43 protein-coding genes and 3 pseudogenes are annotated in these 56464 nt (G+C 58.2%); 18 read left to right on the forward strand and 28 right to left on the reverse strand.

Annotation, left to right across the window (positions count from 1 at the left end):
• Positions 1 to 477 precede the first annotated feature (477 nt).
• A complete protein-coding gene (locus tag AB8A33_RS28505; RefSeq protein ID WP_439096096.1) occupies positions 478 to 714 on the forward strand; it encodes a ribbon-helix-helix domain-containing protein in 237 nt (78 codons plus the stop codon).
• 200 nt (positions 715 to 914) lie between these two features.
• On the opposite strand, the gene AB8A33_RS28510 is transcribed toward AB8A33_RS28505, so the two are convergent.
• A complete protein-coding gene (locus AB8A33_RS28510) occupies positions 915 to 4022 on the reverse strand; it encodes a bifunctional diguanylate cyclase/phosphodiesterase (RefSeq protein ID WP_439096097.1) in 3108 nt (1035 codons plus the stop codon).
• 706 nt (positions 4023 to 4728) lie between these two features.
• Here AB8A33_RS28510 and AB8A33_RS28515 point away from each other — a divergent pair.
• Entirely contained in the window at positions 4729 to 6402 is a 1674-nt protein-coding gene (locus AB8A33_RS28515; protein ID WP_439096098.1) for a PAS domain-containing protein, read from the forward strand.
• Between the two features lie 602 nt (positions 6403 to 7004).
• On the forward strand, positions 7005 to 7895 hold the full coding sequence (locus tag AB8A33_RS28520) for an exonuclease domain-containing protein (RefSeq protein WP_439096099.1): 891 nt from the start codon (positions 7005 to 7007) through the stop codon (positions 7893 to 7895).
• Positions 7896 to 8019: 124 nt separating this feature from the next.
• Here AB8A33_RS28520 and AB8A33_RS28525 read toward each other — a convergent pair whose 3' ends face one another.
• The 7 genes from AB8A33_RS28525 to AB8A33_RS28555 form a co-directional block, all read right to left on the reverse strand.
• Positions 8020 to 9123 (reverse strand): Gfo/Idh/MocA family protein, encoded by a 1104-nt coding sequence (locus AB8A33_RS28525; protein ID WP_439096100.1) that lies wholly within the window; start codon positions 9121 to 9123, stop codon positions 8020 to 8022.
• Between the two features lie 126 nt (positions 9124 to 9249).
• Positions 9250 to 9687, reverse strand: coding sequence for a DsrE family protein (locus AB8A33_RS28530; protein WP_439096101.1), 438 nt, complete (start codon positions 9685 to 9687; stop codon positions 9250 to 9252).
• A 77-nt stretch (positions 9688 to 9764) separates the two neighbouring features.
• Complete coding sequence (locus tag AB8A33_RS28535; RefSeq protein WP_439096102.1) at positions 9765 to 10727, reverse strand: MBL fold metallo-hydrolase; 963 nt, start codon at positions 10725 to 10727, stop codon at positions 9765 to 9767.
• Positions 10728 to 10811: 84 nt separating this feature from the next.
• Positions 10812 to 11636, reverse strand: coding sequence for an alpha/beta fold hydrolase (locus AB8A33_RS28540; protein WP_439096103.1), 825 nt, complete (start codon positions 11634 to 11636; stop codon positions 10812 to 10814).
• A gap of 69 nt (positions 11637 to 11705) precedes the next feature.
• Positions 11706 to 12005, reverse strand: a complete 300-nt coding sequence (locus AB8A33_RS28545) for a tautomerase family protein (protein WP_439096104.1) — start codon at positions 12003 to 12005, stop codon at positions 11706 to 11708.
• Positions 12006 to 12044: 39 nt separating this feature from the next.
• On the reverse strand, positions 12045 to 13025 hold the full coding sequence (locus AB8A33_RS28550) for a zinc-dependent alcohol dehydrogenase family protein (RefSeq protein WP_439096136.1): 981 nt from the start codon (positions 13023 to 13025) through the stop codon (positions 12045 to 12047).
• Between the two features lie 118 nt (positions 13026 to 13143).
• On the reverse strand, positions 13144 to 16014 hold the full coding sequence (locus AB8A33_RS28555) for an ATP-binding protein (RefSeq protein ID WP_439096137.1): 2871 nt from the start codon (positions 16012 to 16014) through the stop codon (positions 13144 to 13146).
• Between the two features lie 357 nt (positions 16015 to 16371).
• On the opposite strand from AB8A33_RS28555, the gene AB8A33_RS28560 reads away from it, so the two are divergent.
• Positions 16372 to 16593: a hypothetical protein gene (locus AB8A33_RS28560; RefSeq protein ID WP_439096105.1), complete on the forward strand. Its 222-nt coding sequence runs from the start codon at positions 16372 to 16374 to the stop codon at positions 16591 to 16593.
• Here the strand turns inward: AB8A33_RS28560 and AB8A33_RS28565 are convergent.
• The 12 genes from AB8A33_RS28565 to AB8A33_RS28620 form a co-directional block, all read right to left on the reverse strand.
• Positions 16568 to 17086, reverse strand: coding sequence for a hypothetical protein (locus AB8A33_RS28565; protein ID WP_439096106.1), 519 nt, complete (start codon positions 17084 to 17086; stop codon positions 16568 to 16570). The two genes, AB8A33_RS28560 and AB8A33_RS28565, sit on opposite strands and share 26 nt — an antisense overlap.
• A 42-nt stretch (positions 17087 to 17128) precedes the next feature.
• Positions 17129 to 18073, reverse strand: a complete 945-nt coding sequence (locus AB8A33_RS28570; RefSeq protein ID WP_439096107.1) for a hypothetical protein — start codon at positions 18071 to 18073, stop codon at positions 17129 to 17131.
• Between the two features lie 441 nt (positions 18074 to 18514).
• Entirely contained in the window at positions 18515 to 18988 is a 474-nt protein-coding gene (locus AB8A33_RS28575) for a DnaA N-terminal domain-containing protein (RefSeq protein ID WP_439096108.1), read from the reverse strand.
• A complete protein-coding gene (locus AB8A33_RS28580) occupies positions 18985 to 19689 on the reverse strand; it encodes a hypothetical protein (protein ID WP_439096109.1) in 705 nt (234 codons plus the stop codon). Before AB8A33_RS28580 ends, AB8A33_RS28575 begins: the two co-directional genes overlap by 4 nt.
• A gap of 93 nt (positions 19690 to 19782) precedes the next feature.
• Positions 19783 to 20010, reverse strand: a complete 228-nt coding sequence (locus tag AB8A33_RS28585; protein WP_439096110.1) for a DNA-binding protein — start codon at positions 20008 to 20010, stop codon at positions 19783 to 19785.
• Between the two features lie 101 nt (positions 20011 to 20111).
• Entirely contained in the window at positions 20112 to 20786 is a 675-nt protein-coding gene (locus tag AB8A33_RS28590) for a hypothetical protein (RefSeq protein WP_439096111.1), read from the reverse strand.
• Between the two features lie 345 nt (positions 20787 to 21131).
• Positions 21132 to 22364, reverse strand: coding sequence for a plasmid replication protein RepC (gene repC, locus AB8A33_RS28595; RefSeq protein WP_439096112.1), 1233 nt, complete (start codon positions 22362 to 22364; stop codon positions 21132 to 21134).
• Between the two features lie 223 nt (positions 22365 to 22587).
• Positions 22588 to 23613, reverse strand: a complete 1026-nt coding sequence (repB, locus tag AB8A33_RS28600; RefSeq protein ID WP_439096113.1) for a plasmid partitioning protein RepB — start codon at positions 23611 to 23613, stop codon at positions 22588 to 22590.
• Positions 23614 to 23615: 2 nt separating this feature from the next.
• Positions 23616 to 24818 carry a plasmid partitioning protein RepA gene (repA, locus tag AB8A33_RS28605; protein ID WP_439065993.1) on the reverse strand — a complete coding sequence of 401 codons (1203 nt, stop codon included), beginning with the start codon at positions 24816 to 24818 and terminating at the stop codon, positions 23616 to 23618.
• 244 nt (positions 24819 to 25062) lie between these two features.
• Positions 25063 to 25497, reverse strand: coding sequence for a type II toxin-antitoxin system VapC family toxin (locus tag AB8A33_RS28610; RefSeq protein ID WP_439096114.1), 435 nt, complete (start codon positions 25495 to 25497; stop codon positions 25063 to 25065).
• Positions 25494 to 25766: a type II toxin-antitoxin system Phd/YefM family antitoxin gene (locus tag AB8A33_RS28615; protein WP_439096115.1), complete on the reverse strand. Its 273-nt coding sequence runs from the start codon at positions 25764 to 25766 to the stop codon at positions 25494 to 25496. Before AB8A33_RS28615 ends, AB8A33_RS28610 begins: the two co-directional genes overlap by 4 nt.
• Positions 25767 to 25852: 86 nt before the next feature.
• Complete coding sequence (locus AB8A33_RS28620; RefSeq protein ID WP_439096116.1) at positions 25853 to 26989, reverse strand: site-specific integrase; 1137 nt, start codon at positions 26987 to 26989, stop codon at positions 25853 to 25855.
• Positions 26990 to 27063: 74 nt separating this feature from the next.
• On the opposite strand from AB8A33_RS28620, the gene AB8A33_RS28625 reads away from it, so the two are divergent.
• The 6 genes from AB8A33_RS28625 (at position 27064) to AB8A33_RS28650 (ending at position 31164) form a co-directional block, all read left to right on the forward strand.
• Positions 27064 to 28053, forward strand: coding sequence for a DUF1403 family protein (locus AB8A33_RS28625; protein WP_439096117.1), 990 nt, complete (start codon positions 27064 to 27066; stop codon positions 28051 to 28053).
• Position 28054: 1 nt separating this feature from the next.
• On the forward strand, positions 28055 to 28711 hold the full coding sequence (gene scpB / locus AB8A33_RS28630) for an SMC-Scp complex subunit ScpB (protein WP_439096118.1): 657 nt from the start codon (positions 28055 to 28057) through the stop codon (positions 28709 to 28711).
• 318 nt (positions 28712 to 29029) lie between these two features.
• Positions 29030 to 29293 carry a ribbon-helix-helix domain-containing protein gene (locus tag AB8A33_RS28635; protein ID WP_439096119.1) on the forward strand — a complete coding sequence of 88 codons (264 nt, stop codon included), beginning with the start codon at positions 29030 to 29032 and terminating at the stop codon, positions 29291 to 29293.
• A gap of 130 nt (positions 29294 to 29423) precedes the next feature.
• Complete coding sequence (locus AB8A33_RS28640; RefSeq protein WP_439096120.1) at positions 29424 to 29741, forward strand: hypothetical protein; 318 nt, start codon at positions 29424 to 29426, stop codon at positions 29739 to 29741.
• A gap of 210 nt (positions 29742 to 29951) precedes the next feature.
• Positions 29952 to 30578, forward strand: a complete 627-nt coding sequence (locus AB8A33_RS28645) for a hypothetical protein (protein WP_439096121.1) — start codon at positions 29952 to 29954, stop codon at positions 30576 to 30578.
• Between the two features lie 193 nt (positions 30579 to 30771).
• Positions 30772 to 31164 carry a response regulator gene (locus tag AB8A33_RS28650; protein WP_439096122.1) on the forward strand — a complete coding sequence of 131 codons (393 nt, stop codon included), beginning with the start codon at positions 30772 to 30774 and terminating at the stop codon, positions 31162 to 31164.
• 823 nt (positions 31165 to 31987) lie between these two features.
• Here AB8A33_RS28650 and AB8A33_RS28655 read toward each other — a convergent pair.
• Positions 31988 to 33478: an HWE histidine kinase domain-containing protein gene (locus tag AB8A33_RS28655; protein WP_439096123.1), complete on the reverse strand. Its 1491-nt coding sequence runs from the start codon at positions 33476 to 33478 to the stop codon at positions 31988 to 31990.
• Between the two features lie 811 nt (positions 33479 to 34289).
• Here AB8A33_RS28655 and AB8A33_RS28660 point away from each other — a divergent pair.
• From AB8A33_RS28660 to AB8A33_RS28675, 4 genes are read left to right on the forward strand one after another with little or no spacing between them, the layout of a single operon-like run.
• A complete protein-coding gene (locus AB8A33_RS28660) occupies positions 34290 to 36344 on the forward strand; it encodes a TonB-dependent siderophore receptor (RefSeq protein WP_439096124.1) in 2055 nt (684 codons plus the stop codon).
• Between the two features lie 48 nt (positions 36345 to 36392).
• Positions 36393 to 36659, forward strand: a complete 267-nt coding sequence (locus AB8A33_RS28665; protein WP_439096125.1) for a DUF3649 domain-containing protein — start codon at positions 36393 to 36395, stop codon at positions 36657 to 36659.
• Positions 36656 to 38200 carry a PepSY-associated TM helix domain-containing protein gene (locus tag AB8A33_RS28670; protein WP_439096126.1) on the forward strand — a complete coding sequence of 515 codons (1545 nt, stop codon included), beginning with the start codon at positions 36656 to 36658 and terminating at the stop codon, positions 38198 to 38200. The genes AB8A33_RS28665 and AB8A33_RS28670 overlap by 4 nt, the downstream gene beginning before the upstream one ends.
• The gene (locus AB8A33_RS28675; protein WP_439096127.1) at positions 38197 to 38520 is read left to right on the forward strand and encodes a DUF3325 domain-containing protein; all 324 of its coding nucleotides are present in this window, start codon (positions 38197 to 38199) and stop codon (positions 38518 to 38520) included. The genes AB8A33_RS28670 and AB8A33_RS28675 overlap by 4 nt, the downstream gene beginning before the upstream one ends.
• Positions 38521 to 38892: 372 nt before the next feature.
• Here the strand turns inward: AB8A33_RS28675 and AB8A33_RS28680 are convergent, their stop codons facing one another.
• From AB8A33_RS28680 to AB8A33_RS28695, 4 genes are all read right to left on the reverse strand, one after another.
• Complete coding sequence (locus tag AB8A33_RS28680) at positions 38893 to 39675, reverse strand: GrlR family regulatory protein (protein ID WP_439096128.1); 783 nt, start codon at positions 39673 to 39675, stop codon at positions 38893 to 38895.
• Between the two features lie 401 nt (positions 39676 to 40076).
• Entirely contained in the window at positions 40077 to 41276 is a 1200-nt protein-coding gene (locus AB8A33_RS28685; protein ID WP_439096129.1) for a PepSY-associated TM helix domain-containing protein, read from the reverse strand.
• 76 nt (positions 41277 to 41352) lie between these two features.
• Positions 41353 to 43548 (reverse strand): TonB-dependent siderophore receptor, encoded by a 2196-nt coding sequence (locus tag AB8A33_RS28690; protein WP_439096130.1) that lies wholly within the window; start codon positions 43546 to 43548, stop codon positions 41353 to 41355.
• Positions 43549 to 44089: 541 nt separating this feature from the next.
• Entirely contained in the window at positions 44090 to 45676 is a 1587-nt protein-coding gene (locus AB8A33_RS28695) for a winged helix-turn-helix domain-containing protein (RefSeq protein ID WP_439096131.1), read from the reverse strand.
• 3204 nt (positions 45677 to 48880) lie between these two features.
• On the opposite strand from AB8A33_RS28695, the pseudogene AB8A33_RS28700 reads away from it, so the two are divergent.
• Positions 48881 to 49276 (forward strand): annotated as a pseudogene (locus AB8A33_RS28700) (autotransporter outer membrane beta-barrel domain-containing protein); the annotation flags it as partial.
• 121 nt (positions 49277 to 49397) lie between these two features.
• Positions 49398 to 49763 (forward strand): annotated as a pseudogene (locus tag AB8A33_RS28705) (autotransporter outer membrane beta-barrel domain-containing protein); the annotation flags it as partial.
• 671 nt (positions 49764 to 50434) lie between these two features.
• Here the strand turns inward: AB8A33_RS28705 and AB8A33_RS28710 are convergent.
• Positions 50435 to 50842 carry a VOC family protein gene (locus AB8A33_RS28710; RefSeq protein ID WP_439096132.1) on the reverse strand — a complete coding sequence of 136 codons (408 nt, stop codon included), beginning with the start codon at positions 50840 to 50842 and terminating at the stop codon, positions 50435 to 50437.
• A gap of 344 nt (positions 50843 to 51186) precedes the next feature.
• Positions 51187 to 53280 carry a putative bifunctional diguanylate cyclase/phosphodiesterase gene (locus AB8A33_RS28715; protein ID WP_439096133.1) on the reverse strand — a complete coding sequence of 698 codons (2094 nt, stop codon included), beginning with the start codon at positions 53278 to 53280 and terminating at the stop codon, positions 51187 to 51189.
• A 354-nt stretch (positions 53281 to 53634) separates the two neighbouring features.
• On the opposite strand from AB8A33_RS28715, the gene AB8A33_RS28720 reads away from it, so the two are divergent.
• Together AB8A33_RS28720 and AB8A33_RS28725 are read left to right on the forward strand one after the other, a co-directional pair.
• Positions 53635 to 55323: a methyl-accepting chemotaxis protein gene (locus AB8A33_RS28720; protein WP_439096134.1), complete on the forward strand. Its 1689-nt coding sequence runs from the start codon at positions 53635 to 53637 to the stop codon at positions 55321 to 55323.
• 620 nt (positions 55324 to 55943) lie between these two features.
• A complete protein-coding gene (locus AB8A33_RS28725) occupies positions 55944 to 56189 on the forward strand; it encodes a ribbon-helix-helix domain-containing protein (RefSeq protein WP_439096135.1) in 246 nt (81 codons plus the stop codon).
• Positions 56190 to 56221: 32 nt separating this feature from the next.
• Here AB8A33_RS28725 and AB8A33_RS28730 read toward each other — a convergent pair.
• Positions 56222 to 56464: pseudogene (locus AB8A33_RS28730) on the reverse strand (hypothetical protein); the annotation flags it as partial.

A 56464-nucleotide genomic window follows, 5' to 3' on the forward strand; every position in this document is an offset into this window, starting at 1 on the left:
GGGCTGCCGCGGATGATTCCGCACTGTCGAACGTGCTGGCGCCCAGTAGGTAAATGGCGGCTGTGGATCGGCGGCCATAACGACTCTCGGTGAAGCGTGTGCCGACTTAGCAGCGGGAGCGGTCTCAGCAATGGTGTAATTAGTCAGCCCCGGCATGAAGCAAAATGCCATGCCTAGGATGCGGTACAAATATGATACACGCATAACGAACCTTTGCAGCAACTATTCACCCCGAGGTAGATTCGTAACGCGGCATAAACAAGGCGGGATGGCGCACACTAATAGCCGGTCATCTCTTGGCGCGCGCCTCTAGACGAGTGACGATCAATTGACCTAGCTAAGGTGCAGCAGCCCCTGCTGGACGAATCACATCAACTTCGCCGCGTTATCCCTTGGATGGCGCGGTTTTTTCCTGCGGGCCGATGAGACATAGAGGCCGACCCGTTCACTGCCGCGCAAAAGTCACGTAAGGAGCAGATGGTGCAGTCGCTGGGAAAGTCGCCGGTCGTGAAGCGTGGAGTTGTCGTGCGTGGGATAAGAACAAGCGCGACGTTAGAACAGGCGTTCTGGGACGGATTGAGGGAGATTGCCCATGAGCGAGGGGGCACCGTTAAGGATCTCATTGCGGAAATCGAAGCGGCGCGCGAGTGCCCGAACATGTCGTCAGCGATCCGGCTGTTCGTCCTCGCACATTTTCGGGATAGGCCAGTTTGATTAGCACTGTCCGAAGCGTCTAGGTACGTCCTGAGCAGATCGCACAGCGTTTTGATCGTTCAGGTCATCACTAAGCCGATCGATGATAGTCCGCCTTTCGGTGAGACTCTCCTTCATTTGCCGAGGCTACTCAGAAGAGTGATCGCTCCATTTGTCGAGAGCCCGCAAGGGATCGCGGGAGCATAGCGGACATCGGCGCTTTACGAACCAACGGATGATGCCGCTTGATAAGTTGCGAGCGGCTCCTCCGAGCGTAACCGCTGCGCGATCGCCGGTCCGGGCACTGCCGCACTGAACAGGTAGCCCTGTAGGTGAGTACATCCGAGTTTACTCAAGAGCATTCGTTGCGCTTCGGTTTCGACACCTTCCGCCGTTGTCGTCATACCGGAAGCAGCCGCGATGTTCACGACGGCCTCAACGACTGCCAACGCCTCTGCAGAACCAAGATCGTTCACGAACGACCTATCAATCTTGATTTCCTCAAAAGGAAACCTTCTCAGGTAGCTCAACGACGAATAACCGGTACCAAAATCGTCCAAAGCGATCTTGATACCCATGCCGCGAAGCTCATGCAAAACTGGCAGTGCGGCGTCGTCGTCTCCAATCAAAACGGCCTCAGTGATCTCGATCACCAGCCGACCGGGATCAAGCCCAGCGGACATAAGGGCACCCGCGGCGGTCAAGGCGAAGGAGGGCGTCTTGAGCTGCATCGGCGACACGTTGATCGCTATCCGGATGGCGGCAGGCCAAGCGGCTGCTTCTGCGCATGCAACCCGGAGAACGAAACTGCCAAGTTCCGTGATTAAGCCGGTTTCTTCAGCAATGGGAATGAATTCTGCAGGCGAGATCATTCCCCGGACGGGATGCCGCCAACGGAGGAGGGCTTCGCAGCAGACGATTGCACCGTTTAAATCAACGATTGGCTGATAATGAACTTCAAACCCCTTAGCGGAGATCGCTTTCCGTAATTCCTGCTCCATCAACAGTCTGGCTTTTGCTTTCTCGGTCATCGAGCGTTCGAAGAAGCGATGCGTTCTGCGGCCGTCTAGTTTCGCAGCGTACATGGCAAGATCAGCATGTCTGATCAGATCCTCGATACCTTCGGCATCATTCGGAGCGATTGCGATGCCGATACTTGCGTCGCTAGACAGCCTGTGCCCGCCAACTTCGAAAGGATTGCGCACGGCCCTTTGCAGTTTGCCCACGAGGTCTGCGACTGCATCGCGTGTTTCAAAGCAGTCCATTACCACTGCGAACTCGTCGCCGCCTAGCCGTGCGATTAGGTCGCCGTCCTCCAGGCAGGCTCGAAGCCGATCCGCTATCTGTTGTAGCAAGCCGTCACCGACGTGATGTCCGAGGGTATCGTTAATACCCTTGAAGCCATCGATATCAATGTAGAGAAGCGCGAAAGGCTTGCCCTGATTTGCTCCTGCCCAGCGCTCCTCCAACTTCGTCCGGAAAAGTACTCGGTTTGGTAACCCGGTCAGCGCGTCATAATGGGCGAGATGCGCAATCCTAGCGTTGGCAAGGCGACGCTCCGTCTCATCATCGAGCACGTTAATAATATAACGGGCACAACCCTCTGCATCGCGTATACCGATGCTCCTCGACTTTAAATATCGTTCGCCGAGACCTTCCCTTACGCAGACATGTTCGCTTGTGACGTTATTGTCGCGGGAACTGATCGTGCGTTCGTCCTCGGCCGTAACCAAGCGGGCGTCGCTCTCGTCGAAAAATTCGAAGGCTGTCTTTCCGACCATCATCTCGGCGGAAAAGCCGAAGTGCGTCTCGGCGTTACGGTTGACCAGCAGATATCGTCGTGTTTGCGCGTCCTTGACGGTGATCAGAGACGGGATGTGGTCAATGATCTCCCGCACAAACGCAATATTCCGGTCGCGCTCGTGCTCGAGCTGGGTGCGCTCGGTCGTGTCCTCAATCGTTGCCACCCATCCTCCCGTGCTCAATGGTCGGTTAACAGCAAGGAAAGTTCGACCGTCCTTTGTTCGACTGCTGATGCGATCGACGCGCCCTTTAGCAATCGCTCTCATGACGGTTGAGCAAAACGCATCGACGTTGCCATCGAAATGTCCGTTCCGCTGCCGCTCGGCCATTAAATCTCGGAAGTGCCATCCGACAGCATCGGTATCTGTCGGAAAGTCAAACATCTCAAAATAACGAAGGTTTATGGAAGTCACGACACCAGTCCTGTCGTAGACAACCAAGCCTTGGACCATGCCGTTTAAGGCCGTGTCGAGACGTTCCCTCTCCAATTCCAGTCGTCGCCGATTCTCACGGTTGTTCAATACAATCTGTCTGACGACGAGTAACATGAATCCGGCAACCGCCAGAGCGGCCAACACCGCTGCAAGCACAGTGGCACGGCTTTGCGAGGTCCAATCGGCAAGCGCGGCATCAGTCGTCTTGGCCGCCACAACAACACCCGGGAAATGGTCCAATCGGACGCCGGCCGCCAATCGCGGAACTCCGTCCACGGGGCCTGTACCGCGAACCGTAAGCGTCTTCGCATCATCGGCCAATTGGCTGACCAGAGAGACGCCGGAAAGCTTGCTGCCAACAAGGTGCGGCGTTTGCGGGTAGCGAGCAAGCAACGTGCCGTCGCTTTGAAGCAGCGTCACCGCGGAGCCGCTCACAGGACCGATCGAAGCCAGAAACTCTTCAAATTGGGCCGGCGCGATCCGGCGTATCATCACGCCCAAGAACACGCCGCCAACACCTGTCAAACGATGCGCGATGACGGTTTGCTGATTGCCGGACACAAGGCTCGGCACGGTTTCGACCAAAGTCGAAACAGTCGCATCGGAGATAATCCGCTCGAAGTAAGCTCTTTTTGCGATGGATATCCGAGGTGCCGGTACCGGATGTGACCAGGAGATCATGTCGCCTTCCGCGTCGAAAAAGGATATATCGCCGACGTACGAGATCCCTTTGGAACGAAACACTCGCCGCGATTCCTCAGCCGCCATCACGGCACGAAATTCAGCGGCAGCGGGGATCTCCCGGACGTTGAGCCGTTCGATAATGTCGGAGGCGATGATGGCGGAATCGTCGAACTGCCGATCAAGATGGCGGGCCAGCATCGTCGCCATATGCGTCAATTCGCGCTCGGTCTCCACGAGAGCTCGCTCCTTGGAGCGGCCGACAGCACCTATTGTCAGAAGGAAGATCGCTACGACCAATGCTGCGCTGCATAAGCACAGCGTAACGACGGGCATGCGGCCCGTCATTGCCGTCCCCGGCAGAAACCAACGTTTCGCCGCCTTAAACGCAACCTCGCTCGTCTCTCGCATTCGCTGCCTCCGCCCCGGTAGACATGTACGCAAGATTTGGTACCGAACTGATTGACGAACGCAGTTAACGGCTCGCCGGCGCGAGGTGGTGTCCTGGGAGGGTCGATGATGCAGACATCGTAGAAAGGCAGCTTTTCTGCTTCGTCAATGTTCACCGCCTAGCGCGTCTAGCGCAAAGCAAGCCACGTTATTGCCGGGCCTTATGTCATCTCGACGGTTTCAACTCTTGGTGGGTGGCCCCGGGTAGTCAGTTCCCCAAGCGGCATTAGCGTACCTGCCGCTTCGGGAGGCATGTACATCGCAATACCTGCGCACCGGCGGAGGGTGCTAACGCTGCCGCGGGAGATACCTTCAGCGCGCTCGGCGACTTCCAACTCTTCTACTCACTCTGCATTCGGTCGTTGGGTGATCCGCGTCCTCGGCGTAGTGCGTTACCAGCGACGGTGCAGCCAGAGTATTGCACGGGGCATGCTATCGCCAACAAATGACGGCCCTCGAACTTTCATAGTCAAATGGTTAACCGATTGATGAAACTACTTCGTATACGGCGCGAGGCGAGCATTTATAGCCGTTCTTTTGGCGATGGTATCAAGTGACCGTGCGCCGTTGGACGTATGGCCATACGAGACAGATTTTTCGTGCTCCAGCGCTAACGCTTCGAACGCGCGCTTTGATTTTAACAGCAGTTATTTGAAGGAAGCCCCAGATGTTTAATAGCCGTCAATCCGCAAAAGACCTGGCGAAATCGATTGCAACCGACTCTTTAACTGCCAACGTCATGGTCGCGGACGCGGATCTAAACATCACCTATGTCAACGACGCTGTCGTCGCGTTCCTTAAGGAAGCTGAAGCTGACATTCAGAAAGACCTGCCACGCTTTAGCGTCGCTGCTCTGGTCGGGTCCAACATCGACATCTTCCACAAGAACCCGGCGCATCAGCGCCAGATGCTGGCACATTTGGACCGGGTCCATCGTGCGACGATTAGAGTTGGTGGGCGAGCCTTCGATCTCACCGCCACTCCCCTTAAAGATAAGAAGGGGCAGCGCCTTGGCACTGCGGTAGAATGGAACAATGCGGCTCTTCGACTGCAGAGTTCAGAATACGCTGCCAAAGTGACGGCCATGGCAAGGTCTCAAGCCGTTATTGAATTCGGGATGGACGGCTCCATCCTGACCGCCAACGAAAACTTCCTCAAGGCGTTGGGCTACTCACTGCCCGAAATAGTGGGCAAGCATCACAGCATGTTCGTCGAGGCCACGACGCGCGATAGCTCAGCGTATCGCGAATTCTGGGCCAGCCTCAACCGCGGCGACTACCAGATGGCGGAATACAAGCGGATTGGTAAAGGCGGCAAAGAGGTCTGGATCCTAGCATCGTATAATCCAATTCTTGACGAGAACGGCAAGCCCTTCAAGGTCGTTAAATTTGCGACCGACGTCACCGACGATAAACTTCGGACGTCTGATCTAGCTGGCCAGATCGCGGCGATTGGCAAGTCGCAGGCGGTAATCGAGTTCAACATGGACGGCATAGTGCGAACCGCGAACGACAATTTTCTAAAGGCGCTGGGATACTCGCTTGAGGACATCAAGGGGCATCATCACAGCATGTTCGTTGATCCGGCCGAACGCGATACGCTGGCATACCGCGAGTTTTGGGCAAGCTTGAGCCGCGGTGAGTACCAGGCCGCTGAGTATAAGCGGATCGGCAAGGGCGGCAGAGAGGTCTGGATCCAGGCGTCCTACAATCCGATTATGGATCTCAACGGCAAACCGTTCAAAGTCGTCAAGTACGCAACCGACACGACCGACCAGGTGATCGCTCGCATGAAGAGCGAGCGTGTGCGTTCCATGATGGAGTCAGTTGCAGCCGGTGCCGAGGAGTTGAACGCCTCGGTGAGAGAGATCTCGGAAGCAATGGTCAAGTCAAGAAACACTGCCACTTCCGCGGTGGAGAAGGTCGTGTCTGCCGACAGTCAGGCGCAACGCCTTAGCACGGCGGCGCAGGCTATGACTGGTATCGTCGAACTAATCGGGAATATCACCGGTCAGATCAATCTATTGGCACTCAATGCAACGATCGAATCTGCACGTGCCGGCGAAGCGGGACGCGGTTTCGCCGTGGTCGCGTCCGAAGTGAAGAACCTCGCCAATCAAGCTAAACAGGCCACGGATAAGATCACCAGCGAGATCGACAGCTTGAACGAAATCTCGGGCGATGTCGTTAGCGCGCTTGAAGCGATCAAGCACGAAATCCAAAATGTAAGTGAATACGTCACGGCGACCGCCGCGGCGGTCGAGGAACAAAGCACCGTTACCAGTGAAATGTCATCGAGCATGCAACGAGCGGCCGCCGAGGCGGCGAGCATTGGTCGTTAGCAGGCGCGACCCTGCTGTATCGCTGCGGTGTTGCGTGCCGTCCGAGATTTCCGCGACCATCGCGGCGGCGGTTGGAGAGCAGGGTGCTGCGAGCCAGGAGCTTTCCCTTAGCGTTCTGGAGGCCGCGCAACGTACCGGCAGGTCCCGTCCAATATTGTCGACGTGCAGGTAGATTCGCATAAGTTTCATTATGGAATAAACACCTAACTCGGGTAGCGAGTGACTACCGGCGAGCTGCCTGCCGGCGCGTCCGTTCAATGCCGTCATTGATCTCGCCGTGGCATGCTTCCACAGCTAGCTCACGCGAGCGAAACTTGACCGGCCCTTGTACCGAGCGATTGCCCGGATAAATGTTCCAGCGCCAAAGCCCCGGCTGGACCTCCTGCACGTCGTATCGAACTGTTCGATGTAGCATTCGCAGTCCCCGTTCCCATTGGGAGTATATCACAGATAACGTTGCCCAAATACCCCTGCTAAGAAACAGCCTGATTCCACCTCCGTATACCTGCCCTGTGGAAGCCATCGTAAGGCTTTTCAGGCTAACGACCATTGTCCTCATCCAGCCCTTGGGTAATGATCCAGACAAGCTGGGGAGCTCGGGGATGGTCAAGGATTTCATCGCATTGGATGTTGAGACGGCAAATGCCGATTTCGGCAGTATCTGCTCGGTCGGGCTTGTCCACTTCAGAGACGGAGCGGTCTTCAAGTCTCTCGACATTTTGGTCGATCCCGAGGACGCCTTCGACCCGGCCAACATCAGAATCCACGGGATTACACCCGAAAAGGTCGCCGGAAAGCCGAATATGGCGCGGGTCATTCCGGTCATTGCCGCCGCGCTTGAGAACGCAGTGATAGTCCACCACAGCCCTTTCGATCGCACAGCGCTTGCGCGCGCTGCTGGGCGATACCGGACGGGCGGGCTACCGTGCACCTGGGTGGATTCCTGCCAAGCCGCGAAACGAACTTGGGATCAGTTTCGAGGGAACGGCGGCTACGGTCTTGCGAACCTTACCAAATCGTTCGGGATCGAGTTTACGCATCATCAGGCCGTCGATGACGCACGAGCATCTGGAATGTTGATGTTACTCGCGATAGAGGCCAGCGGAACACCGCTGCATCGATGGGTTGATGACATAGGTTACGCGTCGACGGTCGATACATCTCCGCGTCGCATTCAGGCACCTGCTTATGCCGGCAAAAAAGTCGCTCAGTCCGGCCTGTCTGATGGCCCGCTTGCAGGCGAGACGGTTGTTTTCACGGGCGCTCTTCAGATCGCGCGACAGCAAGCTGCCAGCGACGCTGCGTCGGCCGGCTGCGACGTCGCCGACAGCGTGACCAAGAAAACGACCATCCTCGTAGTCGGAGATCAGGATCTGCGGCTCACAAAAGGTCAGGAAAAGAGTACGAAGCACCGCAAGGCGGAAGACATGATCGCCAATGGCGCGACAATCCGCATTGTAGGAGAGACGGACTTCATGCTGATGGTGCAGTAGGTCGCGCCCTATTCCCTCTTAGGGGTTGTGGTTGATTGGCATGAACATGGGAGTGTGTCGATTCCGCCACGTTGGCGTTCACATCACGTCATCACTCAAGAGCGATGTCGCAATAGCCTGTGCGTCACGTTACGGGCTGTCTCGTGCCACTCTTTATCGCTTCTTCAATGGCAGCCAGAAGCTTATGAAGGGCGAGCGCTTGGCAAAAGTCCGGCGCCACTGCGGTTCCTCGGCGAAGGTCAAATGCCAGTGCCTCGTAGAGACGAAAGGTATTTGCTCCGACGCCTGATACCGGAGCCGCGCTCACCTCGGGCTGGGTTACCGTCGGAATGGAATTGACTGTAGTTGCATTGCCCCGACCTCCGGCCAGGTGGACATCAGCAACCTGAAGATTGCCATTCGATGCGGTCAACACCAGGTCTCCTAAGCTACCAATAATCTCCCAACGTAGATTGTCCCCTCGCGAGGCTGCGCCACGAAATTGAACAGTGGCAATGGCGCCGCTCTTTAATCTTCCAGCGATAGCCACATGATCGAGCGCAGTGGCATCTCTAATGCTGCCGTCTTCGATGATCCGGACATGTGAGCGTCGAATTGCTGCTTCGGCGCTTATTGTCGCAAAGTCACCGAGTACATAGGTCAACGCATCTAATCCATGCATTGTGGGCACTGGCAGAACCCCAGCACCATTTTCTATATCGAGAGTGTAAGCGAATGATCTAGGAATTGCGCTGCCCCAGATCATACCCGTTCCGGTCAACGTCGTCGCAATTACGTCGCCAATATAACCTTCGGTGACAAGCTGGCGCGCTCTCTGCACGGCTGGCGAAAATCGCGCCTGCAATCCGATCACAGTGCGTAGTCCAGATCGCTTTGCTCGCTCTGCGAGATCCTCAGCTTCCTGATAGGTGCGACCGAGCGGCCACTCCGTGAAGACCATCTTCCCTGCTTGAAGCGCAGCAGCCGTCAACACTCGATGATCTGGAACTTTCACTGCCACAACTACGAGATCGACATTACCGTGTGCAATCAGCGCTTCCGCCGAATCGAAGGCCGGCACGCCCAGAGCCGCGGCCGACGCTGCAGCAGATCGGGAATTGCTGGTGCTAACAGCCTGAAGCTGAAACTCCGGAAGCGCCTCGATCGCGGGAATGTGGGCTAACATTGCCCATCCTGGGTTTTGCGTACTTGCTCCAATAATACCGATACCAATCGCGCGATTGGCCATCCGCCATCCCTCGCTTGAACTTGTCTAGAACTATCGACCATCGCGCCCTGTTCGGCCGGCTGCGCCTTCGGACGCGATCGAGCCGCCCGTTCGCGGATTTCTCCGACCACGCGTTGCTTTTAGGTACTACTCAGTAATCTTCACAAAGCCCTGCTGGACCAACTGAATCGTCCGGGCCATTGCATCGAGGTTGACCCTCACTCCTTCGAGCAGGTCAGCGTTTCCCCAGCGGTTCACTCTCGCAGTTGCTCCGCAAAGTTCGATCCTCACGCCCCGTTTCATGAGATCCGCAACAAGATCCCTATAGGGGTTTCCGGTAAGAATATTGCGTGAGCGGTTGTAAGCGCCGTCATTCAGGGTCACGTGACCAGCATTTGTATGAAAGACTGCAACGATGTCGGCCTCCGCCCGCCAATCGGCAATATCACCAGTGATGAGTTGAAGGTGAAAGATGGACGCTGGCAAATCGCCTTCGAATTGCAACGCGCCGATGCTATGCACCGACTTTAAATGTGGAAGCTGCACAGGGATATCGATTACTAGAGCGCTGTTCGTCTCAGGCATGGGAGACACTCTCTTTTGATGGCTGCTGACAACCCTCAGTGCCGACGACGGACCGGCACCTGTGAATCTCGCGCGACCTAAACTCCGTCGTAGACGAGCTTGGTGAAGAACGCCGGACCGATCACGAACTGCCCCCATTTTGCATCGAATGCGGCTGTCGGCTTTGCGGCTACGATCTGATCCAATGTCCGTCCTTGCTTCTTCAATTCAGCGACGTTCGACCGGATAGCAACCAACATTTCGTGAAAGCTTTTCAGCCCCGCTTTGTCACTAACTGGCGCTCCGTGACCGGGGATGACGATAGTGTTGCTACTAATTCGCTCAAGAATGGAGCCGACGGCACTTATCGTGCCATCGATGCTCCCGCCAGTAGAGTAATCAATAAACGGGTAAATTCCGTTCCAATACAAGTCGCCTGTATGCAGAATCTCCGGTTCAGCAAACTCTACCGAGATATCACCATCGGTATGTCCGGCGGGATGATGCTGAAGGCGTACGCTTGTGTTGTTAATCTTGAGCACCTTTGTGTCAGACATGACTTCAGTAGGTACGGCGCCCGCTGGCGACGGAGGAAAATTGAAATGCCAGTCTTCCACCCTTTGTGCCGACATCAAGTGCTTGCGCGTGTTTGCGTGAGCGACAATCGTGGCGCCTTCATTGTGTAGCCACTCGTTTCCGCTCGCATGGTCGAAATGCCAGTGCGTGTTGATTAGGTGGGTTATCGGCTCCTTACCCAGGCCGTTCAGCGCATCAATCATTCTGGGACGTGAGACTGCTATGCCGGCGTCAATTAGGACCTTACCGTCGGATCCGACCATTACTGCAACGTTTCCGCCGGACCCTTCTAAGACGGCGATATTTCCACGCAAGCGATGCACAGTGATCGGCGTCTTGGCGGCTTCGCTTCGAATTAAGTCGACGATGCCCTCACCGTATGCGTAAGCCTCTCTCGGTGAAAGCCACCCTCCTTGCGCAGCCAACGCCGTTGCGCCGACGCAGCACAAACAAAACCCGCGACGTGACATTGAATTTCGGTTCATGACGACCTCCCCCCGCTGATGTTTAACAGGCTCGCTCGTTTGATCTGGAACTGATGCCAGTTGGCCTCGGCATTCACCCGATATTTAGGCCCTGACGAACGCCAGAATATCTCGGTTCACCACGTCTGGATGCGTACTGCACATGCCGTGAGGGAAACCCTCATAGACCTTCAACGTACCATTCGTCAGAAGCTTGATCGATAAGAGCGCAGCATCTGCGATTGGAACAATTTGATCGTCGTCGCCGTGCATGACCAAGACGGGCACTTTGATCCGCTTCAAATCGGCGGTGAAGTCAGTTTCCGAAAACACCCTGATGCAATCATAATGCGCGTTCGCGCCGCCCATCATGCCCTGCCGCCACCAGTTGCGGATCAGTCCTTGCGAAATGTCAGCCCCAGGACGATTGAAGCCGTAAAACGGTCCAGTCGGAATATCGAGATAGAACTGCGCGCGGTTGGCAGCTAGCTGCGCCCGAAGATCATCGAAAACATCGACTGGCGTTCCGCCTGGATTACGATCCGATTTGACCATAACGGGCGGAATCGCGGCAATAATGACCGCCTTTGCAACTCGACCTTCCCCGTGGCGAGCGACATAGCGCGTGACCTCCCCGCCGCCTGTCGAATGGCCCACGTGAATGGCATCGCGCAGGTCTAGTGCGGATGCCAATTCCGCGACGTCTGCCGCGTACGTATCCATGTCGTTGCCAGTTGCGGTTTGCGATGAACGTCCGTGACCTCGCCGGTCGTGCGCGATCACGCGGAAACCATTTTTCAGGAAGAACAAAATCTGATTGTCCCAATCGTCCGCGCTTAGCGGCCAACCATGGTGAAAAACAATCGGCTGCCCCGAACCCCAGTCTTTGTAGAAAATTTCCGTACCGTCGCGCGTCGTTATCGTTCCCACAGTTCATCTCCCGTATTTTGCGACATGACTAAGTGAGGCGATCCGCCCTGAAGTCATGATGTGAGGATGTCAGGTACGGACAGGCGCCGCCGCAGCAAGCTCTGCCCGCGTCGTTGGTTTGCCATCGATCGTTTCATAGATTGCCTTCGATTTTCCAAGGGTCTCCATTAGCGATTTCGGCCCCTCGAAAGGCCTTCCGCCAATGTGCCAGCCGTCCGTGTGCAATTCTTCGATCAGAACCCACACCACCTCGCGAAACGCTTCAGATCCCTCGAAACGGACCATGACGTCGGTGAGCGCCTTTGCCATTGCGTGCTTCTCTTCAGGCGTGAATACGCCATCGACCAATTTGACATTTACGAAAGGCATACTGGCTCTCCCTGTGCGTATTTCGACGACGAATGACCCTCAACCCGATATATCGACGACAACTTTTCCGACCGTAGTGCGGTTTTCAATCTCGCGATGAGCATCAGCGACAGCGGAAAACGAAAACTGGCGGGGATCGATCAGCGGCTCGACTTTCCCAGCTTCCACAAGCCGCGTTGCTTCTCTCAGAATTTCGCCGTGATGTGCCCGCCCGGTCCCAGAAAGCATGGGCAAAAGCGTAAAGACGCCAGAATAGCTTGCGGCTCTAAAAGAGAGCGGCGCAAGAGAGTGCGTCCCCCATCCAAGGCAACTAACCACCTGTCCGAATCGTCGCACCGCGTTGAATGAGGCGTCTAATGCTGCACCGCCGACAGTATCGTAAACGACGTCGAAGCCTTCTCCCGCCGTGTGATCCCCCACGTATTCCTCGACCGACGTCGCCTGTCGATCGATGGACGTGGCGCCAAGTCTTTCTATCAGATCGTGTTTCTTCAGCCTGTCCACGGCAAAAACCTCGGCTCCATACGCACGAGCGATCTGGATCACCATATGCCCAACGCCACCGACGCCTTGCACGAGCACTTTTTGTCGCGTCTGCACCTGGGCGCGGTCGATCAATCCCTCCCATGCGGTAATAAAAATAAGTGGGAGCGACGCTGCCTCGCGCATCGAGAGATTCTTTGGTTTTGGCGCCAATAAATCCGCATCGACAGCTACAAATTCCGCAAGGGAACCTTGAAGACCACCGACCCCGCCGGTCAGCCCGTAGACCTCGTCGTGCTCGACGAACGCTGACACGCCAGCTCCGACCGATTCCACGACGCCCGCGAGATCCATGCCCAGAACAGCAGGAAATGGATGCTTCGCATGAGGCGCGCTCCCGCTCCTAATCTTCAGGTCTAGCGGATTGACTCCGCTGGCCATTACACGCACTAGGACTTGGCCGGCGCCGGGAATGGGCCTTGCCACCTTTTCGCGCGTAAAGGGGGCGTTTATACCTCGGACAACTAGCGCTTCCATCGTCGCGGGGTGTGAGGACATATCAACCTGCTCGTACGGGGTGTCTCAGCAGGTTTTGGCCCCGACAAAGGCAAAGGGCGAGTGAATCGTTGTGAATTTTTGTGAGACGCCAGCAATCCTACTTTGTCGACATCACGACAGCTGGATATCCACACCCGTCCAGCACGGCCTTTGCGGCCGCAAAGTCTGGAGTTTCAAACCCCTCCGAGAACTTTTCGCAGACAGGGATCAATTCGTCGCGTGCAAGCTCGATCAGCCCACGACTTTGATGCAGTCTGGCCAGGCTTGTTGCCCCACGTAATTCCCACGACAATGCTCCTTGTCGTCGTGCCCATTGGATGGATTCTGTAAAATTCCGTTCCGCCGCTGCGGCACTTTTACTGTTGCCCACCAGCATCAGTTCGCCCTTTAACCGGTATAGCTCCGCCAGATACCATTGCTCCTCTTTTTCTCGAGCGCGAGTGATAGCTGCTTCTACTGTCGCGAGACCTTCTGACGAGAGACCTGTAGCTACCAATCCTTTGGCTAGTGCGCCCAAGAAGACTGTACTGAAGTGTACTAGCAAGCTTCCCTTTAAGAGTTCATCCAGCGCCAAGCGGATTAAACGGACTCCGTGATCCGCATCACCTTGTTCTATAAGTAGTGAACCCTTCCAACAGCGGCCGAATACTTCCCACTGATGAAGCGCATGCTTTGTTGCATGACTTTGTAATTGCGCGATTGACCGCTCGGCGGAAGCTAAATCCCCAGAGAACAGCGAGATTGCGCAAGTGCCACGAGAGATCGCGTCACAAATTGAGATTGCGTGGTTGGAAGCCAAGGCGTCCTCAACGCTTCGTTCCGCGGCGCGCGCACTTTGCTCAGAGAACCCTTGCAACCAAAGAAGCTGCGCGAACAGAACTCGGGAAGATACGACTTGATCAAACTTGAATCGCGTCACAAAAGACGGATCCGCCTTCCTCACCGCAGAGCGACCAAGCATCCGGTCAACTTGAAACCGCGCCCCTGATATGTCGCCTATACAAAACAGCGGCATACCGATCAAACGGTCGCCCGGCGGCAGATCAACCCCAGCTTCTGAGATGCGACAGAACTGTGCACCGGTTTCAAGTGCAGCGCGGTAATTGCCCATGCCCATTTGACAGAACCAAAGACCCCAGAGGGCTTGTAGCTCTTCTTCCACGTCGCGTAGATCTTCGGCTATTTCGCGCGCCTTGATCCAAGCCGCTGAAGCCTGCGGTGCGAGCCCAATAGTGAAAATGCTTGCCAGCCCTAACGCCATGTAGAGCTGCATCACATTACGCGCTTCAACCTCCCTCCGTTGCTTGGATGGAATGTTTGATAACGCACGCTGGACTCCGTCCCGGCATTCATCCACTGAAGACATTTGGAACCAGAGGGGGATGGCGGCGACGGTTAGCGCGGTCCCGACAGTCGAGTTGCCGGTGCCCGAATATGCCCATTCCAGAGCGACACGGACGTCATTGACGACCCCGCCGTACAGGTCGAGCCACGCCGGACCAGAGAGTGTTTCAATGTCACCGAGACCGCGCGTGAGTGTGAGAGTCAGATACTCAGCGAGACGCTGCATGGCGCTGTTGAAGGCTTCATTTTCGACCAGCGCTTCGAGAGCATAGGCGCGCGTCGTATCCAATAGCCGATAGGGCGTGTGCTCGCTTTGGCAGACCGACACCAACGATTTTGCGATTAGGTTTGCCAGCCCGTCAGAGACATTGCCGCCGTCCGCTTCAACATCGATCATTACGGCGGCGGCGCCGTCGAAGGAGAACTCTCCCTGAAAAACGGCCAGCCTCTGCAGAAGTGTCTGCTCTGCCTTTGGCAACGTCTCATAGCTCCAATCGAGCGTAGCCCTGAGCGTCTGGTGTCGAGGAAGAGCAGACCTCCTGCCCCCGGTTAACAGTCTGAAGCGATCATCAAGACGCCGGGCGACACCCCGCGCTCCAAAGGCTTCAATGCGAGAAGCCGCTAGTTCAATAGCCAAGGCAATCCCGTCCAACTGCCGACATATGTCGGAAATCACTGGAGCATTGTCGTCATCAAGTTCAAATCCCGTCGCACTTGATGTAGCTCGTTCGACGAATAACTGAACGGCAGGATAGGTCAGTGCTTCTATCGCTGACAGACCAGCTGATAACGGCGGTGCCTCAAGCGCCGACAGTCGATAGACGCTTTCACCGGCCGCCCGTAGAGCCTCGCGGCTCGTTGCCAGAATTCGGACATCCGGCGCCTCCCGCAGAAGCACCTCGGCCAGGTCTGCAGCGGCTTCTACAACGCGATCGCAACTGTCGAACACGATGAGCATTCGGGCCAAGCGCACGAATGTTAAGACGCGAGGTAACGGGTTCTCGGCGGCATTGGAAAGGCCGAGCGCCGATGCCAACGCACTAGGGAGTAAGGCGGGATCCGCTATTGGCCCAAGATCGAGAAAACAAGTAGACCCTCGCGAGGCGAGCTCTTCCGCTAACGTCAGACACAGTGCTGTTTTTCCGATGCCGCCAGGGCCCACGATCGTTATGAGCCGATATCGTTGGAATCTGGCTTTGACCGCGCTGAGCGCTGTTTCGCGTCCTATAAGCCGTGCAAGTCGCTGGGGCAGATCTGTTCTGCGGTCTGTCGCATTCGTAGTGGCACCCTCAAGGCCCGTTAAGACGACGGGTGCAACGAACCGGTAGCCTCGGCCGGGTACTGCGGTGATATATCGCACCCCCGCTTCTCCGTCGCCGAGGGTCTTTCGGAGCAACGATATTTGAGCGCGCAGATTAGATTCGTCCACGACGACATCAGGCCACGCGCGGGCCACCAATTCGTCTTTCGTGACCAACTCTCCCGCTCGCTCAGCTAACGCTATTAGTATTTCGAGGGCGCGCGCGCCTAGGGAAACAGGCAATTCCCCACGGAGAAGGGTATGCCTGCCAGCATGTAGGCGGAACGGCCCGAACACGAACGTTTGGTCGGATCTAGGCGTCACTCGACTGCGGCCTTCTTGCTCAAATCCTAGCGCGGGAACTCTTTGATTATTAATCGCGGAAGAGAAAATTAAAAGCTGGTGCAAGCCGACGGAATAACCGACGTCGCGCGAAAGTTCACAACTCCTTCGCAGCAAACGCTCATCGGCGGGCACTCGCTGCGGACGCGTAATCCCCTGTCTGCGTTGACCGCTCACCGACGCGTGCAAACACGTGCAACACGTGCGCTCGCGTGTACCGCTTTTCGATCGACCTACTGCCGACATTCCAGGGGCTGCGACCCCGTGTGACGTGAAAAACCGGGAATACGGTCCCTACGCCGGGGGGGCATCTGCGCAAAGTGTCAGCAGGATCCGACAGTGCCGCGCGACGCACAAGCCCGCCGGAGGGCCGAGTTTAACGAGCAAAACGCTCTTGAGCCGACCAATACCCTCGGTGTCAGGCTGAACGGCATCTCCGCCGAGACTGAGCGCGCGGAGAACGCACGCCGCGGCATCCTTGGGCTTCAATTCGACGAAGATGAGTGGGAGATTGACCCGGTCACTGGTCAGCCGATCAAGAGCCAGCCGATTGCGGCTTAGCCGTAAATTCGAATAGTGGAGCGGACCGAGTATCCTTCATGACTTCATCAGATGCCCATATCCTCCACGTAGTGAACGGCACCGACGAGCGGCGGAGGTCTAGTGCTTTAAGAGAAAGTAGATCGAAACTTGCTGCGCTTGTTCGAATGTGCCCCGGGTCGCGCGCTAGGTTGAGGAATATTCCAGCACTGTTGCGATGTACGACTCCGTGCGACAAATGATACTCGTTATTACGAAGGAATGATTCCGGACCGAATACGGTCTCCAAAATCCAATCAGAACCGTAGCTAATCACATCTACATCTTCCGGTTCACTGATCATGAGCTGGAATGGCTCGCTATTCTCAGTTTCTAATACACCGCAGAACGTCCTTTCATCCCCCTGCCGGAGTACGATAGCCAATGGACTCATTGGTCCGTACTGGAAGCGAACCAGTTCTCCTGGAGTGGCGGCTTTTAGATTTTTGAACTGCAGATCGGGCTTGACCAGCATGACAATCTCCGAATCGAAGTGGCCTTCTCAGCATGACCAACCTCATATTTTATCGGCAGCGTCTTTAGCTCCCTGCAGAGCGTTTGCTACCGCACCGATGCTATTGAGCGTAGGGCCAATGTCTGCGGGTGTGACCTCAATGAGCTTTTCGTTAGCCTCGATAACTGCGTCAAGCAATGCGTTGTAGTTAGGCATAGCGGCCAAAAAACGCTCTCGCTCCATGATATAGTCAGAATAAGCGGCGACGAAATCAACGGCCGTCGATTTGATAACGCCCCGAAGCATTGTATTGCCGCGGGAATCGATCTTCGTCGGTCCAGTCGGGTAAGTGTCTCGCAGGTAGTACAAACGTTCGAGCGCGCAGCCGTTCCAGTAATGAAAAGCCTCAAGTTGAGGTTTGCTGACACGAACAAAGTTCTTCTTAAGCGACGTGACCCACTTCTTCAGTTCCGGCTTCATGTCGAGCGCAAGAGCACGAAGGACCGTTGCTTCTGATTCCGTATAAGCAACCTTGGCAAGTTCAGCAAACGAGATAACAGCGGCCCCTATTACTTGGGCTTCCGGTCCAGTGAATTTCGTGACCGCGCCGGTTGCGCTCTTCACCCCGTCCACCGTCGCCGCGAATGTAGTCACGCTGGTTCTATATTCTGCCACTGACTTTCCGTAGGCGATCAATAGATCAAGCCTATGGAAGGTCTTTATGAGTTGATCCTGGGCCTGCTTGATTCCGACATTGGTTTTGCTGCGTATTGTCTTGTCCGTCTGCGTGCCAGGCTCTCCGCACGAATAGGTGCTCAAAGATATGAACTCGAGCTGCTCCGACTTTCTCTTATAGTCTTGATACAATTGATATTCGAGGTTAGCGCCCGCAGTAAGGCCAGTGTTGAGGCCGTCAAAAGCGGTACCTAACGTTGTGCCAAAATCCTTCGCACCGGATCCGCAACCTGTCAAAAACAGGGAACAACCGATCAATAATAAAATACGCATCTCGCCCCCGAGAAATAAGCGCGAGAATTGATTAACTTAAATTGCCTAGCAATCGGCAATCTCAAGGCGACGAGACTTGTCCACACATGTTGCGCGTGTCTTGACGTGAATCGCTCAGCGGGTGCTGCATGCCTTGTTGCGATGTTTGATACGACGCACTGCATCGCGGCGGATTCTTACCGCTCCAGTGGTCGCAATTCGTTCTTCACCCAGCCTTCGGCGGTTTTGGTCGGCAGCCAGAAGCCTCGTCGGGCGTGGATGCGTCCTTCTCAACCAACGTGTGAATGAACCAGCACTTCGGGCACTCGTATGATTGAATAGACCATCCGGGCTCCGGCGCCGTCCTGCGCACCCACTGGCGTGTGACATCGCATTCAGAACATGGCTGAGTTCGGCCGATGGCATTTCTTGATACGTCATCATTCTATCTCGCCTTCCCTGCTACTTCGGCGGCGTGCATCGACCACCACGATCGTGGTGGGCAGGCCGGACCACCACTCGCATCACGGTTGGCTTTTCCGCTTGCCACGCATCGAGCAAGGTCAGTCCGAATTGAGCATTTACGTGATCAGCGATGAACCTGTTCGGCGCGGCTAGCGTGACAACGTCTGCCTGCTCGCCAACAAGGTCCAGCTTCGCAATCCAGGCGCGGCACACCTCATCGCTGAGCCTCTTCCGAAGACGCTTCACCACTGCGGCCAGCATGGGATCGATGTCTGCCCGGTCAAAAGGATTGGGGCGCGCGACGGCCGCATCGGTGTGTGACTGTGCCGAGGTGGAAGAGCGCGCGGCATCGCCGATGACCTGCACGACCCCATCAATCAACTTCGCCAAGAACCTCACATCAGCATCATCGACCTTCTGTAGCGTGTCTGCGAGGCGCGACAGGCGATCCATTGACATGCCCCCTGTCATGCTACCCTCCGGCCCATCAGTTCGAGACGAAGCCTCGAGAGGCTTTCTTCGGTCAGGGCGCCAGATCGCTGCTGGGCCGTGAGCTGGTCCAAACGGCTTGGAGGAAGTTCGCCGAGCATTTCCCAGCCAAGAGCGACGTCCCCGCGACCCAGCCGTGCAGCAATTTGCGATTGCAGTGCCTCGGATCGAACAGGGGGAGCTGTTGAAGGCTGTCGCGCGCGCGCAGCAGTAGAGCTCTCGGTATAAAAAGAAGGTTTAGTATAATCAGTATTTAGTATCTTCATTTCTTTATATGCAGCCGCCTTACCCGGCGCCGGGTCAGCCGGAGCCGGGTATTCAGGCTGCGGTAGAAAAGCCACAGGTTCTGTGACGACGTCGGCATCGTCATCATTGATGTCCTTTACCGGTTCGGGCTCGTCACGGACGACGTACTCGAGGGCGACGATTACGCCAGTTTCATTGCGGACAACTTCCCGGGTGACGTAGCCGGCAGCAATTAGCGAGCGGAAGATCCGCTGCATGCGATCTTTGCCGACTTTCATCACGTATCCGACCTGCGAAAGACTCACCTTCCAAGTGGGCGGGCGTGATAGCAGGTAACCTAAGACGCCCTTCTCATCGGCGCCGATCCGACGGTCTTCCCAGACCGCGTTCGGGAACGCTGCGTAGCGAGAATTGTGTTTTCTTCTGATAATCGTCATCGACGCTCGTTCCGTTCGGGCGACTGGAGGATTGACGCACCCTCGCGGGGCGCGCGCCTGCATGCAGCGGGAAGGGTTATGAAAGAGACACTCTCAGTCACGAGTCTCGCCCTGACATCCACCGGCCGCCGACATGGTCGCTTGCCGCCGTTCCCACTCGATGATCTCGACTTCATAAAAATAGCGACGACCACGAATCACCGTGGGTCTCGGGAAGCCGAGAGTTTCGTCGTTTAGCCAGCGAGCCAACGTCCGGTCGGTTTTGCCGTAACGCTTCCATACTGCTGGCGCTGGCAGCATATTATCTTTGGTGGGGGCCATCTTCCGCTCTTGTCAATGATTGACTGCGAGACGGACGATGAACCAGCCGGTGCTGCCGCGAACAGGAAGAATAATTGAGAAAAACGAAGAATAATGGAGCGTTACGCAAGGCTTTGAAAGCGCTTCCGATATTGCCGCGATAGTCGAATAATAATGCTCTCTTTCGTAATTCCTTCGAGTGCAAACAACCCTCCGAGCACCACTTGGCGAGCGGCATCGGTTGCGGACTTTGCGCGTTTCGACTCAATCAAATGGTGCATTTCGTCGACAGCCGCGGCATCGGCGGCTTGGTAGCCAGTCCCCTTCGGCCTGCCGGCATTTTTCCGTTCTGCGGCCGGCAAAGGGGGCGGAGCTGTATCGGCAGTCGCCGGCCAGATCGCATACAAATGCGGTTCGGAAACCACGACGCCAAAAGCCTGGATGGACGGACTGTACATCGTCGCCACCGGGAATTTCCGCCCACTGGTTTCCCATACGCCCCACTGGGTCACGCTCGTGGACTCTTTTTGCGATACAGATGAACGACCCCAATCAACGACAAAATGTTTCCATTGATCAGGCGTGAGATAGTGGTCACGCGCCACCGGCGGTGCCGCCTGCTTTACCAATCGATGCGGCACCAAATGATAGAGTGCTGCGCGGGAGGCGATTTTGGCATTCACAAGAGCATCACGGAGCGCGGTCTCAGCCAGCGGCGGTGAGTGCCGATAGGTCACGACGTGTTCTAACGCAGAGCGCAGATTGATCCAACGAGGGGAAGCAATCGAACTTTTCAACCCACCCTACTCCGCAATCCGAATTGCTCCCAATTAGCATGCTGCTTCACGATTCGAAGCAGGTCGCTACGCTGTTGCGCGCTGATCATGGTGAATTCCTCGTCCTGGCCGGAGCGAAGAATTGTTCAACTTCGGAACATTTCTTGAGGACCAAACTTTGCAGTAAAACTGTTCCGGAGAGGAACAGTTTCGGCCAACATCGTTGAGTGCTGTACTGTGCAAGAACAGCACTTGCGGCTTTACCGATGCCCGCGTCCCCGTAACCCGTTCCGGCGCGGAACAGGTTTTGTCGATGCTGCCCCGCGCCCGATTGAGCGGATCACTCGTGAGCTGATCGACCATGCGTCACGCCCGCCGCTTTTCACGAAGTTTCGAATTGATCTGCGACATCAAAATCGGGCCGAGTGAGAACTCCCCGTCCCTCGCCTTCTGCGTCAAACCGCGCAGGTAGCCGCCGGCGGATCTGATCGCCTCGCCGCGCTGCAGGATGCAGGCAACCACGATCGCGGCCGGAGTTTCGCCGAGCACCTTTTCGGCCTCCTCCCAGGCGCTCGGGCTGATCCCCAGCATCGACCGGATGACCGCGGCGGTGGCGAGAAAATCGCGCCAGTTGGCAATTCCGCTCTTGGCGTAATCGACGATATCGGGGCAAGCGTTCAGCACCATCCCCAATGGGTAGGTCGCTTCCACCCTCGCCTCTGCCCGCGGCTTTGTCTCGAGAGTTTCAGCCCTGCCTTCTGCAAGGCTAGGTTCAAGATCAATAAGGGGGTCTGTATTTGAACTCTGTATGTGACGCTCGGAATGGGACTCATTGGCGCTCGTATTCTTGGATTTAATGTGTGTTTCGAGAAGATTGAGGACGTCGTCCGCAAGCTGCGAGAGCTCCTCGGCAATCGGCTCAAGTTCTTGCCTGGTCGCCGTGCGCGGAATCCCATCCACGATCGAGCGGAAGGCCGTGTGGACCTCCTGCCAGTCGGCCGGGCCCTGCCCTCCCCGCCGTGTCGGGACATCGTCCTCGATGCCCGTAGCGATCATCTTGGCGATGTCGCGCCGGCATAGCGTGATCCGCTCACGGACAAGCTTGAGTGCCCGCGTTTCCGCCTGGATCTCGGCGGCCAGGCCTGCGAACTCTTCCGATCGAACAACCAGCGGAGATAGATCGAAGCCGAAAGCGAATTCGATCTCGCCGGCGGTGCCCTTGCGGGCGTAGCGCTTGCCGTTCGGGCTGTCGCGCCGAACGACCAAGCCAGCATCGACCAGCACGGCAAGATGGCGCCGTAACGTGGATGCCGGCATCCCGTGTGCGCGCAACGACAATTGATGGTTGGACGGGAAGACGATCAGATCGCCCTCCCCCGTCAATGTGGTCTCGGGATGAAATGTCAGGAGCGCATTCAGCACCGAGAGCGACCGCTCGGAAACCGCGAGCCTTGGTCGGGCGGCACAGATGGTCTGATAGACCTTCCATTTGTGGACGACCTTCTCAGGCGGCCTCTCAGTGGCCACCATCTGGCTTGCCACGTGGGCGAGCGTCAGCGACCGCCGCCCAAAGGGCGTCGTGGGGGAATGTGACTGCATGTCATTGCCTCAGTAAGGGCAAAGAAAATGCGCTCGTCAAAACGACGCCGTCTCTCACGAGAGACTTGACTACGATTCGCGGAGGTGATTCTCTGTCAGTCGCCAAACACGACAGAGGCTTCCGGGACGGTGACGTTTCGGGGGCCTTTTCTTTTGCCTTTGATTCTCCGGGTTGGTTGCGGGTCTTGATCCGGTCGGCTCATTCCGCCGGACAAGCTGGGATTCACGGCGACTGGTCGCCGGCTTTAAATTCATCATAAAGCTTCTGCAGCCGCTCCTTGACGAAGTCGCCAAACTTCGGCGCAACGCGATCGTCAAATGAGAGGGTAAGCTTCTTACCCTCACGCGATACTTTGGCGGCCTGGGTCCCGTCATCGGCGGTCCAAGCTTCGGCGCGTGCGCGAGCTATCCGCCCGCGCACGCCAGCGGCAACCGTTTCAAAACGTCGATCAGTGTCCATCGCAGCGAAAGTGGCGGAGTTCACAATTTCAACAGCCCGGCCGCGCTTGTCGTCATCTTGTAGGAGGTCGCTTAACTCCTGCCAGCGCACACGGCCGATGGCCGGCGCTGGTCCAATAGCGTCAATCACCAATGCGGGCACACGAGTGGCCACGGCGATAAGCCGGGAAAGAGCAGCCTTGTCGACGTTAAGCGAAGCCATAATGACCTCGCGCGAAAATTTACGATCTTCAAGGCGCGCAGCAAATCGCGCTCGCTCGATAAAGGTAAGATCCGTACGACCGCTGTTCTCCTGACCCTGTGCAATAACTAATTGCTCATCCGTGAGGGGTCGAACTACTGCCCTCACCTTGATATTGAGCTCGCGAGCGGCCCTCAGGCGGCGATGACCGAATGCGACTTCATAGCGTTCCGGTTCTCGAGTGTGGGGACGAACAAGAATAGGAACATTCTGACCGTGTTGGCGGATGAGCTCGCGAAACGCTGCGAATTGTTCCTCTGCTCCCTCCATCCGGTCTGCAATAAACGAGTTATCGATGAGGCCAGGATCCAGTTCGACAATAACCTGCCCTTCGATGAGCTTCTGTTCGATTTCGTCCGCCCGTTTGACCTTCTCCGAAATGCCGCCCAGTGACTGTGATATGGCGCCCAGCGCGCCCGACTGCTTGATCGTGCGCTCAAGCCCGAGCAGAGGGCGGGTGCGTAGCGCTGTCCCCTCACGCGCTTCCGGTGCGGCTACTGCCGGGGCGTCTTCGCTTGCAGGTGGGTCGAAGTTGATTTTTCGCGCCATAATCAGCTCCTGCCCCAGACCTGTCTAATCAGTCCTTCGATTTCGCCGTTCACTTCGTCGAGCGCTTCAATTGCCCGGTCATACGTGCCGCGCGTGAACTGCTGTCGTTCAACCTCATAAAGGGTTTGCTTAGTGAGCCCTGCATCCGCAATGGCAGTGCTCTTCACCATCGGGTGGGTCAGCACGCGCGAACCAAAAATCGAGCGCATGAGGCCAACCATTGTCGTTTGTGGGCCGTCGCTAGGCTCGTACCTAGTAACCAGGTATCGCATCCAATCGTACTGGGTTGCGCCACCGGCATTTGCTACGACATCGAGCAGACTACCGGTCATATTAAGAAACTGAGACATCGACATTACGTCGAGCATCTGTGGGTGAACGGTGATCAAAACCGACGTTGCAGCACAGAGTGCCGACAGTGTGAGAAAGCCTAGCTGCGGCGGGCAATCGATCACGACAACATCATACGCGTCGCTGACTTGCGCTAACGCCTCGCCAATCCTCGCGAAGAACATTGAATCATCGCTCTGCCTCGTCATCAGCGCCTTTGGCGTCTCATGCTCGAACTCCATAAGTTCGAGTTGACCCGGGACGAGGTGGAGGTTGGGAATGTAGGTACCACGCACAATCTCCGCCATTTGGCGGCGTTCAGCGTCGTAGCGGATAGCGCCATAAATCGTTTCGTTCTCGCCGACATCGAGTTCGGGCTGATGTCCAAACAGGGTCGAAAGACTGGCTTGCGGATCGAGGTCTATTGCAAGGACGCGGTAACCTCGAAAAGCGAGGTATTGGGCGAGGTGAGCCGTGGTGGTGGTCTTACCGCTACCACCCTTAAAGTTCATGACGGAGATGACTTGGAGTGCCTCAGAATCTCGCCGATGAGGCACGTAGCGACGCCCCCCCTTGCTCGCGCCATCGAGATTGCTGCGGAGGGCGTCGACGTCCTCGATCGAGTAACTTCGGCGGCTGTTAGCCGGCGCAGCCGGCCCCTTCCCTTCAGCGACAAGCTGCCGCAAATACCCTTCAGCGATGCCAATGAAGCGGGCCGTTTCAGCTGAGGAAAATCGGCGGATAGTCTTTTCAGCGGCCGGCGGAAAATCACGAAGTTGCTGAGCGCGTAAGCGTGTAGACAGCTCTTCTGCATCTGCGTTGATGAGTGACCGCAAATCTTGGAAATTATGGTCCAGGGACTTTGAAATCGGCATATCGGATCATCTCTGCATCTGCGGAAATTTGAGCAGTTGGCCCAAAAATGCGCTGATCCACACTAATGCCCGATTCTTGCGCCCCCGCAAGTATTATTGAGTTAACAAGTGGTTAACAGCGTGGCCGCAGATAATACCGCCGCACCTGTTGTACGCGTACAACTGAACGCCGTTTTCCTCCGAGTTGTACGCTGACAACTGAACTGCCTGACGGCCACCGACTGCTTCGGAAGCCTCACGTGCATCAATCCGAAGGTTCGTCGATCCAAGGGTTGAACACCGGCACCCCCAGTGGAACGAAATCCTTGGTATTGCGCGTGACAAGAACAAGCTCGCGGACGAGAGCCGTCGCGGCGAAAAATCCATCCATGACAGAGAGCGCTACACCGATCTTTCGCGCGTAAGCCATTAGATCCCCCCAGCGCTCAGCAATCTGGGAATCGATCGGGATGATGCGCTCACCGAAGCGAGCAGGCAAATCCTCAGCGAGCCAGACCGACAACGTGTCACGGCGCCTGCCCTCATCCATAAGCGCCACCCCGCGCTTCAACTCAGCGATTGACGCGACGCTGATGAAGGCCCGGTCTTCGTCTAACGCATCCAGCCACCCTAGAACCTTTAGGTCCGGAGCAGGTCGACGAACTTCCGAGAGCACGTTGGTATCAAGCAACACGTTCACAGATCGATGTCTCGTGGCTGATCGTGAAGACGCTCCAGATCGAGGTCAGAATCTCGGAGTGGCGACTGCATCAAAAACTCTGCCAACGAGCCCTTTCGGATGGTCTTGCGCGCCCACTCGTCAGCCGAGACAACGACGACGCTGGGTTTGCCATGCCGGGTGATAATTTGCGGATCGGTTTGGGCTCGCTCAATCACTTCGGAAAACCTCGCCTTTGCGCCTGCAACGGTCCACCGGTCCGACCCGCTTGTTGAAGCTGTTTGGGACATTACAACCATGCTCCCTAACTAATATGACTAGTATGACTATAATGAGCGCCTCGTCGACTTTCAATCGCGTCCCGGCCCAGCTCTGACTACAGCCCTGCCGCTTTGGTCAGATTGACCCGGAAGCGATCTCGGCGCCGCTGGTACTTCCGGGTCTGTTCGGCGCTGGCGTGGCCGAGCTGCTTCTGGACATAGCGCTCATCGACCTCGGCGGAGGTGGCGAGGCCGGCCCGCAGCGAATGACCCGCGAACTTGCCATGCCGGTCGCCTTCGCTGAGATCGGCGCGAACGCCGGCGGCGAGCGCGGCTCGTTTGACCAGCCGGGCGACCTCCTGGTCGTGCAGCCGATCCGGCCCGACCTCCCTTCCCTGCCCGGTGACCCGGCGGAACAGCGGCCCGTGGCCGATGCGGGCAAGGTTCAACCAGGTCTGCAGCGCCGTGACCGGGCAGGTGACATCCGACGAGCCGCGGCCGATCTCGATCTCGCGCCAGCCGGTCTTGCCGCGCAGAGTGACGAGCATGCCCTTGTCGAGGATCTCGACCCAGCCGCGGCCGTCTTCGGTGTCGTCCCGGTGCAGGTCGAGGCCGACGATCTCCGAGCGGCGCAGCCCGCCGGCAAAACCGAGCAGCAGCATGGCACGGTCGCGCATCCCGCGCAGAGTGCCGCGCCCTAGCGTCTCCAGCATGGCGATGACGTCCTCGGGCAGCACGGCGTCTTTCTGCCGGGCCGGGGCGCCATGGGTGTTGCGGATCCCGGCCATAACGGTGGCGATATGACGGTCCGCGCGGTCCAACGCCGTGCCGCGCTGCGCATAATGCCAGCTCAGCGCCGACAGCCGGCGCTCGATGGTGGCGACAGAATTCGGCAGGCCGTCGGCGGCCGCCGCGCCCGAGACGCAGGCGGTGACGTAAAGCCCGACGGTCTGCGGGGAGGGCGGCAGCACCTCGAGGTTATGGCGCCGGCACCAGGCGGCAAAATGCTTCCAGTCGGCGGCATAGGCGCGGCGGGTATTGGCGGAGCTTGCGGCATCGACATAGTCGCGGGCGCGGTCGGCCAGCCGGGCGAGCTGCGGTGGCATCCCGGGATCACTGGCCGGGGCGGGCAGGGTGCGGCCGTCACCCGCGACCTCTGCGACCGCACGATCGCCGGCGGCGACCGCGCCGGCAGGCAGAGCGGCGCCGTCCTGGGTCTCGGATTCGGCGCTGGAGGGGGCGGCAGGACTCATAGCGGCGAGTATTGGTAAAACGAACGATAAGGCAACATTATCGTTCGTTTTTATTAACCATAACCTGGGGCGGTTTGGGCAGATTTAATGGCGCAAAGCGCCGCCGCGACTTACCCTGCAACATGTCTTCCCGCGCCCGCATGATTCCCGCACCGCCCCGCCGCTTCCCGCCGATGCCGGGCTGGGCGCGGCTGCGCGATGTCCCGGGCGGCGCCGACGATGCGCCATTTGTGGCTGGCGCAGCGCTGGCGGCGCTGCACCCGATCGCGCGCGACGAGCATCTGCTTGGCGCGTTGTGGCGTCAGCGCCTCGCGCTCACATGCGCAGTCAGGCTGGCCGGGCAGGGCGGCCGCAGCGACGACGAAGCGATACTGCGTGATCACTGGTATCTGCGCCAAAACAGCGATGATCCGGGCCCCGCCGGCCGACTGCTCGGGGCCTGGCGCCGCCTCGGGACCAGCAAGGCGCTCACGCTGAAGGATACTTGGCCGACCATGCTGCCGGCGCTGCTGGCTTTCCGCGACGACGAAGCGCTGCAGGAGGCGATCGCATGTGCGCTTGCGCAGTGCATCGGCGGCGGCAATCCGGTGCACGCCGCCGCAGCAACGGCGGCGATGAGCCTGCGGCTGCGACCCGACTGCTGGCCGCTGGCGCTGTGGCTGGCCGATGCCGTGCTCGCCCATCACCTCAGCTGGCCGGCGCCGGTGCCGCTGCTGGCGGCGCATCTCACCGGCAACGGTCTGCGCCGGGCGGCAACGAACGGCGATGAGCAAGGCTGGATGCAGACCTGCAGCCTGGCTTATGCGCGCGCCGCCGCGGCCGCATGGGACCGCTATGCCGAGCTCGGACACCGCGCCGATCGCTTGCTCGCCGCGGCGCCGAAACTGCGCAGCAGGGATGCCGACACCATGGTGGCGACCCTGCTCAGCGAAGACGCACAACCGGCGCGGGGAGGGCAGACCGCCAGCGATCGCTCCAGCCGCCGGCTGTTCGAACGTCTGGTATCGCTCGGCGTGGTCCGCGAACTGACCGGGCGGCCGACCTTCCGCCTCTACGGGCTGTAGGATGGGACGCCGACCAAAAGCCAAAGTCACGCTGGACACCACGCTGGCGGATCTGCCGAGCGCGCTGCGCTGGCGCGAATGGATGGGCCGGGTCGAAGCCGTGATCTTTGCATCACCCGAGCCGGTCACCCGCGCCATGCTGGCGAAGGTCGTCGGCCCCGACTGCAATCTCGATCTGATCATCGACGACATCCAGGCCGAGCTGCGCGACCGGCCCTATGAGCTCGTTGCCGTCGCCGGCGGCTGGCAGCACCGCACCCGCAAACAGTTCGCCGATGCGATCCGCACCGCGACCGGGGCAGGGGAGCCGGGCAGCGCGCTGTCGGCGAGCGAGATGCAGGTGCTCCTGTGCGTGGGATATTTCCAGCCGATCACCCGCGCCGAGCTCGGCCGGTTCTTCGGCAAGGAGATCAGCCGCGACGTTATCGGGCATCTGCGCAGGCTAGACTTGATCGGGTCCGGCCCGCGGGCACCGCAGCCCGGCGCGCCCTACACCTATGTGACGACCAAGGCGTTCCTGGCGCAGTTCGGCTTCGATACGCTACGCGATCTGCCCGACATCGAGGCGCTTGAGGACGCCGGCCTGCTGAGTAAGGACAGGCTGTTCGCGACGGACGTGGGTGAAGTGATCTATGGCAACGACCAAGACGAGCATTAGTGCTGCTCGTTCGGAGCCAGACTGATTTCGGTTTTATCTTGCTGCTGACCCAGACTCGCAGTCCTGCGGCAAGTGACGCTCGGGATCGCCGCGGTCAGACCGTTCAGAAATGGGCTTTTGCGCTGCACGCCACATCCTGAGAAATGCCAGGAAACAATGGGGAGCGCCGGAATACATCACCGTCGCTAGGCTGCGCTTCTCCGCGAACACATGTGGTGCGTCCCCATGCAGACGAAGGAGTTGTTGAAAGCCAATTTGCTATCGGGTTAGCTTCTTAACCCACCTACCGTTGAGTGGGAAAAGCCAGGGAGCGGTCAAATGAAGTCTCCGGTAGCCAAAAGGTCAATCGTCGTCGGCGGTCACAAGACAAGCGTCAGCCTGGAAGAGGCGTTCTGGAGCGGCATCAGAGAGATCGCGGATGCCCGCAGCATCACAATGTCCGACCTAGTGAGCGAGATCGACCGCAAAAGAAATCAGGGAAATCTGTCGTCCGCTATTCGGCTTCAAGTGCTCGCGCATTATCGCGATCAGATTCCACCGTCTAATCCGCCGGCCGGCGTTGTCAACGAACTCAGGCGGTAGCTCCAGAAGGTCATCCGCGAAGATGTAAGGCCCATCGAGACCGCGTTGCATAGTTCACCGCAACCGGCACGAGTGAGCCACCTATCCGTCACACGCGGGAACATGGCGCGGTGGCCGTCGTTTGTCCGTTATGTCCGATGACGAACCTATCACCGGGATCGGCGTACTGCCTGATCCTGTTCCAGAGACCAACCGGCAGTGGAAGCTCACGCCTGCACTTAATCTGCTCGAGAAGAGCAGGCAGATCGCGATTGTATCTGCAGACACTGAGGACGATGCTCGGGCCATCGCCACAACAGCAGACCCCATGGGCCGAAACTGGCGAGATACCCATCTATTCACTGCCGACAGTATCGAAACGGCTGAGCGACACGTGATCGGTGATGTCGTATTTCGATCTACGCCGACGCCGCCCGCTCCAAAGCCGAAGCGAAGCAAGAAGGCTTGACCATGTCCAAGAAGACAGAGAGCACCCTCGAAATGTGGGCCGCAGACCTACTGATGGAAGCCCATGCGATCGCTCCATGCCACGAGCACGGTTATATGCGCCTACGCCACAGCCATCATGCCGTCGACTACGCTATGTCGCTTGCAGAGCACCGTAAGTTCTCAGGCAAGAATAAGAGGGAACGAAAGGCCGCTGTTGAGCGAGTACTTGATGGCCTGGGTGATGAGTGCCCGGCCTGCACATAATTTGCATCACGGACTGCAGACCCCTGACGGGGTCAGTCAGCAGCCGCAATACCCTGATCGGTCGCATCGTAAACAACATCCGTTAGATCAATCGCCGCCGGCATCAGCGCCCGCCTCAGCGAATATATCCGGCTCGGCCTCCACGTTGACGGAGAACTTTCCACCAACGCCAACCGCATCCGCGGTTCAGCGCAGATCAGGTCAGCTTCTGAAGAGCTGTTTGCTGTACTGGAGATCCGCGACGCCAACTTTGGCTGCCGATCAAAGGCATAGGAAACGAGATAGCCAGCTTCTGGCCAAAAACCTATCCGCCGGCCAAGCCATCTCCGGCGCAACCCCGCTTGGCCCGGTCAAGCTCGGCGCCGCTGCGGGGAACTTATCGTCAATTGGTGACTTTCCGTACGTCAACCCGCCGACGCGCCGTGACGAGGTAAACATGAAAATCAAAATTCGCGAAACACCGGTGCAAGAGATGCAGCGTCTAACGGCGCTTGCTCGAGAAACACAAGACTCTGTTACTCGGGCTGACTACTATCGCGAGGCAGAGCGTTGCCGTAGTGAAATCAAAGAAAACAATGACGCGCGAGTTTAAGTAATCGCTGGGCAGTTTACCGTATCGCAATGCGACCGGTTTTGTCGCCATCCCACTCGCTTTTGCTCAACTCGCGTCAATCAGACCAATCTTTCCATTAGGGCGGCTTAAGCATCGAAGGTTTATTGGAACTTTCCGGCTCCCCGTCAATTGTAGCGCGACCGTCGCTTCCGACAGTCAACGGGGCGCATCAGTGGACGACCTTCCAGTAATATTGCTCGTTGAAGACGAAGAGCTGATCCGAAACATAGTCGAAGAGACGTTGGATGACGGCGGATTCAAAGTCACCCTGGCTGACACCGGCGAAGAAGCTGTCAGGCTACTCGACAGTTCCGGATCAAAATATCGCGCACTTGTGACTGACATAAAATTGGGTCGCGGCACGCTATCAGGGTGGGATGTGGCCAGGCATGCTAGATCGGTCGAACCTGAACTGGCGGTCGTGTATATGACCGGCGATAGCGCCGCGGAATGGAGCTCCCAAGGCGTGCCGAACAGCGTGCTTCTGACCAAACCCTTTGCGCCTGCACAGCTTTTGACAGCGGTAGCGCAACTTCTCAACGTTGGCGGCCAAAACCCTTCTTGATACGCTTCTCCTTAGATTTACGATGTTTGCAACCGATATTTTCATGACCTATAGCGATCGGATTGAAGCAGCTATCGCCGATCGCGACATCGACAGGCTGAGCAATTTGCATACGGCGACACATGCAGATGCACGACCGTTAATGGTGAACCGATGTGCGTCTGCAAAATGTTAGGGGCCGCGCTTCGCTCTAAAGTTGTTCCGCGTTCGCCGTTCCAAAACAGAATTGAGCGCGTTCCCTCGATCTGAGCGAGCTCGACTTTCCCTTGATAGCAACTATTTTGAAGAATATTATTTGGGGCGGATATTGTAATTAATGACGTGCTGCCATGCCGCGCACCCGAACTCCGCCCTGTCCAAATTGCGGAGCCGCCACTCACTGGATCAGATGCTCCCTCCCGGAAAAGGGCTTCGTTGTGCATTCCTACGAATGCCCGAAGTGCAGCTTCATCAATACAGCCGTTGAGCCAGATCCCGCGATCCAAGCCGCAGGCTGGTTGAAGGGTGAGCTTCGACCGCTGGAGAAATAGCCGTGACCAGGCGCCTGCTTGCGAAGCCATGGGACACGGAAGACGTTGCCAGGCTGAAGGCCCTAGTCGGCAGCGGCGCGTCTGCTCTACGTGCTGCAGCAGCGCTCGGCCGGCCCATTACGTCAGTAAAAAGGAAGGCGTACGATTTGGGTATTCAACTGCCCAGCGTACGCAAGATAAGAGCCGATCTGCGAGAAAAGGGTGCTATCGAGGATCGACGACACCGATAACCTGCTGGGGCAGCTTCGAGTGCAAGGCGGACCTTCGATCAGACGGCGATCGGCTATGCACGTTCAAATTAACAGCCGTTCCAGCGGAATACTCAGCTTTAGCCTTAGGCCGGTTCTCAACCAATCATGCTCGATCCGGCCTCCCAGTTCTCCGGTCACGCTGCGGTCGATGAGAGTGCTACCAAAGCCGCGCGTCTGCGGTTTTATATTAATTTCGGGACCGCCAGTTTCGTCCCAGTCCAGACTGAAGTAGTCACCGCTCGCGTTCCATGTGACATGGATCGAACCATCCGGCCGAGACAGGGCCCCGTACTTGACCGCATTCGTCGCCGTCTCGTGCAACACTAAAGCAAGGCCCGTCACGGCCTTTGCTCCTACTGGCACGTTGGATCCGCTTATGACGATGCGGTCAGGCGAGCCATCGTCATAGGGTTGCAACACTGTGCGCACCAGCGCGTCCATCGTTGTCTGCTCGCTCTCGTGCTCAGTACCCATGATACCTGGACGGACAAGATCCTTGGCTCGCAACAGCGCGTCCAATCGGCCACGAAGAGCTTGAGCCATCTCCTTTGGGCTTCCGGCACTCCTAGCACTCAGACTAATCATTGAGTGGAAATTGGCGAAAATATTCTTTACTCGGTGATCCGCTTCGCGAGCGAGCAACCGTTGACGCTCTTGTGCGTTTTTCTGATTGGTTACGTCGATCACTACGCCAACGAAGCGATCGGGCTTACCATTATTGCCGCACAGGCACTCACCGCGCATCTCGACCCAGCGGATACTCCCGTCTTTCTGAAGAAGCCGGTATTCCTGAACATACTTTTCCTGGGTGAGGACAGTGTGATTCACGGCATCGGCGATCCGCCGAACATCCTCGGGATGAATGCCAGCTAGATACTCCGACAACGGGGCACCCTTATCCCCTTTGGCCGGATCGACTGAGAACATCTCAGCAAATCGCGCGTCGGAATAGAAGGTGTCGGACTGTACATGCCAAGCGAACGTACCTACCATCCCAGAAGCGTTCAGAGCTTGTCGTAGTCGCTCCTCCGCGATACCTAAAGCTCGCTCTGCCAAAACCTGCTGCGTTGTTTCCACGACGATGGCGAGTACGCCTTTCGAACGACCATCCTCGCCCAACACTGGGCTGTAATCGAGGTTCATCCAGACCTGCTCAGGGACGCCTGAACGATGAAGGGTAAGCTCTTGGTTGCGGTATGACAGCGTACCCCCGCTCAAGCCGACCTTCATCACGTTGTCGTTGAAGTCGGCCACCTCGGGCCAACCGTCGCGGACCTTTGACCCGAACAGGAGGGGATGGCGTCCTCCGGCAAAAATAGAATAGGCGTCATTGTAAATCATGATGCCGTCCGGTCCCCACAGGAGCACAATGGGAACCGGGGAGCGCAGCAATACGCTGACCGTGGTCTTCAAGCTTTCGGGCCACTCGGAGATTGGTCCCAAAACGGTGTCGGACCAATCAAGCGCACGAATAAGAGCGCCGTTTTCACCGCCGCCGAACGGGAAAGGTTCGACAGACACCGAGCCACTCACGGCCATATCCCCTTTGACGCTTTTCCAATTCAGCGGAACACAGAAATCCCTCACCATTTTAGGCGCGTTCACCCAAGTAGGGAATGGCTAAAGCTGGTTTCAACGGTGACTCCACCTCATCGACTTTGGCCGCTTTGGCCTGAGGCGACCTCTTCCGTGGCGCTGACACTTCCTTTCGTCCGCCAAGTCCTTCGGAAGGTCGCTGGTCTCCTATTCGGATCGCTATGATGGGCCCATTCGGCGCGCGTTACGTGTCTCGTGGCCCCCGCACATAGGCGCGCACTGAATGGCTCAGTGCGCGCTGGTGCCGCGATTGCGCAAGCCGCAAAGTTCGGCCTTCCATAACATGCGATGAGCGAGCGTTGGCTATTGGCGCAAAGCCATGATCGATCGAGAACGACGGCGGCACCGATACCGCAGCGATATTCTTTTAAATGCCGCAACCATTGAGATATGTCTGTTTTGCAACAGCGGCCTAGCAATGTGGTAGATTATATTAGTTCTAAAGCTATCCGGCGTGTGTATTCGCCTACGCGCGTGTAGAGCCCAACTATAGGGGAGCGTGGACTGCTCTCTAATGGGGGTCTCGATCGTGAACGTTTGGACAAAATCCGCTGCGCGGGCTGCATGCCTCGGCGGTGTTAGCCTGCTTGCTTTATCCGTTGATGCTGGCACCGCCATTGCCCAGAGCAATCTACCGCCCGTTACGGTGGACGCACCGCAGGCTCAGCGCCGCGCGCCAGCGGCGGCGTCAAACCGCACCGCACGTCAATCCCGCGCCATCCGAAGTGCGCGTCGCCCTCAGACGCACGTGCAACCTGTCGCCGCCGCCGCGCCGACCTTCGTGGAGCGGGCGAATGGCCCGGTGAACGGCTATGTGGCCTCGCGCAGCGCATCGTCCACCAAAACCGATACGCCCATTCTCGAAACGCCGCAGACCGTTTCCGTCGTGTCCCGCGAACAAATCCGCGACCAGGGGGGGCAGACACTCGGTGAAGTCCTGAACTACGTGCCCGGCGTTAGCGTGCAGGCGACATCGTTCACCCGCGTCAGCGACAATATCGGCATCCGCGGCTTTGACGTCGCGGCGGGCAATTCCGGCCTGCTGCGCGACGGCTTGAAATTAACGTCGGGCGTCTATGATTCCACCACTGAACCATTCGGCCTCGAGCGGCTCGAAGTCGTGAAAGGAGCGTCGTCGATCCTGTTCGGCCAGCTCGGCCCCGGCGGCTTCGTCAATGCGATCAGCAAGAAGCCGACCGACGTTCCGTTCGGCGAGGTGAATGCAACAGTAGGCGACTATCAGCGCAAAGAAATCTCGGCGGATGTCGGTGGAAAGCTCGCCGATGACGGTTCGCTGCTCTATCGCTTCACCGGTTTGGTGCGTAAATCCGACACGCCGACGAACTACATTCCTGACGACAAGCTTTATGCCGCGCCATCGGTTACATGGCGTCCAGACGCCAACACGTCATTGAACGTATATGGCTATTACCAGGAGTCCAAAACCCGCTTCCCGACGCCGCTTCCCTATGTCGGCACTGTACTGCCTACCAGCGTTGGTACGATCCCGCGCCAGAATTTTCTAGGCGAGCCGAGCTTCGATCGCTTCGAAACCAAGGCCGGGGCGGTTGGCTATCAGTTTGAACATTCGTTCAACAACGCCGTGAAGGTGCGCCAAAACCTGCGACTCTACGATGCGGTCACCGACTGGGACTACCTCCTGCTCGGCAACATCGGCGCCAACGGTCGTACAGCATCTCGATCGGTGAGCAGCCGCGTCGAACACGGTAACGGCTTTGCCGTCGACACATCGGCTGAATTCAAATTCGTCGCTGGTCCGACGGCACACACCGTCATTGCCGGCGTTGACTATTATCGCAGCGTTCTGAATTCGGATCGATACGCGGGGACGGCTTCCAGCGTCGACATCTTCAATCCGGTCTATGGCACGCCAGTCACGGTGAACCGGACGGTGAACAACGGCACTAATTCGCTGAGCAATCAGGTCGGCATCTATGTGCAGGACCAGATCAAAATCTACGACAAGTTCGTTCTGCTGCTCGGCGGCCGTAAGGATTTCAGCGACGTCGATACCCGGATTATTCGCACGGGGGCCTTGTCTTCCCAGCAGGACGAGGCCTGGACCGGGCGCGCCGGCGCAGTCTATCTCTTCGACAACGGCATCGCGCCCTATGCTTCGTTCAGCCAGTCTTTCGCGCCGATTCTCGGCACTGATCGCCTCGGGAATCCGTTCGCTCCCGGTCGCGGCGAGCAGTATGAAGTGGGCCTGCGCTACCAGCCAATCGGCACCCGCATGCTCTTCAGCGCGGCCGCTTTCGAGATCACCCAGCAGAACGTGCTGACGACCGATCCCGTCAACCCGACCTTCTCGGTTCAATCGGGTGAAGCAAAGTCGCGCGGCATCGAACTAGAGGCCAAAGCCGAGTTCGGCGGACTGAGCATCGTGTCGGCCTATACCTACACTGACGCACGCACGACGCAATCCAACACGGCTGCGCTGATTGGCCAGCGCCTGGCCAGCGTGCCCTACAACACGGTGTCGGTCTGGGGTCTGTACGACTTCGGCGCGCTCGGATGGCATGGGTTCAAGTTTGGCGGCGGCGTTCGTGCCATCGGCGATACCAACATCCCGGGCTATGCTTATGACGTGCCGGCCTATGCCGTCGTCGATCTTACGGCGTCCTATGATCTCAAATATTTCGCGCGAGAGCTGAACGGCTTCCATGCACGCTTCAACGTCAAAAACCTGTTCAACAACGGCTACACGATCTGCGTCGCGGCGACAGGCTGCCGCTATGGCGATCCGCAAACCGTCCTCGCCACCGTCAGCTATCGCTGGTAACGGGCCTGCGCGGAAGATGCCGCGCAGGGCATGAAAGGTGACCTACCGATGAGACTGATTTGGCTGCCGACGACGGCACGCATCTTCGCCGGTTTCGTCGGCGGTTACGCTCTGAGCGCCGTCGTGGCGTTATTTTTGGCCAAGGCGCTGCCGGCGGTCCGGCTCGAAACCGTGCTAGCCGGGGCGATGATAGGCTTCGTCGTCAATGTCGTGGCTATCATCTGGGCCTTCGCGGCGCGCACCGCAACGCGCGCCTGCCTCGGCATTTTCGTTCCTTGCGTCGCACTCGGTGCGATATCCCACATCGTCCGATGAGCGCCACCGCCGACATCGCAAAGCGTCCTGCAGCCGAGCGCGGGCTGCGGCCGGCGATGGCTGAATTGCATACGTGGGGCGGACTGCTGTTCGGCTGGCTGCTCTTCGCGATCTTCGCGACCGGCACGGTCAGCTATTTCCGAGACGAGATCTCCCTGTGGATGCGCCCGGAGATTGGCCAATTCACGCCCCCGCGCTCCGCGGTCGCCGCTGACGTCGCGCTCAGGCAGCTCGAGGGGAGCAGCCTGAGCGCCAAGCGCTGGATGATTGATCTCCCGACCGATCGAACGCCGGTGACAAGCGCTTTGGTGCTGCGCGATCCAAAAACGGGGCCGGGCGCCACACGGCTGACGCTCGATCCTGTCAGCGGGACACCGATCAAGACGCGCAACACCGCGGGCGGCGACTTTTTGTATTATTTCCACTTCGATCTTTACATGCCGCAACGGTTTGGTCGCTACCTGACCTGCACCGCGGCGATTGTGATGCTGGTTGCCTTCGTCAGCGGAGTCATCACACATCGGCGTATCTTCAAGGACTTTTTCACCTTTCGGCCGCGAAAAGGGCAGCGCTCCTGGCTTGACGCGCATAATGCGCTCGGGGTGCTGGCTTTGCCGTTCCATGTGATGATCACCTATACCGGTCTGATCACGCTGCTGCCGCTTTACCTGCCGTGGGGTATTGAAGCCATGTATCCTGACGGGCGGCAGAAGTTTGTTGTCGAGATGTTCGACGACGCGCCGCCGCGCAAGCCTGTAAACATCGCTGAAGCGTTGACGCCAATTGCGCCACTGCTCGTCCTTGCTTCGACCGAATGGCAGGGCGGCACCACCGGTCGAATCGTGGTCGACAATCCGGGCGACCGGGCCGCGACCATCCGTCTTGTTCGGCAGGACAGCGAGCGAATCTCGCATGCTGTCCAGTCGATGCTGTTCGACGGCACCACCGGAGCGCTGATCTCAAAGACGCCGGCGACCGGTCGTGCCGCCGAGGCCCGTGGAATTTTCCATGGCCTGCACCTCGCACGTTTTTCCGACATCTGGCTGCGGTGGATGTTCTTCGTTTCCGGTATTGTGGGCTGTGCCATGATCGCGACGGGGCTGGTGCTGTGGGCGGTGAAGCGCCGGCGCAACGCTGCCTCCGCCGGTCACAGGATTGTCGATGCGTTGAATGTCACCGCGATTACCGGCTTATCAATTGCAATAGCCTCCTACTTCCTCTGCAACAGGCTGGTTTCGGCGACGTCGCCCGGGCGGGCAGTTTGGGAAGTCGGCTCCTTTTTTGGCGTTTGGCTGATCGCTGGCCTGCACGCGGCGATTCGCACCGAACGCGCGGCCTGGCGCGAGCAGCTATGGGTTGCGGCCGCGACATTCGCCGCGGTGCCGATGATGAATGCCATCATTACCGGACGCGGACTGCCAGACAGCCTTGCCCGCGGTGATTGGGTGTTTGCGGGCTTCGATCTCGTCGCTCTTGCGACGGCCGCGCTGTTTGCCACCATCGCCGTGTATTATGGTCGCCGACATAAGGAAGCGGCATGATCGCGCTCGCTTTCGCGTTAGCCTATGCTGGCTGGGCGGCGCTTTGTTTCGCGATGCCATCGCATGCGCGCAGCTTGCGTGGACGTCCATTTCCTAGCGTAGTGGTTCTGACACTCCGTATAGCTGGTAGTTTTACATTGTTGTTGGCCTTTCTCGCGGCGGCGTCAGTCTGGGGCGGCCCAATTGGAACAACAGCGTGGCTCGGTATTTTGACGATCGCCTGCCTAACCCTGATCGGTCTCCTCGCCGCAAATCCGACCGCGGCGCTTCTTCCGCTCGTTGGACTTCCTGCTGCCGTCATTCTGACTCTACTGAGATAGGCAGCCGATCTTCGCTGTCTTCTTGTTTTCAAATGGGCATTAAAGGTTAGCTTATCGTGCGTGCGAATCCCGATCCTTCCGGCATTATGCAAAAGCGGTGACCCGAGACGAACACGAGTTCAGCCCTGCAAAAAAAGAACGCCGCGTCAAGGCTTCGGACGCTGACGAGGTCTTGCGTGATCGTCAGCGCCCCATTCGATAACATCCGAACAGCGAATGTCACGCGTCGGGCGCAAAGCACTCGTAGATCCCAAATCGGAAATTTGTCCCGCCGCCTCCGCCAGCAGTCATCGACTTAGCTCGAAGACCAGAAGACCAGCTCTAAGCGGCGAAAAACTCCTTGCTATGCAGCGCCTGGGTTTACGCTCAGGTTCAACGCTCGGTATATTTTCGGGCAGGCTCGATCAACTTTAACTCTGCCTCCAGTCGGACACTTTGCTTGCCTGATAACGCGACGGCCGACAACTGCGCAGCGCCCTCGCCAAATACGCCACTGAACCCGATTCCGACCTCCTGCCTTCCGAATGGAAAACCTTGGCTATGAGATAACGTATGTTCCTGGCTTAGTATCTCGCCTCTCCATCTTCCATTAGACGAAGAATAAGAGCCCAAATAAAAGAAATATGCGTCACCACCTAGGATCTGCCCGTCGCTTAAAAGCGCCACGCCCGTGAGGCCGCCCGTGAGGCCATCGAGTAATTCAAAGTGAATTGAGTAAAGTCCATTTGGTATGCCGTCTTCAGTCACGATGCCCGGCTGCGGCATTTCACCATCGTTTAGCGGAGTTACAAGCGATCGAATGATTGCGCCGGGCATTTGGGGCGAGGAGCCTTTAAATCTGTAAGCAGAACCTTCCGCTGTTCCCGTCAGATTGATGTAGGAAACATCGGCTCCGAGGAGAGACTGTTGAGCTTTGTCATTGAGATGACGTCTGCTTGTAAGATCCATGCGGACTTCGTCGCCGGCATCTTTATAAGTGCCCACGTGTGAAAATACGGAATTGCCTCCTAGAAGCAGCCCATTCTTAATAAAAGTAACACTGCGTCCCACCTTCTCATCAACGCTGAATTCGCTTTTATAGAATCCACTAAACATGAACGCCCCCAAATGCACGTCGTATCCCGCTAGTGCGCGGTCGGCCACCAAATAATCCATTTTGCGCGCGGTTTCCCTCGACCGAGATTAGCTGGAATCCCATAGTCCATGTCTCGCGACAAACGCACTGCTGAAGAATACCTTGTCGCCTCCGCACCGGCGATCGTGCTGCGAGAAACGCCCCAGCCAAGAAATGCGGCCGGACGCTTTTGACGCAAAGCTGCATGCATGTTTTTGCCATTCAGGTGCTGGCGCGCAAAGACTTAACGTGAGCGGAATTTAAGTGTTTCGACGACTGCGGACCACACTGCTGCCGATGACAGCCAAGGGAGTCGCAAGCGCGAACCACGACAAAGCCCACCAATACCCGCCTTCCCCGAGTAATGCTGATACGAGGCCAAAGCTGGTCAGTCCAGCGAGTGCAATGGGCCATCGCCAGATCATGGTGGCGCTGTTGCGGCTCATTCGACGGCACCCGGTGTCAAGGCCGAGCGTGCCGCGTTGTTGCTGGCCGCCAGTTCGCTATCGGCTTCTGGTACGCGGGTGAAGGATTTGCGCGACAGCCACAGATACAGGCCGCTGCCCAGGACAGCGATGGTGACGAGATCAAGCAGCGCCCAGATGATCTTCAGCGGCATGCCGCCATAGTCGCCGAAATGCAGCGGCCGCGAGACCTGAAGCGCGCGGAGATACCAGGGCATTGCGACCGCGCCGTCGAATTGTCCATTGCGGGCATCCACGAGCGCTGGGCTGAACAGACGCGATGTCAGCGCCGTGCGGCCCTTGGTCCAGATTAGGTAGTGATAGGGCGAGCCGAAAGGTGAGCCCGGAAAGATGATGCTGGTCCCCGTCATCTCAGGCAATTCAGCATTTACCTTGTCGAACGCAGCCTGCGGCGAACTCATCTCCGCCGTCGATGGCGTTGGCGTGCCGCGCAGCGGTGCCAGCATCGCTTTCACCTCTGTCTGTTGCCAAAGGCCGAACAAGGGGGTCGACAATTCGTTGATGACGCCGGTCACGCCAACAACCAGCAACCAGGCCAACGTTACGACCCCCAGCATGTTATGCAGGTCGAGCCACTTGATGCGGCGGGAACGGTCGGCACGCACGGTGCCGAAGTCAAGTTTCCGCATGAAGGGTCCGTAGACGACGATGCCCGAGACGGTGGCAACGACGAAGAGCAGACCCATGAATCCCATGAACAGGTCGCCGGGCAAGCCAGCGAACAGATCGCGATGTAATCGCAGCATTAATTCGCTAAAGCCGATGCCATCGGCGTTGAATGGTCTGTTCCGCTTGAGAACCTGACCGGTATGGGCATCGAACCGGATCCAGTGGGCGGATTTACGGTTCTCGGCGAAAGCTTCCCAGCTCGGACCCATAGTGACGACGATCCGGGGCTCATCATCATCCACGAAAGTGAACAGCACGGCTTCGCCCGGATATAACTTTCGGCTCGCATCCACCACGCTGTCGATGCTCACCCGAGGCGCGCCGGCCGGCACCGATGCGTAGGGCGGCGCATTGTCGAGCAGATCGTCGATTTCATCGTGAAACACCAGCGGGAGCCCAGTGACGCAGATCAGCAGCAGGAATGCCGTGCAGACGAGACTGGTCCACTTGTGAATCCAGAACCATTTTCGCAGTGCTGATCGCGTCATGACGGCGTCCGTGAATTGCTGCGGCCTCGGCAAGTGCCGGCGCCGCGGCCTCTTGGATGTCGATCGGTCGGCCGAATTACCAGCGATAACGCAGCGTGGCGATCACCTCGCGGCGCAAACCGTAATAGCAGCCGAAATCCTGACACAGCGTGACATAGGTCTTGTCGAACAGGTTGGTGGCGTTCACCTGCAGCTTGAAGCCGTTGAACTGCTTGCCAAGGGCTCCCAGATCGTAGTGAACCGCAGCGTCGACCAACGTCACCGACGGCACATAGAAGTCGTTGGCCGTCGTGCCCGGGGTTTCGCCGATATATCTTACGCCACCGGAAAGTCCGAAGCCGTCCAGTGGGCCGCTGTGGAACGTGTAGTCGGCCCAGGCCGTTGCAGAATTCATCGGCATGCCGGCCGGATGTCTGCCAAACTGTATGGGGTTGTTGGTCTTGGTGACGACATTGTCCAGATAGGTGTAGGACGCGAGGACCGTCAGCTCACGATTGATTTCCGTCTTGGCCTCAAGCTCGATACCGCGCGAGCGAATTTCGCCGGTTTGCACGCGGCTCGTGGTCGGATGAAGCGGGTCGGTGGTCAGCACGTTCTGCTGCGTCAGGTCGAACAGAGCGATCGTGTAGAGCGACTTCGCATTCGGCTGATACTTGATACCGGCTTCATATTGCCGGCCGCGGGTAGGCGTGAACGGGTTTCCACCGAAATCGACGCCAACCGTCGGCTGGAACGATTCCGTGTACTGAATATAGGGCGAAACGCCGTTGTCGAACTTGTAAAGCAGCGCGCCGCGCTTGCTGACGGCGGTGTCGGACTTGTCTGCAGTACGCACGCCGCTGAGCAGATTGTCGGTTTGCGAGTCGGCCTGATCGCGGCGAATACCGAGCAAGGCGATCCAGTTGTCGAGCTTGATCTGGTCCTGAGCATAAAAGCCGTATTGCTGAAGCTTCTGGCCCGTGGCAGTCGTCGGCACCGGGATGGGTGTCGGGCCGTAGACTGGATTGAGCGCGTTGATCGGCGTCGCGGTGCCCGTGCTGTTGTAAGCGGTATCCGTCGCGTTGCGATAGTCGAAGCCAAACAGAACCGTATGTTCGAATGGTCCGAAGCGGAACCTGCCTTCGGCTTGATTATCAATGGCGAGCGAGGTGATTTTTTCCCGCGTTGCATAAGCGCCACGCGTCAGATTCGTCGGATTGGTCAAATTGACATCCGGCGACGTAGTCGCGAAATCGGTCGAATTGTCCATGTAGCGCAGGTTCTGGCGAACCGTCAGCCCATAATCGAACTTGTGCTCGAACTGATAGCCGATCGAGGCATATTCGCGCGACGTATGATCAAAGCCGGGCTGTCCCGAGAAGAAGTTCGTCGAAATGAATTGCCCATTATAGGGCGTGATCGTGCCAATGCCGCGTGGCAGGAGCTGATTGTAGAAGCCGGCGCGTGGATCACGCTGATAAGTACCCTGGATCGTGAGCGTTGTCTGGTCGTCGGGGCGCCATGTCAGAGACGGCGCGATCGAGACGCGTTGATAGCCCTGGTAGTCGACCTGGCTGCCGACATCGTAGCCCGAGGCAGTCAGGCGGTAGAGGAACTCCTTGTTCTTGTCGAGCGGTCCGCTTAGATCGACACCTGCCTGCGCACGGCCGTAGCTGCCGGTGGAGACGAACATCTCGTGATAGGGCTCTTCGGTCGGCCGCTTACTGACCATGTTGACCACGCCGCCCGGCGACGCTTGTCCGTAGAGAATGGATGCTGGGCCGCGCAGCACTTCGATGCGCTCGAGATTGAACGGCTCGACGATCGGATAGCCGAAGATGCCGAAATTCACGAGCCGCATGGAGTCGAGGTACTGGTCGGCGAGAAATCCGCGAATGTAGATGCCGTCCGTTCGCGCGTCGGCGCCGCCGATTTCGGATCGCACGCCGGGCGTATAGCGGACTGCCTGTGCCGCGCTCTGCACGGCTTGTGCCTGGATCTGGTCCTGGGTGATCACCGAGATCGATTGGGGCGTCTCGATCAGCGGTGTGTCGGTCTTGGTACCGGAGCCGCTGCGCGTCGCAATATACCCATCGACATGTCCCCAGGCTGTCTCGCGCGCTGGCGCAGCAACCGGCGCGGCTTGCGGTGCACTCGCATTGCGAAGAGTGGCGCGTCGCGCCGCTGCGCTGCGGCTGGTCGAAGCGCGGCGCGAGGCCGTCACCGGCTTACGCTTGGCGGTGGATTCTTGCACGACGACTGGTGCAAGCTGCTGCGGCGATGCCTGCGACATGGCTGGGCGTGCCGCGCCTAGTGAAAACGCAATAGTGCTCGCCGTGCCAAGAGCTATGGCACGTACAAAATTCGGCCCGAAACTAGTCACAGAAACTGCCCCGCATTCTCTCGCCGCTGAACGCGGCTTTCAACCCAGCGACGTTCTAGCGCGGGAGGTGCGACATAGAAGCCCTTAGGATTTAGAATTAGTCGAAAATTAGAGGCGCGGTGGGCTGGTCTGTGTGTCAGCTATCGAGCAATATGGAATGGCCGCTCTTGGTGCAAAGCGACGTCGGACGATCTCGCCATTCGAGGTACTCCAACATTCGATGAGCGAATTTCCGCTGTTGGCGGCGCAATGCGAACACATCTAATTTCAGGTTCGTGCAGCCATTTTTTTTAGTTCGAGCACCCCCGAAAGTGATTTCCACTATTTGATAGATGTGCCCGTCACGTAGGAGCTGTCCGATCTTACGGAAGGGGACCGGTGCAAGTCGCCTTGCGCGATCGCCTAATGCCCGGGATGGCGTTGGCCCCAGATGAGGCAGCTGCAACTGCGGTCACGCATCAGCAATAAGACCGGTGCCGGCCGGCACGATGGGCGGGATCGCGGCTATGCCGTGCAGACGCATCGCATGGGCGACCAACCCACGCATGACATTCGCGCGAGCTGTTCGTGCGATGAGATGACGCGCCGAAGTAAAATAGACATATTCGAGTGCATTGCGCACGCCGACAGGACCTTCCGCGGTCAGCGTCTTCGCCACGGACTCCGGCAGCGGCTGATCGGCGGCCGTCATGGTCATGCCCATCATTACGACGAGCGCGGGCGGGCTGTAGGGGATGTCGTAGGCGAAGGTGTTGGCGGCATCGAGCGCTGTGCGGTCGCCAGACGCCAACAACGCAATACATTTAAGCACACGCATATGCAGCAGGAAATCGGAAGACGGATCGGCCATCTCGATGCCACGGTCGAACAGGATGACGGCTTCCTTGAAGTTGCCCCGCGCCTGCCGCAACTGACCCATAACCGGCAGCGCGGCGGCGAAGTCGGCTGTGCGTGCAAAGGCGCGTTCGGCGAGATCCTCGGCGAGGTCGAGATGACCGCGATGGACAAAATACATCAGCTTGGCTGCAGCAAGCATCAGCAGCGGATTGCCCTCGATAGCCGGTAGACAGTCCAGCACCGTAGCCTCAATTTCGCCCTCGAGCTCGTCCCGTTCGACGCTGCTGACGCCGGTGAAGGGACTGGCGAGCACCAGGCGCGCGAACAGATGAAGGCACCACTGCAGCGCTATGTCGGGATCGGCGGGATTATCCGCACGCGCTGTACTCAGCTCCTGGCCCTTCTTAAGCCAGGCCGGATTTGACGACGACAGCAAAGTCGACGCCTTGCGCAGACGGATGTCGAGGGGCTGGTCGGAGGGCGTGCCGAGGCCCGCAGAGGCATTGGTCAGCGCGTTTCGCAGTTCCTTGATCGTGCCGCGCGAAACCCGTGTTGCTTCGGACGCATAGGATGCACTGTCCGCGAGATCGAGGCGGAACGCCCTAACGATATGTTTCGACGGCATCTCGCGCAGTGTCGCCGTGCAATCGGCGCGATTGTCGGCGGTCTGAAAGCTTACCTGCAATACATAGCGCAGCCCGCTTGAGACGACGTGGCGCCAGTCATCGACGATGACGATTTTCTGCGTGGGTGAGGTGCCGGCGGCGATACCGTCGCGCAAGTGATCGAGCAGCGATAACGCTCGCGTGTCGATGCGGTCGGGCTGCTCACCAAAGGTCGGAACGATTGCGAGATACGCGTCGATCGGTCCGGTCTGCGGGGGCACTGCCGACGGTTCGGCGATCCAGACATAGCCCTCACCATATTGCGTAGCGATGTAACGGGGCGACTTGGCGCTGTCGCCGAGTTTGGCGCGCAGACGGTTGACCAAGAAATCGATATTGCGGTCGGAGGCCTCGGAGGACGCGATCTCCTCGATCAGAAGGCTGCGCGACATCAACCGATGCGGGTTGCGCGACAACGCCAGCAACAGTGCACGCTCGTTGCGGGTGAATTGGATGGTTTTGCTGCCTCGTCGCGCGAATAGGCAGGTCTCGTCCAGGATCAGCTCTCCGAAGGAGAGACTTTGCGTTTTGCTCATACCAAACTCCAGTCGCGCTTTTGGACCTAGCACCGAAACCGGGCATCAGTTTCGCGACCGGGGATTCTGCGCTTTTGTATTTATACCTTACCTTGCCACCGGCAGGATGCGGCCGGTTGTCCTGCGCAACTTGGTTCACGACGTCCGCCCGATTTTGCCGGACAGCCTTTGCTGCTCGCAGGCAGGGGAGGGCACGGCCCCACAGCATCACCCGCACGATGGCGCCGACTAAGGCCATGGGCAGGCGACGACAATGCTTACTGACGCATTGGTCATGGAGGCGCATCTCCTCTCGCCCGTTTCAGCGCGGGGCAATGTCGACACGTCGAATCGACGCAGCGTCTCGCACGACATTTCCTCAATCGCGTATCGACATTCTCACGCTTTTTGTTCGCCACACGCATGGCGTGTTAAATGTTGCGGCAATGTTCTGAATTGTTTGGCAAATGTTAGAAAGCGTGTTTTTTCAGCAACTTACCCATGGTCTTTCGACGCACCACCACGTTTTTTAGTTGTGGCGGTGTCCCGGTCCGGTGTTGAACTCCCCTTCTGAGATGCGCCATGGGCGTAGAATTGATGGGGGCGAGCGTGCAGTTTGGTCGTGGACGTTGGATGCAGGGCGCCGCAAGCGCGACCTTGGCGATCGGTGTGTCGGTCGCGACGGCAACAATGGCGCAAGCCGCCTGCAGTCCTAACGCCGTCGATGCAGCGACACCTGCACCGGGCACCACAGTGACCTGCTCGGGCGCTACCCTCGATCAGAACCTCGACGCAGGCTACGGCACCGGCAATCAGACGGGCATCACGATCAATGTCGGCGATGGAGCGTCGCTGGAATCAAACGCAAGGTTCGGCATGTGGGTCGGCGATGCCGTGATCCGCAACGGCGTTGGCGCTTCAGTCCTGGGTTGGACAGACGGCATCATTGCCGCGACTGGTTCTCTCGCCGTGACCAATTTTGGCTCGATCACCGCCACCAACGGCACAGCCATCATCGCGGCCACGGACGTGACGCTCACCAATCACGCGGCAGGTGTCATTTCCGGTGGGGCATCGGGCATCGTTTCGACCGGCGGCGCTATTACCGTCGATAACGCTGGAAGCATCACAGGCTCCACAGGTGCTGGCATCAGCGCGTCCTCCAGCGTGACCCTGACCAATCAGGCAGGCGGCGTTGTCCGCGGCTTCGATGGCGTCCGTTCGACTGCCGGCGCCGTCTCGGTCGATAATGCGGGAAGCATCACCGGAACGGGCGATTGGGGAGTCGATGCTCTCGCCGACCTCACGGTGGCCAACCGCGCCGGCGGTACCATTTCCGGCGGGGTCCGCGGCGGGATCCAGTCACGTGGTGGCAACATCATCCTGGACAATGCAGGAAGCATCACGAGCTCAAATCCAAGTGCCGCTGTTTCCGCCTTGGTAGGCAACGTGCACCTGATCAACCAGGCCGGAGCAAGCATCAACGGCATCGTCGTGACAGTCCAAGGTGATATCGATGTGCATAATTCCGGAAATATCGGCGGCGTCATTGGCTCGAATGTCAGACTGGTCAATACCGCCACAGGCACGATTGGAGGCATCGCCAACCTTGGAGGGGTAAGCGATATCACCAATTTCGGCACCGTGACGAACGACATCATTGCGAATGGTAGTCTGATCAATCACGCTGGTGCACGCATACTCGGCGTCGTCTCTGGGACTGGCGGTGGCGGTGTGGTCAATCACGCTGGCGGATACATTGGGGCAGTTGTTGCCGCGGATATGTCCGTCGATAATTCCGGATCGATGGGGGGCGTCGGTCTCGGTGGCAACTCGCAACTCCTGAACAACGCGGGAGCAAGCATCGCCAGCTCGACATATGGTGTTGTCGCGAACCTCGGATCTTGGTCGATCTCCAACGCCGGCACCATCAGCGGCACCGACGGTGGGGTACAGGTTCTGGGCGGCGGCAACACGTTCGTTAATCTCGCCGGCGGCAACATTCTTGGCGGGTCATTCGGCGTTTTTGCTCTTGTCGACGCGTCAATCACCAATTCTGGAAACATTTCAGGTGCAAACGCGCCAAGCGCTGGCATTTACGCTAACAGCGCGTTGCAGCTGGTCAACAATGCCGGAGCCAGCATCAGCGGCTCGGAGTACGGAATTGCAGTGGTCGGTAACGCATCGATCGTCAATGCCGGAAGGATCAGCGGCGGCGCCGCTGCGATCCAGTTCAACGCCCCCGGCAATACGCTCACGCTGCTGCCGGGCTCCGTGATCTCCGGCAAGGTCATCGGCTCCGGCAGCGACACGTTGCAACTCGGCGGCATTGGCGCTGGGACTCTCGATATCTCGCAATTCAGCGGCTTCAGCACTTTCACCAAGTTTGACCCGTCGATCTGGTCGCTGACCGGCACGGCGACCTATAATGGCCCCGTCAACGTCAACGGCGGCACGCTCGCCGTGAACGGTAATCTCGCTACCGCCAGCCTGCTCACTGTCAATTCCGACGGCATCCTGGGCGGATCCGGCATTGTCGGCGTCACCGCCATCAATGGCGGCACGCTGGCGCCCGGCAATTCCATCGGCACGCTGACCATCGGCAGCCTGACCATGACCGCGGCCTCGACCTATCTGGTGCAGGTCGACGGGACATTGGCGGACAAAGCGATCATTACCGGGACGGCAGCCATCGCCGGCAAGGTCGCCGTCGATCCGCTGGCGCGTGTCACATCGACCACGACCTATACGATCATCAATGCCGGCACGCTGACCGGCACTTTCGACACCGTCACCTTCACCAACAATTTCGCGCGCAATGCGCGGCTGACCTATGTCGGCAATGACGTGCTGCTGACCCTCGATCCCGGCCTGCTCACCCCGATCCTGCCGGGCAATGCCTCGATCAACAACAGGAACGTGGCCCGCGGCATTGACAATGCGCTGGAAGGCGGGGCGATCATGCCCGCGTCCTTCAATGGGCTGTTCCTGCTCTCAGGCAACAATCTCTTGAACGCACTGACGCAGATCTCCGGAGAAACGCCAACCGGATCACAGCAGACCACCTTCGACGCCATGACCCAGTTCATGGGCGTGCTGTCCGATCCCTTCACCGCCGGCCGCGGAGGCACCGTGCCCACGCCCTTCGCATTCGCTGAAGACGAAGCGCTCGCTTATGCGCCGAATGGCCGCAAGCACACGCGCACCGAACGCGACGCTTACGCCATGTTCACCAAGGCGCCGCCGCGTGCCTTTGAGGCGCGCTTGAATGTGTGGGCGGCCGGCTTCGGCGGGTCGCGCACCACCGATGGCAACGCGGCCCTCGGCTCGAACCGCATCACCGGCAACATCGCCGGTGCGGCCGTTGGTGTTGACTACTGGTTCTCGCCGGAGACTGTGGCCGGCTTCGCGCTGGCCGGTGGCGGTACCAGTTTCTCGGTTGCAGGGGGCGGCAGCGGCCAGTCCGACCTGTTCCAGGCCGGCGCCTTCGTCCGTCACAACATCGCGTCGTCCTATATCACCGCGACGGCGGCTTACGGCTGGCAGGACATCCGCACCGATCGCCAGATCACCGCGGTCGGCACCGAACGGCTGCGTGCGAACTTCAATGCCAATGCTTTTTCCGGCCGCATCGAGGGCGGCAATCGCTGGCTGGTGCCGGAACTCGGCGGTGTCGGCCTGACGCCCCTATGCGGCACTTCAAGTCACGGCTTTCGATCTTCCTTCCTATTCCGAAACCTCAGCAAACGGCGCCGGCGGCTTCGCGCTCAACTACGCCGCCAAGACCGTCACCGCAACGCGCACCGAACTCGGCCTGCGCGGCGACAAGTCATGGGCCGTGGCGGAAGGGCTCCTCACGTTGCGCGGTCGCGCCGCCTGGGCCCATGACTACAACAGCGACCGCAACGTCGCCGCCGTGTTCCAGTCGCTGCCCGGTTCATCCTTCGTCGTAAATGGCGCCCGCGCTGCTCGCAACGCCGCGCTTACGTCGGCTTCGGCCGAAATGTCCTTCAACGACGGCTGGTCGGTCGCGACCACCTTTGAGGGCGAATTCTCCGACGTCAGCCGCAGCTTCGCCGGAAAGGGCGCGCTACGTTACGCATGGTAGCGCCGCACGCCGCTCGCATCGCGGCCACTGCATTGGCGAAATAAACCAGGTCGGAGGCAGATTTTGGTCTTCTTGGTTCGGCCGAGACGCACCGCCTTGGTTTGTGCCCCCGTGCTATCGCTCGGCGACCGCACCAAATAACGCGTGATCGCGCAGAAACCTTCGCGCAACCATTTTCGCGTTTGATCCCAGTCTAGGACTTGGATCAAAACGCGGTTGATGAGAACACAGGCGTATTGCTCTTGAGCGTCATAAGTCCTTGGACGCGTATTCCATAACTCTCGAAGGGCGAATCTCTGTTTCGGCGCCACGTCATGCGATTGTGTGCTCTGTCCTCGATGCGGACAGGCACGACCTTCAGCTCGGTTTAGCTCTCCGGCTACGTGCTCGCTGCCTGCGCCGCATCTTGGAGCCGTGATCGCAGCCATAGCTGCCTTTGGCAATTTGAACCGGTCAGGCCTCACCAGCGACCAAACAGCATGAAAAACGTGATCTGTACCATCTGGAATAGAGTTGCCGACTGGATCGATGCTGCCATCGAACTTTATGATTGGACCGTTGATAAGCCAGGTCCAAACAATAGGTTCGCTAAACCAGATAAAATTCTGGTTGCACCAAAACAGTCAGATCAATGAGCCGCCGATCTTGTGGTTAGAACTCAAAGCGGCAGTTCACTCCGACTTCTGGCAGACGGCCTCAATGTTGACCCCGTCCAAATCGATCACGAACGCCGCATAATAGGCGGGATGATAATGAGGCCTAATGCCGGGCAAGCCATTGTTGCGGCCATTCTGCGCCATTGCCGCTGCGTAGAAGGCATCGATTGACGCTCTACTATCGGCGGCGAATGCGATGTGGATACCTATCCCGCGTGGGCCTAGAGGAACTGCGTGGCGCTTGTCGTTGAATAGCCAGAACGTCGGTTTTCGGTCAACGCCGTAACCAATGCCGTGGTAACCACCAGTCTGCTCGGCGGTTATTTCCACCACATTAGAGATGCCAAGTGGCTTGAGCGTGGCGTCGTAAAACTGCCGCGCACTTTCGATGTCGCTTGGGCTGAAGCCCATATGGTCGATCATGCGAGTGCCCTCTCGACTTTGCTTTGGGCATGTTAGCAACAGTCGCATGCGATGGGATTGAGTTAGATCAAGCGCGGGAATGGAGCATCGAAGCGGCGACCTCGCCCGCGTATCCGGCGCGCCGCAGCAGAGGCGGCACTGATGGACACGCGGCCGGCTATGGCCATAAAATGAATGGAACGGCAGCTTCAGAGCCGTAGCCGGGCATGCTCATGTGAAGACCGTCCAGTGAGTCTGCTGCGGCGTGAGTACGCCAGCCGTCGAGCTAGCGTGAACCAACCGACTTCGGGGAGCGCGACGGTGACGCGCCCGCTTTCTCGCTTGGTGCAAGTCCTACGGATAGCCTACCGGTATGCAGAGGCGAATTGCTCTTTCTCGCCTGACACTAGGCCTCCAGCTTCATCAAGGAGCGCATCCGATTCCTGAACAAACCGGATGAACTGGTCAGCAGACATCGGCTTGCCATATAGATAGCCTTGCAGCTCATCACAGCCCGACGTCATCAGAAATGCCTTCTGCGCTTCCGTTTCGACCCCTTCAGCGACAACTTCGAGGCCGAGCTCATGCGCCATTGCGATCATTGAGCTTATGATAGTTCCACTTTCCGGCTTCCCGCGTTGAATGGACTGAACAAAGCTACGATCGATCTTCAATCTGCTCAGCGGAAATCTGGTCAGGTGAGTGAGCGATGCATAGCCGGTACCGAAGTCGTCAAAAGAGAGTCCGACGCCCATTTCCCGCAGATCCTGAAGGATCTCCAACGTGCGGTCATCACTGCCGAGCGCAATATTCTCGGTGATTTCGAGCTCAAGGGCTGATGGTCTCAGGCCGCTTGCTTTCAGTGCCGCTGCAACGGAGGAAAATAGTGAACCGTCCTGAAACTGACAGGGAAATAGATTCACACCCATTCGGAGTTGACCTAGCCCCTTCGCACGCCAGATCGCGGCCTGTTCGCAGGCTTGCCGAATAATCCAGTCTCCTACCTCTGAAGCGCATGTGCTTTTACTCAAGACTTCAATAAACGCGCCTGGAGCAAGGATCCCTTTGTCTGGATGCTTCCACCGTAGGAGAGCTTCGGCACCCACGATTTTGCCATCGGCCACGCGGATCTGAGGCTGATAGTAAAGGACAAATTCCTGACCTGCGGCAGCACGGCGGATCTCAATGTCCGTTTCCTGCCGCGCCCTGGCGGCGGAACGCATCGTCGGAACAAAGACGTGAGATGCTCGCCCGCCGTTCTTCTTTGCTTCAAAAAGGGCGAGGTCGGCACAATAGATGAGTTCGTCCACGTCGCCGCCAGCCTGGGAGACGGCGCAAATTCCGGCGCTGACCCCTAAATAAGCGCGGCGCCCCTCGACGATGATGTCATCACAAGTCGCACCGAGCTTATCCAGCGCGCTAAGAGCGCGGAATGGGTCGGAACAGTCGCGAAAAACAATGACGAATTCATCGCCGCCGAGCCTGTACGCGTCACCGACCGATAGATTTAAGGCTCTTTGTGCGACTTCCTTCAGAACAAGGTCGCCGGCGGCATGTCCAAATGCATCATTGACCTCCTTAAACCCATCCAGGTCGAAGATTGCGATTGATGAGTTGTTCCAGCTATCGGAGGCCGCGAGACGCTCCAGATCCGATATGAGGCTTGCCCGGTTCGGCAACCCCGTCAGCTGATCGTTGAGCGCTAGTTGTTTGAGGCGGGTCTGGGCAGCCAAGGTCTCGGTCATGTCTCGGCCGATCAGAAAGAACCGTCCGGCTGGCTGCGACCAGACCGCTGTCCAGTTGACGGTAATCGACTCGTTATCCTTACGGATAACCTTTGTATGGAAGGACTCCGGAAGGCCAGTATCGGCACAACGTTGCATGATGCGCTTGGCAGCTTGCAGCTCGGAAGGAGCGACGAGCACACCGCCGTATCGTCCAACGAGTTCGGATGGTTCATAGCCAAGAATTTTTCTTGAGCTATTGCTGATCCGTTGGATAGTCCGGTCGCCATCCGTAACAATGATCAGATCAGCGGACGCTTCGAAAAGCTTTCGATGCTCCTCGATCTCAGTTGCGAGCTCGTCCGATTTTTTCTTCACGAGGCGCTCTGATCGTTGACGCTCCTGTAGCGCCCTGGGTAGCCAGCGCAGGAGAAGAATGCCGAGTACAATTCCTGCGGCCAATACATTCACTACTTTAGGGACAATAAGCAGCTCGGCGCGACCCAGAACGGTTCCGATGCTCTCCGGAAAAACACCGTACTTTGCGCCGAAGTATAGGCCGAAGTAAATATTCTCGCAGATGTTGCGGCAGGTATCTATCGCCACGACGAGAAGCAGTAATCGTACAGCGCCGAACGTTTTCGGATTCTTATAGTAGGCGCGACCGGCTGCGACCAGAACACCCGCCCAAAGGAAGACAATAATCCAATAGATATAAGCAGCTAAAGTGTTCACGTCACACCTATTCAAACAGCGGGAGGACTTTTCTAGTCCTACAAGCGGTCGCATCGGTGCGCCCGCTTGGATTCTGTTACCACCTGCAGTGGAAACAATTTGATAAACCAAAGATCGTCGGCGGTGCGTAGACCCAGAGATGAGAACGCCGGCGGTCTTATGGTATTGGTACGATAATGCCTGCCGGCTTTGGGCAGTCTCCGCTCTAATCGGCTGAAAGAGTAGTCGTGAGGCCTAATTAACCTAATTAAGGAGAGAGAAACTACTCCGTCCTAAATTCTCGAAGGCGAAAGGGCGTTATGTCGTTCTGGCATTTCTGCGGCGATCGCAGGCCGATTTTCTTAGGACGTCGCGATGCGCACAAACCTCCCGGTGACTGACGTCGAATATCCAGTTACCGACAGCACGCTCATCGTATCGAGGACCGACTGCAAGGGAAGGCTCACGTATTTCAACGATCAATTCGTCGATGCCGCCGGCTTCACGGAAGCTGAACTGCTGGGGCAGCCGCATAACATCATCCGTCATCCGGATATGCCGCCGGAGGCATTCCAAAACCTCTGGGATACGTTGAAAGCCGGCAAGCCCTGGGTCGGCGCGGTGAAGAACCGGCGCAAGAACGGCGATTTCTACTGGGTTCTGGCAACGGCGTCTCCGATCCGCGAGAATGGCCAGATCACCGGCTACACGTCGATCCGCACCAAACTGCCTGCTGACCAGCGCGCGGAGGCCGAACAGGTCTATGCAGCGCTGCGCAACAAGAAGGCGCACGGGTACAAGATTGATGCCGGCATCGTTCGCCGCCGATCGTTGCTGGATAACTTTGCGCTTTTCAACGGCACGCTGAAGGCCCGGCTGATCACGCTCATCGCAGTCCAGGCGATGTTCCTCGTCGGCGTCGGCATGCTCGCGCAATTCGGTCTCGGCGCCAATGGGATCGGGCTAGCGGTTTCGCTGGTCGGCGCCCTCGTCGCCGGATTGATCGGCATCCAAGCGCTGCGCGCGATCAACGGGCCGATGCGGCATCTGATCGGGGAGATGTTGAACATCTCAGAAGGCAAGCTCGACAACCGGGTCTACATCGCCCGCGATGACGAAGTTGGCCAAGCATTGCGCAATCTGCAGACGCTGCAGACTCTCGTCCGTTTTAACGCGGAAGAATTGAAGGCGAGCGAGAGGCGTGCAGCAGTGCAGCGCAAGGCCGACATGATCAAGCTTGCTAACGGCTTTGAAGGCGCAGTCGGCGAGATTATCGAGACCGTGTCGTCGGCGGCTACCCAGCTCGAGGGGTCCGCGGGGTCGCTGACGACGACCGCAGCACGGTCGCAGGAGCTCAGCACACTGGTCGCCGCTGCCTCGGAGGAGGCTTCCACCAACGTTCAATCGGTGGCCTCGGCGACCGAGGAGATGAGTTCTTCGGTCGACGAGATCAGCCGCCAAGTGCAGGATTCGGCGCGGATGGCAGGGGAGGCGGTCGACCAGGCGCGCAGGACCAACGACCGCGTCTCCGAACTGTCGAAAGCCGCCGGCCGGATCGGCGACGTGGTCGAATTGATCAATACCATCGCCGGCCAAACCAATCTGTTGGCACTTAATGCCACGATCGAGGCGGCACGTGCCGGTGAGGCCGGCCGCGGATTTGCAGTGGTCGCGTCCGAAGTGAAGGCGCTGGCCGAACAGACCGCCAAGGCCACCGGCGAGATCGGCCAACAGATCGGCGACATCCAGGCTGCCACCCGGGAGTCGGTAAATGCTATCAAAGAGATCAGCGGCACCATCGAAAAGCTGTCGGAGATTTCCTCGACCATCGCAGCGGCGGTGGAAGAGCAGGGTGCTGCAACCCAGGAAATTTCCCGCAACGTCCAGCAGGCCGCGCAAGGGACCCGCCAGGTTTCATCCAACATCGTCGACGTGCAGCGGGGCGCCAGCGAGACCGGCTCGGCCTCCGCACAGGTGCTGTCGGCGGCGAAGTCGCTGTCGGGCGACTCCAATCGCCTCAAGCACGAGGTCGGCAAGTTCCTCGACACCGTGCGCGCGGCCTGATCGACGGCGTTCGGCTCGTCATCGAGCCGGGTCTTTCTCGATGCGAATGAGGTGCAGATAATCGTCGGACAAAGCCAGTAACAGGGCCGTCGCCTCGACCATCTCAGATGTTCCGTCGCGAAAACTTGGCATAGCGTAGCTCGGGTTTACTGCCTGATGCCCAATATTCGAGTCCATGGCGGGGCCACCCTTGGTTCGTTGGCCGAGATCCATTAGCCGCCGCCGATGCTACGTGCCGATGGAATCACCGGGCGCCAAAAGAACAAAGGCGTCAAACCTTCTGCAGCTATCAGACCGCCAGTAGGGGCAGTCGGTGAACATCGCATCACTAACAGAGCCGTGTCACGCGACATCGGCCAGCGTCACTCCCCCGGAAGAATCAGCTGCGCCTATGATCGCGCTAAAATCGCGACTGGCTTTGAGAGCCTGGGTTGATAGGAAATCGCTTACGCTTCACTCTGTTTCCCTCGGCAAAAGATTACGGTCTTTCTTGGGGCGCTCCCTTGGCATGGAGGGCCGATCAGCATTAACTTGAGGTGCTAAAGCCTGAATAAATCGTTCATGGCGCGTTCAGGGTGGCTGACCTAAGTCCGTCCGCAGATTAGGCGGGAGAAAAGTAAGTGGGAGGCCTCAACGGTTCGGCGGCTGGAATTCGGAAGCGATCAGTTGTGATCGGCGGCCACAAGACGAGCGTCAGCCTAGAGGATGAATTCTGGGACTCGATCAAGGAGATCGCTGCCGAGCGCGAGCAGTCGACATCAGATCTCATCAGTGCTGTAGCCAAGGGCCGCGATAGAACTAACCTCTCGTCGGCTCTTCGCATTTTCACGCTAAATCACTACAAGCAGATGCGAGAGCTTCAGTGAACGAGCGCTTAGTCTCTGACATGACGCGACCCTTAACCGCACGAGATGTCGTTGATCGTTCTGGTTTGCTGATCATAAGTTACGTTCATCCGCATCCGATCCATGTCGGACAGTCCGGCGCAAGTTGAACAGGCGAGCCGCCATTTGGCATTTGCTGGCCTCACTGGAAGCGCATCGACGCTCTGGCCCACGAAACTTTGAAATTCTGAGGCACGGCACTGGTCGCCGAAATAATACTTTCGCGAGCCATCTTTTGATTCCGCGACCCAGATACC

This window comes from Tardiphaga sp. 813_E8_N1_3 (genome assembly GCF_051811025.1).
GTDB lineage: Bacteria > Pseudomonadota > Alphaproteobacteria > Rhizobiales > Xanthobacteraceae > Tardiphaga.

What these genes read in the sequence shown, in the direction of transcription:
- AB8A33_RS28530 (WP_439096101.1), bottom strand. Translation starts at nt 9,687, where the DNA reads ATGCCTGAGACGAACAGCGCTCTAGTAATCGATATCCCTGTGCAGCTT.
- AB8A33_RS28550 (WP_439096136.1), bottom strand. Translation starts at nt 13,025, where the DNA reads ATGGAAGCGCTAGTTGTCCGAGGTATAAACGCCCCCTTTACGCGCGAA.
- AB8A33_RS28670 (WP_439096126.1), top strand. Translation starts at nt 36,656, where the DNA reads ATGAGCGCCACCGCCGACATCGCAAAGCGTCCTGCAGCCGAGCGCGGG.
- AB8A33_RS28575 (WP_439096108.1), bottom strand. Translation starts at nt 18,988, where the DNA reads ATGACAGGGGGCATGTCAATGGATCGCCTGTCGCGCCTCGCAGACACG.
- repB (WP_439096113.1), bottom strand. Translation starts at nt 23,613, where the DNA reads ATGGCGCGAAAAATCAACTTCGACCCACCTGCAAGCGAAGACGCCCCG.
- AB8A33_RS28525 (WP_439096100.1), bottom strand. Translation starts at nt 9,123, where the DNA reads ATGGCCAATCGCGCGATTGGTATCGGTATTATTGGAGCAAGTACGCAA.
- AB8A33_RS28535 (WP_439096102.1), bottom strand. Translation starts at nt 10,727, where the DNA reads ATGAACCGAAATTCAATGTCACGTCGCGGGTTTTGTTTGTGCTGCGTC.
- AB8A33_RS28695 (WP_439096131.1), bottom strand. Translation starts at nt 45,676, where the DNA reads ATGAGCAAAACGCAAAGTCTCTCCTTCGGAGAGCTGATCCTGGACGAG.
- AB8A33_RS28640 (WP_439096120.1), top strand. Translation starts at nt 29,424, where the DNA reads ATGTCCGATGACGAACCTATCACCGGGATCGGCGTACTGCCTGATCCT.
- AB8A33_RS28635 (WP_439096119.1), top strand. Translation starts at nt 29,030, where the DNA reads ATGAAGTCTCCGGTAGCCAAAAGGTCAATCGTCGTCGGCGGTCACAAG.
- AB8A33_RS28685 (WP_439096129.1), bottom strand. Translation starts at nt 41,276, where the DNA reads ATGACGCGATCAGCACTGCGAAAATGGTTCTGGATTCACAAGTGGACC.
- AB8A33_RS28720 (WP_439096134.1), top strand. Translation starts at nt 53,635, where the DNA reads ATGCGCACAAACCTCCCGGTGACTGACGTCGAATATCCAGTTACCGAC.
- AB8A33_RS28710 (WP_439096132.1), bottom strand. Translation starts at nt 50,842, where the DNA reads ATGATCGACCATATGGGCTTCAGCCCAAGCGACATCGAAAGTGCGCGG.
- repC (WP_439096112.1), bottom strand. Translation starts at nt 22,364, where the DNA reads ATGCAGTCACATTCCCCCACGACGCCCTTTGGGCGGCGGTCGCTGACG.
- AB8A33_RS28680 (WP_439096128.1), bottom strand. Translation starts at nt 39,675, where the DNA reads ATGGATTATTTGGTGGCCGACCGCGCACTAGCGGGATACGACGTGCAT.
- AB8A33_RS28570 (WP_439096107.1), bottom strand. Translation starts at nt 18,073, where the DNA reads ATGCGTATTTTATTATTGATCGGTTGTTCCCTGTTTTTGACAGGTTGC.
- repA (WP_439065993.1), bottom strand. Translation starts at nt 24,818, where the DNA reads ATGCCGATTTCAAAGTCCCTGGACCATAATTTCCAAGATTTGCGGTCA.
- AB8A33_RS28510 (WP_439096097.1), bottom strand. Translation starts at nt 4,022, where the DNA reads ATGCGAGAGACGAGCGAGGTTGCGTTTAAGGCGGCGAAACGTTGGTTT.
- AB8A33_RS28585 (WP_439096110.1), bottom strand. Translation starts at nt 20,010, where the DNA reads ATGGCCCCCACCAAAGATAATATGCTGCCAGCGCCAGCAGTATGGAAG.
- AB8A33_RS28545 (WP_439096104.1), bottom strand. Translation starts at nt 12,005, where the DNA reads ATGCCTTTCGTAAATGTCAAATTGGTCGATGGCGTATTCACGCCTGAA.
- AB8A33_RS28565 (WP_439096106.1), bottom strand. Translation starts at nt 17,086, where the DNA reads ATGCTGGTCAAGCCCGATCTGCAGTTCAAAAATCTAAAAGCCGCCACT.
- AB8A33_RS28690 (WP_439096130.1), bottom strand. Translation starts at nt 43,548, where the DNA reads ATGTCGCAGGCATCGCCGCAGCAGCTTGCACCAGTCGTCGTGCAAGAA.
- AB8A33_RS28645 (WP_439096121.1), top strand. Translation starts at nt 29,952, where the DNA reads ATGGCCTGGGTGATGAGTGCCCGGCCTGCACATAATTTGCATCACGGA.
- AB8A33_RS28620 (WP_439096116.1), bottom strand. Translation starts at nt 26,989, where the DNA reads ATGAGTCCTGCCGCCCCCTCCAGCGCCGAATCCGAGACCCAGGACGGC.
- AB8A33_RS28665 (WP_439096125.1), top strand. Translation starts at nt 36,393, where the DNA reads ATGAGACTGATTTGGCTGCCGACGACGGCACGCATCTTCGCCGGTTTC.
- AB8A33_RS28515 (WP_439096098.1), top strand. Translation starts at nt 4,729, where the DNA reads ATGTTTAATAGCCGTCAATCCGCAAAAGACCTGGCGAAATCGATTGCA.
- AB8A33_RS28520 (WP_439096099.1), top strand. Translation starts at nt 7,005, where the DNA reads ATGGTCAAGGATTTCATCGCATTGGATGTTGAGACGGCAAATGCCGAT.
- AB8A33_RS28675 (WP_439096127.1), top strand. Translation starts at nt 38,197, where the DNA reads ATGATCGCGCTCGCTTTCGCGTTAGCCTATGCTGGCTGGGCGGCGCTT.
- scpB (WP_439096118.1), top strand. Translation starts at nt 28,055, where the DNA reads ATGGGACGCCGACCAAAAGCCAAAGTCACGCTGGACACCACGCTGGCG.
- AB8A33_RS28505 (WP_439096096.1), top strand. Translation starts at nt 478, where the DNA reads ATGGTGCAGTCGCTGGGAAAGTCGCCGGTCGTGAAGCGTGGAGTTGTC.
- AB8A33_RS28615 (WP_439096115.1), bottom strand. Translation starts at nt 25,766, where the DNA reads ATGTCCCAAACAGCTTCAACAAGCGGGTCGGACCGGTGGACCGTTGCA.
- AB8A33_RS28580 (WP_439096109.1), bottom strand. Translation starts at nt 19,689, where the DNA reads ATGACGATTATCAGAAGAAAACACAATTCTCGCTACGCAGCGTTCCCG.